Origin of the sequence: Peribacillus asahii (assembly GCF_003570725.1) — a bacterium.
In the GTDB taxonomy this organism is placed as follows: domain Bacteria; phylum Bacillota; class Bacilli; order Bacillales; family DSM-1321; genus Peribacillus; species Peribacillus asahii.
Genome location: NZ_QWVS01000034.1, coordinates 1 through 55,781, shown reverse-complemented (window position 1 = coordinate 55,781; position 55,781 = coordinate 1). Strand labels below are relative to the sequence as shown.

The 55,781-nt window shown below is 39.5% G+C and carries 71 protein-coding genes, 1 pseudogene and 2 other annotated features (1 of these 74 running past the window's edge); of the genes and pseudogenes, 4 read left to right on the top strand and 68 right to left on the bottom strand.

Features of this window, described 5'->3' with window-relative positions; translation table 11 throughout:
- The 4 genes in view from fdhF to D1953_RS21405 are tightly spaced (at most 26 nt apart) and all read left to right on the top strand, a layout consistent with a single transcriptional unit that may run on beyond the window.
- A protein-coding gene (fdhF, locus tag D1953_RS16335; protein WP_119118241.1) for a formate dehydrogenase subunit alpha crosses the window boundary here: on the top strand, positions 1-779 show its 3' portion. Its footprint begins 2,203 nt before the window's first position; only the last 779 of its 2,982 coding nucleotides appear in the window; its start codon lies beyond the left edge, outside the window; the stop codon is at positions 777-779.
- Positions 754-1,251 (top strand): helical membrane plugin domain-containing protein, encoded by a 498-nt coding sequence (locus tag D1953_RS16330; protein WP_119118240.1) that lies wholly within the window; start codon positions 754-756, stop codon positions 1,249-1,251. The genes fdhF and D1953_RS16330 overlap by 26 nt, the downstream gene beginning before the upstream one ends.
- A gap of 16 nt (positions 1,252-1,267) precedes the next feature.
- Positions 1,268-1,477 carry a heavy-metal-associated domain-containing protein gene (locus D1953_RS16325; protein WP_119118239.1) on the top strand — a complete coding sequence of 70 codons (210 nt, stop codon included), beginning with the start codon at positions 1,268-1,270 and terminating at the stop codon, positions 1,475-1,477.
- Between the two features lie 26 nt (positions 1,478-1,503).
- On the top strand, positions 1,504-1,641 hold the full coding sequence (locus tag D1953_RS21405; protein ID WP_182480651.1) for a hypothetical protein: 138 nt from the start codon (positions 1,504-1,506) through the stop codon (positions 1,639-1,641).
- A 312-nt stretch (positions 1,642-1,953) separates the two neighbouring features.
- On the opposite strand, the gene D1953_RS16320 is transcribed toward D1953_RS21405, so the two are convergent.
- The 68 genes and pseudogenes from D1953_RS16320 to D1953_RS15985 all read right to left on the bottom strand — a co-directional run bounded on the left by D1953_RS16320 (position 1,954) and on the right by D1953_RS15985 (position 55,555).
- Positions 1,954-2,253, bottom strand: a complete 300-nt coding sequence (locus D1953_RS16320) for a hypothetical protein (RefSeq protein WP_119118238.1) — start codon at positions 2,251-2,253, stop codon at positions 1,954-1,956.
- Positions 2,254-2,303: 50 nt separating this feature from the next.
- Positions 2,304-2,696 carry a 30S ribosomal protein S9 gene (gene rpsI, locus D1953_RS16315; protein WP_119118237.1) on the bottom strand — a complete coding sequence of 131 codons (393 nt, stop codon included), beginning with the start codon at positions 2,694-2,696 and terminating at the stop codon, positions 2,304-2,306.
- A gap of 20 nt (positions 2,697-2,716) precedes the next feature.
- A complete protein-coding gene (gene rplM, locus D1953_RS16310) occupies positions 2,717-3,154 on the bottom strand; it encodes a 50S ribosomal protein L13 (protein ID WP_119118236.1) in 438 nt (145 codons plus the stop codon).
- Positions 3,155-3,370: 216 nt separating this feature from the next.
- The gene (truA, locus tag D1953_RS16305; protein WP_119118235.1) at positions 3,371-4,117 is read right to left on the bottom strand and encodes a tRNA pseudouridine(38-40) synthase TruA; all 747 of its coding nucleotides are present in this window, start codon (positions 4,115-4,117) and stop codon (positions 3,371-3,373) included.
- Positions 4,118-4,129: 12 nt separating this feature from the next.
- Entirely contained in the window at positions 4,130-4,927 is a 798-nt protein-coding gene (locus D1953_RS16300) for an energy-coupling factor transporter transmembrane component T family protein (protein WP_119118234.1), read from the bottom strand.
- Positions 4,927-5,793 (bottom strand): energy-coupling factor ABC transporter ATP-binding protein, encoded by an 867-nt coding sequence (locus D1953_RS16295; RefSeq protein WP_119118233.1) that lies wholly within the window; start codon positions 5,791-5,793, stop codon positions 4,927-4,929. Before D1953_RS16295 ends, D1953_RS16300 begins: the two co-directional genes overlap by 1 nt.
- Positions 5,769-6,608 carry an energy-coupling factor ABC transporter ATP-binding protein gene (locus D1953_RS16290; RefSeq protein ID WP_119118232.1) on the bottom strand — a complete coding sequence of 280 codons (840 nt, stop codon included), beginning with the start codon at positions 6,606-6,608 and terminating at the stop codon, positions 5,769-5,771. Before D1953_RS16290 ends, D1953_RS16295 begins: the two co-directional genes overlap by 25 nt.
- Before the next feature lie 449 nt (positions 6,609-7,057).
- Complete coding sequence (gene rplQ, locus D1953_RS16285) at positions 7,058-7,420, bottom strand: 50S ribosomal protein L17 (RefSeq protein ID WP_119118231.1); 363 nt, start codon at positions 7,418-7,420, stop codon at positions 7,058-7,060.
- 50 nt (positions 7,421-7,470) lie between these two features.
- A complete protein-coding gene (locus D1953_RS16280; RefSeq protein WP_119118230.1) occupies positions 7,471-8,415 on the bottom strand; it encodes a DNA-directed RNA polymerase subunit alpha in 945 nt (314 codons plus the stop codon).
- A 179-nt stretch (positions 8,416-8,594) separates the two neighbouring features.
- Positions 8,595-8,984, bottom strand: a complete 390-nt coding sequence (gene rpsK, locus D1953_RS16275; protein WP_028390438.1) for a 30S ribosomal protein S11 — start codon at positions 8,982-8,984, stop codon at positions 8,595-8,597.
- 22 nt (positions 8,985-9,006) lie between these two features.
- Positions 9,007-9,372 carry a 30S ribosomal protein S13 gene (rpsM, locus tag D1953_RS16270; RefSeq protein ID WP_119118229.1) on the bottom strand — a complete coding sequence of 122 codons (366 nt, stop codon included), beginning with the start codon at positions 9,370-9,372 and terminating at the stop codon, positions 9,007-9,009.
- Between the two features lie 22 nt (positions 9,373-9,394).
- Entirely contained in the window at positions 9,395-9,508 is a 114-nt protein-coding gene (rpmJ, locus tag D1953_RS16265) for a 50S ribosomal protein L36 (protein WP_003156543.1), read from the bottom strand.
- Positions 9,509-9,549: 41 nt separating this feature from the next.
- Complete coding sequence (gene infA / locus D1953_RS16260; protein WP_028390440.1) at positions 9,550-9,768, bottom strand: translation initiation factor IF-1; 219 nt, start codon at positions 9,766-9,768, stop codon at positions 9,550-9,552.
- A 24-nt stretch (positions 9,769-9,792) separates the two neighbouring features.
- A pseudogene (locus tag D1953_RS21755) lies at positions 9,793-10,114 on the bottom strand (M24 family metallopeptidase); the annotation flags it as partial.
- 162 nt (positions 10,115-10,276) lie between these two features.
- Positions 10,277-10,930 (bottom strand): adenylate kinase, encoded by a 654-nt coding sequence (locus D1953_RS16250; RefSeq protein ID WP_119118228.1) that lies wholly within the window; start codon positions 10,928-10,930, stop codon positions 10,277-10,279.
- A gap of 58 nt (positions 10,931-10,988) precedes the next feature.
- Positions 10,989-12,281: a preprotein translocase subunit SecY gene (gene secY, locus D1953_RS16245; protein WP_119118227.1), complete on the bottom strand. Its 1,293-nt coding sequence runs from the start codon at positions 12,279-12,281 to the stop codon at positions 10,989-10,991.
- The gene (gene rplO, locus D1953_RS16240; protein ID WP_119118226.1) at positions 12,281-12,721 is read right to left on the bottom strand and encodes a 50S ribosomal protein L15; all 441 of its coding nucleotides are present in this window, start codon (positions 12,719-12,721) and stop codon (positions 12,281-12,283) included. The genes secY and rplO overlap by 1 nt, the downstream gene beginning before the upstream one ends.
- 31 nt (positions 12,722-12,752) lie before the next feature.
- Positions 12,753-12,932: a 50S ribosomal protein L30 gene (gene rpmD / locus D1953_RS16235; protein ID WP_119118225.1), complete on the bottom strand. Its 180-nt coding sequence runs from the start codon at positions 12,930-12,932 to the stop codon at positions 12,753-12,755.
- Between the two features lie 14 nt (positions 12,933-12,946).
- The gene (gene rpsE / locus D1953_RS16230; RefSeq protein ID WP_119118224.1) at positions 12,947-13,447 is read right to left on the bottom strand and encodes a 30S ribosomal protein S5; all 501 of its coding nucleotides are present in this window, start codon (positions 13,445-13,447) and stop codon (positions 12,947-12,949) included.
- 22 nt (positions 13,448-13,469) lie between these two features.
- The gene (gene rplR / locus D1953_RS16225) at positions 13,470-13,832 is read right to left on the bottom strand and encodes a 50S ribosomal protein L18 (RefSeq protein ID WP_119118223.1); all 363 of its coding nucleotides are present in this window, start codon (positions 13,830-13,832) and stop codon (positions 13,470-13,472) included.
- 32 nt (positions 13,833-13,864) lie between these two features.
- A complete protein-coding gene (gene rplF, locus D1953_RS16220; protein WP_119118222.1) occupies positions 13,865-14,401 on the bottom strand; it encodes a 50S ribosomal protein L6 in 537 nt (178 codons plus the stop codon).
- A gap of 30 nt (positions 14,402-14,431) precedes the next feature.
- Positions 14,432-14,830: a 30S ribosomal protein S8 gene (gene rpsH / locus D1953_RS16215; protein ID WP_119118221.1), complete on the bottom strand. Its 399-nt coding sequence runs from the start codon at positions 14,828-14,830 to the stop codon at positions 14,432-14,434.
- 30 nt (positions 14,831-14,860) lie between these two features.
- The gene (locus D1953_RS16210; protein ID WP_050613643.1) at positions 14,861-15,046 is read right to left on the bottom strand and encodes a type Z 30S ribosomal protein S14; all 186 of its coding nucleotides are present in this window, start codon (positions 15,044-15,046) and stop codon (positions 14,861-14,863) included.
- A 21-nt stretch (positions 15,047-15,067) separates the two neighbouring features.
- Complete coding sequence (rplE, locus tag D1953_RS16205) at positions 15,068-15,607, bottom strand: 50S ribosomal protein L5 (RefSeq protein WP_119118220.1); 540 nt, start codon at positions 15,605-15,607, stop codon at positions 15,068-15,070.
- 28 nt (positions 15,608-15,635) lie between these two features.
- Positions 15,636-15,947, bottom strand: coding sequence for a 50S ribosomal protein L24 (gene rplX, locus D1953_RS16200; RefSeq protein ID WP_119118253.1), 312 nt, complete (start codon positions 15,945-15,947; stop codon positions 15,636-15,638).
- Between the two features lie 42 nt (positions 15,948-15,989).
- A complete protein-coding gene (gene rplN / locus D1953_RS16195) occupies positions 15,990-16,358 on the bottom strand; it encodes a 50S ribosomal protein L14 (RefSeq protein ID WP_119118219.1) in 369 nt (122 codons plus the stop codon).
- Between the two features lie 42 nt (positions 16,359-16,400).
- Positions 16,401-16,664 carry a 30S ribosomal protein S17 gene (gene rpsQ, locus D1953_RS16190; RefSeq protein ID WP_041101764.1) on the bottom strand — a complete coding sequence of 88 codons (264 nt, stop codon included), beginning with the start codon at positions 16,662-16,664 and terminating at the stop codon, positions 16,401-16,403.
- A gap of 19 nt (positions 16,665-16,683) precedes the next feature.
- Positions 16,684-16,887 (bottom strand): 50S ribosomal protein L29, encoded by a 204-nt coding sequence (rpmC, locus tag D1953_RS16185; RefSeq protein ID WP_028390454.1) that lies wholly within the window; start codon positions 16,885-16,887, stop codon positions 16,684-16,686.
- Positions 16,877-17,311: a 50S ribosomal protein L16 gene (gene rplP / locus D1953_RS16180; protein WP_119118218.1), complete on the bottom strand. Its 435-nt coding sequence runs from the start codon at positions 17,309-17,311 to the stop codon at positions 16,877-16,879. The genes rpmC and rplP overlap by 11 nt, the downstream gene beginning before the upstream one ends.
- Before the next feature lies 1 nt (position 17,312).
- A complete protein-coding gene (gene rpsC / locus D1953_RS16175) occupies positions 17,313-17,969 on the bottom strand; it encodes a 30S ribosomal protein S3 (RefSeq protein ID WP_119118217.1) in 657 nt (218 codons plus the stop codon).
- 3 nt (positions 17,970-17,972) lie between these two features.
- The gene (gene rplV, locus D1953_RS16170; protein ID WP_119118216.1) at positions 17,973-18,314 is read right to left on the bottom strand and encodes a 50S ribosomal protein L22; all 342 of its coding nucleotides are present in this window, start codon (positions 18,312-18,314) and stop codon (positions 17,973-17,975) included.
- Positions 18,315-18,331: 17 nt separating this feature from the next.
- Positions 18,332-18,610 (bottom strand): 30S ribosomal protein S19, encoded by a 279-nt coding sequence (rpsS, locus tag D1953_RS16165; protein ID WP_119118215.1) that lies wholly within the window; start codon positions 18,608-18,610, stop codon positions 18,332-18,334.
- Between the two features lie 60 nt (positions 18,611-18,670).
- Entirely contained in the window at positions 18,671-19,501 is an 831-nt protein-coding gene (gene rplB, locus D1953_RS16160; RefSeq protein ID WP_119118214.1) for a 50S ribosomal protein L2, read from the bottom strand.
- Between the two features lie 31 nt (positions 19,502-19,532).
- Entirely contained in the window at positions 19,533-19,817 is a 285-nt protein-coding gene (gene rplW / locus D1953_RS16155; protein WP_119118213.1) for a 50S ribosomal protein L23, read from the bottom strand.
- Positions 19,817-20,440, bottom strand: coding sequence for a 50S ribosomal protein L4 (gene rplD / locus D1953_RS16150; RefSeq protein WP_119118212.1), 624 nt, complete (start codon positions 20,438-20,440; stop codon positions 19,817-19,819). The genes rplW and rplD overlap by 1 nt, the downstream gene beginning before the upstream one ends.
- Positions 20,441-20,465: 25 nt before the next feature.
- A complete protein-coding gene (gene rplC / locus D1953_RS16145) occupies positions 20,466-21,095 on the bottom strand; it encodes a 50S ribosomal protein L3 (RefSeq protein ID WP_119118211.1) in 630 nt (209 codons plus the stop codon).
- Positions 21,096-21,135: 40 nt separating this feature from the next.
- Complete coding sequence (gene rpsJ, locus D1953_RS16140) at positions 21,136-21,444, bottom strand: 30S ribosomal protein S10 (protein ID WP_019244375.1); 309 nt, start codon at positions 21,442-21,444, stop codon at positions 21,136-21,138.
- 538 nt (positions 21,445-21,982) lie between these two features.
- Positions 21,983-23,170 (bottom strand): elongation factor Tu, encoded by a 1,188-nt coding sequence (tuf, locus tag D1953_RS16135; RefSeq protein WP_119118210.1) that lies wholly within the window; start codon positions 23,168-23,170, stop codon positions 21,983-21,985.
- A gap of 118 nt (positions 23,171-23,288) precedes the next feature.
- Entirely contained in the window at positions 23,289-25,367 is a 2,079-nt protein-coding gene (gene fusA, locus D1953_RS16130) for an elongation factor G (RefSeq protein WP_119118209.1), read from the bottom strand.
- Positions 25,368-25,414: 47 nt separating this feature from the next.
- Positions 25,415-25,885, bottom strand: coding sequence for a 30S ribosomal protein S7 (rpsG, locus tag D1953_RS16125; RefSeq protein WP_119118208.1), 471 nt, complete (start codon positions 25,883-25,885; stop codon positions 25,415-25,417).
- A gap of 44 nt (positions 25,886-25,929) precedes the next feature.
- Positions 25,930-26,352: a 30S ribosomal protein S12 gene (gene rpsL, locus D1953_RS16120; protein WP_119118207.1), complete on the bottom strand. Its 423-nt coding sequence runs from the start codon at positions 26,350-26,352 to the stop codon at positions 25,930-25,932.
- A gap of 103 nt (positions 26,353-26,455) precedes the next feature.
- On the bottom strand, positions 26,456-26,704 hold the full coding sequence (locus tag D1953_RS16115) for a 50S ribosomal protein L7ae-like protein (protein WP_119118206.1): 249 nt from the start codon (positions 26,702-26,704) through the stop codon (positions 26,456-26,458).
- A gap of 291 nt (positions 26,705-26,995) precedes the next feature.
- Positions 26,996-30,589 (bottom strand): DNA-directed RNA polymerase subunit beta', encoded by a 3,594-nt coding sequence (rpoC, locus tag D1953_RS16110; protein WP_119118205.1) that lies wholly within the window; start codon positions 30,587-30,589, stop codon positions 26,996-26,998.
- Between the two features lie 158 nt (positions 30,590-30,747).
- A complete protein-coding gene (rpoB, locus tag D1953_RS16105; RefSeq protein WP_119118204.1) occupies positions 30,748-34,329 on the bottom strand; it encodes a DNA-directed RNA polymerase subunit beta in 3,582 nt (1,193 codons plus the stop codon).
- Between the two features lie 238 nt (positions 34,330-34,567).
- Entirely contained in the window at positions 34,568-35,173 is a 606-nt protein-coding gene (locus D1953_RS16100; RefSeq protein ID WP_119118203.1) for a class I SAM-dependent methyltransferase, read from the bottom strand.
- Between the two features lie 163 nt (positions 35,174-35,336).
- Positions 35,337-35,699 carry a 50S ribosomal protein L7/L12 gene (gene rplL / locus D1953_RS16095; protein ID WP_119118202.1) on the bottom strand — a complete coding sequence of 121 codons (363 nt, stop codon included), beginning with the start codon at positions 35,697-35,699 and terminating at the stop codon, positions 35,337-35,339.
- Between the two features lie 57 nt (positions 35,700-35,756).
- A complete protein-coding gene (gene rplJ, locus D1953_RS16090; RefSeq protein ID WP_119118201.1) occupies positions 35,757-36,257 on the bottom strand; it encodes a 50S ribosomal protein L10 in 501 nt (166 codons plus the stop codon).
- Positions 36,258-36,296: 39 nt separating this feature from the next.
- Positions 36,297-36,447: a sequence feature (ribosomal protein L10 leader region), on the bottom strand.
- A gap of 50 nt (positions 36,448-36,497) precedes the next feature.
- Complete coding sequence (gene rplA, locus D1953_RS16085; RefSeq protein ID WP_119118200.1) at positions 36,498-37,196, bottom strand: 50S ribosomal protein L1; 699 nt, start codon at positions 37,194-37,196, stop codon at positions 36,498-36,500.
- A 105-nt stretch (positions 37,197-37,301) separates the two neighbouring features.
- Entirely contained in the window at positions 37,302-37,727 is a 426-nt protein-coding gene (rplK, locus tag D1953_RS16080) for a 50S ribosomal protein L11 (protein ID WP_029282857.1), read from the bottom strand.
- A 185-nt stretch (positions 37,728-37,912) separates the two neighbouring features.
- The gene (gene nusG, locus D1953_RS16075; RefSeq protein WP_119118199.1) at positions 37,913-38,446 is read right to left on the bottom strand and encodes a transcription termination/antitermination protein NusG; all 534 of its coding nucleotides are present in this window, start codon (positions 38,444-38,446) and stop codon (positions 37,913-37,915) included.
- Positions 38,447-38,675: 229 nt separating this feature from the next.
- Positions 38,676-38,858, bottom strand: coding sequence for a preprotein translocase subunit SecE (gene secE / locus D1953_RS16070; RefSeq protein ID WP_119118198.1), 183 nt, complete (start codon positions 38,856-38,858; stop codon positions 38,676-38,678).
- 50 nt (positions 38,859-38,908) lie between these two features.
- The gene (gene rpmG, locus D1953_RS16065) at positions 38,909-39,058 is read right to left on the bottom strand and encodes a 50S ribosomal protein L33 (RefSeq protein WP_119118197.1); all 150 of its coding nucleotides are present in this window, start codon (positions 39,056-39,058) and stop codon (positions 38,909-38,911) included.
- Positions 39,059-39,290: 232 nt separating this feature from the next.
- Complete coding sequence (sigH, locus tag D1953_RS16060; RefSeq protein WP_119118196.1) at positions 39,291-39,941, bottom strand: RNA polymerase sporulation sigma factor SigH; 651 nt, start codon at positions 39,939-39,941, stop codon at positions 39,291-39,293.
- Between the two features lie 67 nt (positions 39,942-40,008).
- On the bottom strand, positions 40,009-40,518 hold the full coding sequence (locus D1953_RS16055) for an NYN domain-containing protein (RefSeq protein WP_119118195.1): 510 nt from the start codon (positions 40,516-40,518) through the stop codon (positions 40,009-40,011).
- Positions 40,519-40,522: 4 nt separating this feature from the next.
- Complete coding sequence (gene rlmB, locus D1953_RS16050) at positions 40,523-41,266, bottom strand: 23S rRNA (guanosine(2251)-2'-O)-methyltransferase RlmB (protein ID WP_119118194.1); 744 nt, start codon at positions 41,264-41,266, stop codon at positions 40,523-40,525.
- On the bottom strand, positions 41,263-41,682 hold the full coding sequence (locus D1953_RS16045; RefSeq protein WP_119118193.1) for a Mini-ribonuclease 3: 420 nt from the start codon (positions 41,680-41,682) through the stop codon (positions 41,263-41,265). Before D1953_RS16045 ends, rlmB begins: the two co-directional genes overlap by 4 nt.
- Before the next feature lie 3 nt (positions 41,683-41,685).
- Positions 41,686-43,083 (bottom strand): cysteine--tRNA ligase, encoded by a 1,398-nt coding sequence (cysS, locus tag D1953_RS16040; protein WP_119118192.1) that lies wholly within the window; start codon positions 43,081-43,083, stop codon positions 41,686-41,688.
- 1 nt (position 43,084) lies between these two features.
- Positions 43,085-43,738 carry a serine O-acetyltransferase gene (cysE, locus tag D1953_RS16035; RefSeq protein ID WP_119118191.1) on the bottom strand — a complete coding sequence of 218 codons (654 nt, stop codon included), beginning with the start codon at positions 43,736-43,738 and terminating at the stop codon, positions 43,085-43,087.
- 282 nt (positions 43,739-44,020) lie between these two features.
- Positions 44,021-44,265 (bottom strand) — a binding site (T-box leader).
- A 43-nt stretch (positions 44,266-44,308) separates the two neighbouring features.
- Positions 44,309-45,766 carry a glutamate--tRNA ligase gene (gene gltX, locus D1953_RS16030; RefSeq protein ID WP_119118190.1) on the bottom strand — a complete coding sequence of 486 codons (1,458 nt, stop codon included), beginning with the start codon at positions 45,764-45,766 and terminating at the stop codon, positions 44,309-44,311.
- 98 nt (positions 45,767-45,864) lie between these two features.
- Positions 45,865-46,344: a 2-C-methyl-D-erythritol 2,4-cyclodiphosphate synthase gene (gene ispF / locus D1953_RS16025; protein WP_119118189.1), complete on the bottom strand. Its 480-nt coding sequence runs from the start codon at positions 46,342-46,344 to the stop codon at positions 45,865-45,867.
- Between the two features lie 5 nt (positions 46,345-46,349).
- The gene (gene ispD / locus D1953_RS16020) at positions 46,350-47,054 is read right to left on the bottom strand and encodes a 2-C-methyl-D-erythritol 4-phosphate cytidylyltransferase (protein ID WP_119118188.1); all 705 of its coding nucleotides are present in this window, start codon (positions 47,052-47,054) and stop codon (positions 46,350-46,352) included.
- Positions 47,055-47,067: 13 nt separating this feature from the next.
- A complete protein-coding gene (locus tag D1953_RS16015; RefSeq protein ID WP_119118187.1) occupies positions 47,068-48,156 on the bottom strand; it encodes a PIN/TRAM domain-containing protein in 1,089 nt (362 codons plus the stop codon).
- Positions 48,157-48,337: 181 nt separating this feature from the next.
- Positions 48,338-49,411: a DNA integrity scanning diadenylate cyclase DisA gene (gene disA / locus D1953_RS16010; protein ID WP_119118186.1), complete on the bottom strand. Its 1,074-nt coding sequence runs from the start codon at positions 49,409-49,411 to the stop codon at positions 48,338-48,340.
- Between the two features lie 3 nt (positions 49,412-49,414).
- Entirely contained in the window at positions 49,415-50,803 is a 1,389-nt protein-coding gene (gene radA / locus D1953_RS16005; RefSeq protein ID WP_119118185.1) for a DNA repair protein RadA, read from the bottom strand.
- Between the two features lie 192 nt (positions 50,804-50,995).
- The gene (gene clpC, locus D1953_RS16000; RefSeq protein WP_119118184.1) at positions 50,996-53,434 is read right to left on the bottom strand and encodes an ATP-dependent protease ATP-binding subunit ClpC; all 2,439 of its coding nucleotides are present in this window, start codon (positions 53,432-53,434) and stop codon (positions 50,996-50,998) included.
- Positions 53,435-53,447: 13 nt separating this feature from the next.
- Positions 53,448-54,524: a protein-arginine kinase McsB gene (gene mcsB, locus D1953_RS15995; protein WP_119118183.1), complete on the bottom strand. Its 1,077-nt coding sequence runs from the start codon at positions 54,522-54,524 to the stop codon at positions 53,448-53,450.
- Positions 54,521-55,072 (bottom strand): protein-arginine kinase activator protein McsA, encoded by a 552-nt coding sequence (gene mcsA, locus D1953_RS15990; protein ID WP_119118182.1) that lies wholly within the window; start codon positions 55,070-55,072, stop codon positions 54,521-54,523. Before mcsA ends, mcsB begins: the two co-directional genes overlap by 4 nt.
- A gap of 21 nt (positions 55,073-55,093) precedes the next feature.
- The gene (locus D1953_RS15985) at positions 55,094-55,555 is read right to left on the bottom strand and encodes a CtsR family transcriptional regulator (RefSeq protein ID WP_119118181.1); all 462 of its coding nucleotides are present in this window, start codon (positions 55,553-55,555) and stop codon (positions 55,094-55,096) included.
- Positions 55,556-55,781 lie beyond the last annotated feature (226 nt).

The window sequence follows — 55,781 nt, the reverse complement described above, 5'->3', positions numbered from 1 at the left end:
AGGAAGTAGCCAACCGTCTTGGAGCCAACTGGAATTATAAACACCCTAGCGAAATAATGGCTGAGTCAGCAAGCCTTGCCCCATTGTTTGCCGGTGTCAGCTATGAACGCTTAGAGGAATGGAATAGCCAAGTTTGGCCAGTATTAAAAGATGGAACAAGCACTCCACTTTTATATAAAAACCGCTTCGCACTGCCTGATGGCAAAGCAAGATTAGTACCTGTTGAGTGGACACCGCCATTTGTAGCAGGAGAAGAATTTGACCTGCATTTAAACAACGGCCGTTTATTAGAACATTTCCATGAAGGAAACATGACCTATCGATCTGAAGGCTTAACACATAAGGTTCCACATCCTTGGTTAGAGGTTTCATTACAACTTGCAAAAGAACGGAACTTAGAAGATGGGGCTTTAGTTGAACTCACTTCTCCATATGGGCAAGTCCAAGTAAGAGTGATTGTCACAGATCGAGTAAAAGGAAATGAACTTTACTTGACTATGAATACGAGGGAAGACACAGAAGCAGTAAACAGATTGACAAGCAGTTATCACGATACAATCACCCATACTCCTGCCTTTAAAGAAATGGGTGTAAAAATGGAAGTGATTGAATCAAAAGGTGAATCTCCATTGCCAAGACATAATCATCGCTTTGGAAATAGAGTACCGCAGCTAAGCGTCAGAGTAGAAGATAAGTGGAGACGTTCAGATTTCACTCCAATCCCAGAACTCATTCAATTAAGGGGGGACGAATATGGCGAGAGCAATCACGCAAATTAAAAAAGAAGTACCCAATCAAGAGCTCGAGCAGTCACAGGCCGTTTCTGAAATCATTCAGGAACTGGCCGCTAATAAAGAAGCCATTTTACAAACCATTAACATTATAAAAGGTCTGCATGAAACAAAAATTTTAGAGGCTGTAACTTCTATGATTGAGCAGAGAACAGAAATTGGAGCAATCGCTATTCAGCAAATTAACCAGCCTTCTATGCACAATGTTATCAAAAACGGAATGAGCGCTTTTTCCTTTTTAGGGTCATTGCAACCAGAGCAGCTAAATACCCTCCTAGATGGACTTGGTAATGGAGTTAAAAATATTTCTACTCCGGAGCAAGATGCTGAAAAACAAAGTCTTTGGAAATTAAGAAAAAGACTCGGAAGTCCAGAAGTACGTGTAGCTATGACAACGATGTTTGATTTTATGGACGGAATGGGTGAAGTACTTTTACGAAATAAGCAGGAAAAGTCATAGAGAAAGGAAGATTATCGTGGAAACCAGTATTGTGACGGTTCAAAACATGGCTAACCAGCAAGATGCAGATAAAGTTCTTCAAGCTATCGAGGAAGTATGGGGAGTAAGTAAGGCTGAAATCAATTTGTCTAAAAGCCAAGCTACCTTCACATATGACGAGAGGATGGCCTCACAGCAAGATTTTGAACAGGCTATTAAGGATTTAGGGTTTGACATCACTCATTAACGTTTTTTTAATAAGGAGGAGCAGCTATGAAAATGTGTGAAGTATGCGGTTCGAAAGAAGAGATCGAGAATAAGGAAGAGATAGCAATGGAGTCCGTTAGCCTGCATGTCTGTGAAAGCTGTCGGGAAGACCGAAAATGGCATACATTCGACAACTTCTTATAATATCGCTTCTTACATTCCATCTCTCAACTGAGGTTGGAAAACATGAGATAAAACCACCCTTGTAGTAATAGGCTTTAACCCGCGCTAAACAATAAAAAGGAAACGCCATAACAATCGATTCTATATGTTTCGTGGTCAAAATGTGGTCACATAACGATAAAGAAAAAGTGGTTCGTATCGTAAAATCATAAGTTGAATTTTTGTAAGTGTGTATTCCCGTCCAAAGACTAGGTGAACAAGTTTCTAAACCTGTAAAACACCCCGCTTAAATTAAAAAAGGGAGCAAATTATGTGTTTGCTCCCTTTGATATTTTACTCGTAATATACTTCTTCAACAATCCATTCCTGTCTTGGCTTTTTAGTTAAATATATCTCCACATAAATATCCTTGTCTTTACCCTTTACTTCAATGGAATATATAGATTCTCCGTAACCATTACTGATTTGTACGCTTCCTGAAGGGACAAATCCATAACCTTCAATGCCACCTGTTTCATCAACAATTTCTTCATTACTTTCTATAAAGGTTATAGCCGTTTTATAGGCTTCATTGTTCTTTAATGCGAGTAAAATTGTCGTAAATAATAACCCGAATGAAATAAATGATAGCAATAAAAAAGACCCCCAACCAAAATGGTTGAGAGCCTTTGAAACGTTGATAATTAACGTTTTGAGAACTGAGGAGCACGACGTGCACCTTTAAGACCGTATTTTTTACGTTCTTTCATACGTGGGTCACGTGTTAATAATCCAGCAGATTTAAGAGCTGGACGGAATTCTGGATCTACTTGAAGCAATGCACGAGCGATACCGTGACGGATTGCGCCAGCTTGACCAGTGTATCCTCCACCACTAACGTTTACAAGAACGTCGTAGCTTCCAGTAGTTTCAGTAGCAACTAGTGGTTGGTTAACAACTAAACGTAGTGCTGCGAATGGGATGTATTCATTAATGTCACGACCGTTGATTACGATGCGACCTTCGCCTGGTACTAAACGTACACGAGCAACTGAGCTCTTACGGCGACCAGTACCATAATATTGAACTTGTGCCAAGATAGTAACCTCCTTAATAATTATCCGCGTAATTCATATACTTCTGGTTGTTGAGCAGCATGCTTGTGCTCTGGACCAGCGTATACGTGTAATTTTTTGAATTGTTGACGACCAAGAGAATTCTTTGGAAGCATACCTTTGATTGCTAATTCAAGCATTTTCTCTGGGTAGTTTGTACGCATCTCAAGAGCAGTTCTTGTTTTAAGACCGCCTGGGTGCATACTGTGACGGTAATAAATTTTGTCAGTTAATTTTTTACCAGTCAAATGGATTTTTTCTACATTGATTAGAATTACATGATCACCAGTATCAACGTTTGGTGTAAATGTTGGTTTGTGTTTACCACGTAGAATGGAAGCTACTTCTGCAGCTAGACGACCTAAAGTTTGACCTTCAGCATCAATCACATACCATTTACGTTCCACTTCGTTAGCTTTCGCCATAAATGTCGTACGCATGGTTATCCTCCTAAAAACAGTTAAATTTTTAATATTTATCTTCATCACAATAAACTTCCGGGGCTTATCGCGGGATTAAAATACATACCATATTATATTAAACTCTTCCAGTAGCCTTGTCAAGCGAATGTTACACCAGGGCTAGTTGTCTTGGTGAATAACAAATCCCTTTGTGAAGCCATTTCTAGAAGAAATCATCAAAATTAGTAAAAAAAATTAATTTTCGGGATAGTATACTTCCCATAAATATAGCCCATGCCCCGGTGCTGTCTTCCCAGCAGCCTGGCGGTCACACTTGGCTAAAACATGCGGCAAATCAGTCGCCTTCTTCTTGCCGCTCCCAACCTCAAGCAGTGTTCCAACAAGAATTCGAACCATATTATATAAAAATCCCGTGCCGAAAAAGCGAAACACCAGCGAATCGCCTTGCTCCTTCACTTCAATCTCATGGATCGTTCGAACTTTATCAACAACACTCGTATTCGAGGCACAAAAACTCGTAAAATCATGTGTACCCACTAGATATGAAGCAGCTTCTCTCATTGCCTCCAAATCCAATGGATATGGATAATGATACGCATAGTGACGTTGAAATGGGTCACGCAGCGGACTGCGTTCAACCCTATAACGGTATTCCTTGCCGATTGGATTAAATCGTGCATGAAAGTCATCGGCGACCTGCTCAACTGCTAATACGACGATATCGTGCGGTAATAAGGCATTGAGCGCCTTCTGCCAGTTTTCAGCAGGTAAAGCATTCGTAGAGTCAAAGTGAATAACCTGCCCCTTGGCGTGCACCCCAGCATCGGTTCTTCCTGATGCCGTTACTTTTACATGCGTGCCCTTATGCATTTTCCCAAGTGCCGCCTCAAGCTCACTTTGAACCGTTCGTTTTTCCGGCTGCACCTGATAGCCTGCAAACGCTGTACCATCATACGAAATAATACATTTATATCTTGGCATTATGTTTCCCTCTTATGAACGTAATAGAACTAATACACCCGTTAAAATGACAAGCCCGACCATACACAAACTATCTATCATACCCCAGTGAAGCTGTCGATATTTCGTTCGCCCTTCTCCGCCTTGATAGCCACGTGCTTCCATCGCTGTTGCCAATTCCTCAGCCCGCTTAAAAGCACTAACAAACAAGGGTACTAACAGGGGAACAATCGCTTTAATACGATTCTTAATCGGCCCAGAAGAAAAATCGACTCCCCTAGCAATTTGTGCTTTCATAATTTTATCCGTTTCTTCCATCAAAGTTGGAATAAAACGGAGAGCAATGGACATCATTAACGCCAACTCATGAACAGGTACCTTCCACTTTTTCAATGGATTTAATAATTCCTCCATTCCATCTGTAATTGAAATAGGAGTAGTCGTTAACGTTAATAAAGACGTTACCAAAATCAAAAATGTAAAACGCAAAGAAATAAATACCCCTTGTCGCAAGCCACCTTCATAAATTTCCAGCCACCCCAGTTGATACAGTACTTTGCCTTCTTTTGTAAACAAGATATGAACTAGGAACGTAAAGATAATTAATAACAGAACCGGCTTTAACCCACTAATTAAGAAACGAATCTTAATTTTTGAGAGTAAGATAATCCCTAGCGTAACTAAACCAAGCAGGCTATATGTTACTAGATTATTAGCTAAAAAAACGATACATACAAAAAAGAAAACGAGCAAGAGCTTTGCACGAGGGTCCATTCTATGCATCACAGAGTTCGCCGGAACATAACGCCCGAAAATCATTTTATCCAGCATTAGCGGTTCCCTCTTTTCATTGCTTTATCTATTTCAATTGCTAAATCATCAATATTTAAACAAGGCTTATCAAAACGAATACCGAGCTCTTTTTGCAGCTTCAATTGAAAGCGCACCGTATCAGGCACATCGAGGCCTAATTCAAGCAATTGCACAGGATCTGAAAAAATTTCTTGCGGTGAGCCTTTTTTAAAGACAGACCCTTGATGCATAATCACGATTTCATCAGCATACTTCGCCGCATCTTCCATACTATGTGTTACAAGTATCGTCGAAATGCCTCGCTTTTTATGCAAGTCATAAAACATGTCCATAATTTCCTTACGACCACGCGGATCTAGTCCTGCCGTTGGCTCATCTAAAACGAGTACATCCGGTTCCATCGCAAGCACACCTGCAATGGCCACCCGTCTCATTTGTCCTCCTGATAAATCAAACGGTGACTTCTCTAAAATATCTTCTGCTAAGCCTACGTGCTGAATAGCCTTCCGGGCAAGTACTTTGGCATCTGCTTCCGACACACCAAAATTCATCGGTCCAAAACAAATATCCTTTTCCACCGTTTCATCAAACAATTGATGCTCAGGAAATTGAAACACAATCCCTACTTTTTGACGAATCGAACGTAATTGCTTCTCTTTACGCCCTGCTTCAATTGTTCGATCTCCAATGATAATCCGTCCTTTAGTAGGCTTTAATAGCGCATTCAAATGCTGAAGAAGCGTCGATTTTCCGGAACCAGTATGTCCAATAATAGCCGTATATGAGCCGGAATCAATAGAAAGATTCACATCATACAAAGCAAGATGCTCAAACGGAGTATTCGCCTGATAGCGATATTCTACATCTTCGAGTGTAATTCGCATAAATCCTTCACCAACTCTTCCTCTGTCAAATGCCCATAGTCAATCGCTACACCATTCTTTTGTAAAGCTTTGCTTAGTTTAATAGAAAACGGAATATCGAGACCTAGCTCAATAAGCTCTTTTTCCATTTTAAAAATATCACGTGGCGTTCCTTCTCGATATAATTGTCCTTTATTCATGACAATTATCCGATCCGCTTTCGCAGCTTCCTCTAGATCATGCGTAATAGAAATAACAGTAAGTGCCTTCTCCTGCATCAATTCCCTTACTGTCTCCAAGACTTCCTCACGCCCTCTTGGATCAAGCATCGAAGTCGCTTCATCCAAAATAATAATATTGGGCTGCAGTGCTACCACTCCTGCAATCGCGATTCTTTGCTTCTGTCCTCCAGAAAGATGGTGCGGCTCTTGATTGAGAAATTTACTCATTTTCACCTTCGATAACGCGTTTTGTACACGCTCCACCATCACTTCTTGGGGGACACCGACATTTTCTAAACCAAAAGCCACATCATCTTGAACAGTGGTACCTACAAACTGATTATCAGGATTTTGAAACACCATGCCGATTTGCCGACGCACATCCCATACTGTTTCTTCTGTTAATACTTTATCATTCACTGTAATTGTCCCAGTCTGTGCAAATTGAAGGCCATTTAATAATTTTGCTAATGTTGACTTTCCGGAGCCGTTATGACCAACAATCGCCAACCATTCGCCTTCATATATATCAAACGATACATCATTTAAAGCAAAGTTCTTTTGTCCCTCATATTTGAACTTAATATTCTCTAAGGAAACCAGCTTCTTTCTCATTGTGGCCCTCCTTCCCCTCAAACTACGTCTACACTTAGCTCAACCCAATTGCAAATAACAAGTATTAATTTTGAATATAAAAAAACGCTGCACCCCTTCCACCGAAAGATCTTCGGTAAATTAAGAGCAGCTTGGTTTTACAATCTATTTCGACAAATAGATTAATCTTATATACACTTTATTGATTAAAGTGGGAAGGGGTACTTGAGCTAGACGAGAAGGCTCCTGCAAAGCAGGTACACCAGCCATCGTAACACTCAATGCGTATTTCATATATAAAGCAACATTGCATCATTCAACTTGTAAAGAAAATAGACATCCCCATAATCTTTACGGAACGAAACGCAAGTATGAATCAAAAAACTTAAATCTCCATATATAAAAAGAAAAAGGGCAAAGAACAAGTGAGTTTATTCATCATCTGTCCTGCCCTTTTTCATCGAAAGTTATTAAACTAATTCAATAACCACGACTGGTGCACCGTCACCGCGGCGTGGACCCATTTTTAAGATACGAGTGTAGCCACCTTGGCGTTCTTCATAACGTGGAGCGATGTCTGCGAATAATTTTTGAACAGCATCTTGTCCTTTTTCAGCATCAGCTACTTCATTACGAATAAATGCTGCAGCTTGACGACGTGCATGTAAGTCACCACGTTTACCAAGAGTGATCATTTTTTCTACAACAGAACGTAATTCTTTTGCACGTGCTTCTGTAGTTTCAATGCGCTCATGGATGATAAGATCCGTAGCTAAATCACGAAGTAATGCTTTACGTTGTGCGCTAGTGCGCCCTAACTTTCTGTAACCCATTAGAGATTCCCTCCTTTGTTGAAATTCTATATTATGTCATGTAATAGATATTAGTCGTCTTTACGAAGACCTAAACCTAATTCTTCTAGTTTCGCTTTCACTTCTTCAAGTGATTTACGACCCAAGTTACGAACCTTCATCATATCTTCTTCCGTTTTATGAGCAAGCTCTTGAACGGTATTGATTCCAGCACGTTTTAAACAGTTGTAAGAACGAACAGAAAGATCTAATTCTTCGATTGTCATCTCCAGAACTTTTTCTTTTTGATCTTCTTCCTTTTCAACCATGATTTCAGCATTTTGTGCTTCGTCTGTCAAACCAACAAAGATATTTAAATGCTCCGTTAAAATTTTTGCACCAAGGGCAATCGCTTCCTGAGGTCCTGTACTGCCATCTGTCCAAACATCCAACGTTAGTTTATCAAAATTAGATAATTGTCCAACGCGTGTGTTTTCTACTTGATAAGAAACACGGGAAACAGGAGTGTAGATTGAATCAATTGGAATTACACCAATTGGTTGATCTTCTCTCTTATTTTGAACAGCCGGAGTATAACCACGACCACGTTTCGCTGTTAGGCGCATACGCATATGACCGTTTTTACCGATTGTTGCGATATATAAATCCGGGTTAAGAATTTCTACATCACTATCGTGGGTAATATCAGCCGCTGTAATGACACCTTCACCTTGAACATCAATTTCAAGCGTCTTTTCTTCATCGGAGTAAATCTTTAGAGCAAGCTTTTTCACATTTAGAATGATAGAAGTCACATCTTCTACGACGCCTTCAATTGTTGAGAACTCATGCAAAACTCCATCAATTTGTATAGCTGTGACAGCAGCACCTGGGAGTGAGGATAATAGAATACGACGTAAGGAGTTACCCAAAGTTGTACCATACCCGCGCTCTAGTGGCTCTACGACGAATTTACCGTATTTGGTATCGTCGTTGATTTCAACCGTTTCGATTTTTGGTTTTTCTATTTCGATCATTAATAAACCCTCCTTCAAAACGTCAAAACCCCGGCTAGTGGGATTAATCACTATAACCGAAATTCCCCATGTATACGTTCCCGCTGTGCGCAACAACTGAAAATTTAATAATTCTGTAAGAACGCAAACCTAGTATTATATCCCATTATAGACAGGAATACAAAATCTATACAGAAAGATTAAACACGGCGACGTTTTGGTGGACGGCATCCGTTATGTGGAACTGGAGTTACGTCTTTGATAGCTGTTACTTCTAGACCAGCAGCTTGAAGTGCACGGATAGCAGCTTCACGTCCAGCACCAGGTCCTTTAACAGTAACTTCTAGAGTTTTCATCCCATGTTCGATTGATGTTTTAGCAGCTGTTTCAGCAGCCATTTGTGCAGCGAATGGAGTAGATTTACGTGAACCACGGAATCCTAAAGCTCCTGCACTTGACCAAGAAATAGCGTTACCATGAGAATCAGTAATCGTAACGATAGTGTTGTTAAAAGTAGAGCGAATATGTGCAATACCAGTTTCTATATTCTTTTTCACACGACGTTTACGTGTATTAGTTTTACGTGCCATGAAAAGTAACCTCCTTTTCTAATTATTTTTTCTTGTTAGCTACTGTACGACGAGGTCCTTTACGCGTACGAGCATTATTTTTAGTGTTTTGTCCACGAACAGGAAGACCACGACGGTGGCGAAGACCACGGTAAGCGCCGATTTCCATTAGACGTTTGATGTTAAGAGAGACTTCACGACGAAGATCGCCTTCTACTTTTAACTTGTCAATGATATCACGAATTTTGTTTAATTCGTCTTCTGTTAAGTCACGAACGCGAGTATCTTCAGAAACACCTGCTTCTGCAAGAACTTTGATCGCAGTTTGTTTACCAATACCATAAATATATGTTAATGAGATAACAATACGTTTGTCACGGGGAATATCTACTCCAGCAATACGTGCCATGCTTGAGTGCACCTCCTTCTAATTAGCCTTGTTTTTGTTTATGTTTAGGGTTTTCGCAAATAACCATTACTTTACCTTTTCTGCGGATAACTTTACATTTCTCACAGATTGGTTTGACTGATGGTCTAACTTTCATTGCTATCTAACCTCCTTATACAGATCGGAGCGTAACCAGATTTATTTAAATCGGTATGTGATTCTGCCGCGAGTTAGATCATACGGGGAAAGCTCAACCGTAACTTTATCTCCAGGCAAAATACGAATAAAGTGCATACGAATTTTACCGGATACATGAGCTAAAACAGTATGACCATTTTCTAATTCTACCTTAAACATTGCATTTGGCAAAGTCTCTTGTACTGTGCCTTCTACTTCAATTACATCGTCTTTCGCCATTAAAGTGATTCTCCCTTCTCTATGGGTGAACTCTAAAAGAGTACACATCTTTCCGTCAACCGTTACTACAGTCCAATCATCCTCTAAAGTCAGTGCATATCTGCATATAGTATTCACTTATTCAGCGTTTACCAAACCAGGCTTTAACTGAGGACCTTTATTAGGTGGACCGAAATGAGGAACTTAACTATGGGTCCTCATGTAAGTCTTGACCGATTCCGTGAGAGCCATACTCTCTAAACTCAAGAGAAATAGTGCACCACGACATAGGTTTGAATAGCATGGGAGATATTTGAAAGACGCACGCCTGGCAAGCTTCTTTCAACCCTCTATATAATGACTCTTTAAACCCTTTAGAGTCGCTCTAGTTTCTTCAATAATTTTGTAGATTTTGAAAAAATCAAAAGCTAGATATTTTGAAGTACTGTGTTGACGCCCGCGAAATTCATTATACCTTTTATCGAAAAAAATTGCATACTTTTTCGCAAATTCCACAAGATTTGTAGAATTAGATGGCTAATCCTTCAAGAAGTGCATCAACATCTTCAAATACCTTATTAATATCTTGCTGGCCGTTAATGTTTTGCAAGTATCCTTTTTCTCCGTAGAAATCAAGGAGTGGCTGCGTTTGTTTCAAATTCACATCTAAGCGATTTTGAACTGTTTCTGCATTATCGTCAGCACGTTGGTAAAGTTCTCCGCCACAGCGATCGCATGTGTCTTCTTTTGCTGGAGGATTAAAAACAAGGTGATATGTCGAACCACAAGATTTACAAATGCGACGACCTGTTAATCTTTCCATCAAAATATCTTTATCCACGTCAATATTAATAACAAAATTGATTTGACGATCTAAATCTGTAAGAATATTTTCTAATGCTTCAGCTTGAGCCACAGTACGTGGAAAACCATCAAGCAAGAAACCTTTCTTACAATCATCTTTACTTAATCTTTCACGGACAATCCCGATTGTAACTTCATCTGGTACAAGCGCACCTTGATCCATGAATGATTTTGCTTGCATACCAAGCTCTGTTCCATCTTTGATAGCTGTTCGGAACATATCTCCAGTAGAGATATGAGGGATGTTATATTTTTCTACAATCTTTTCAGCTTGAGTGCCTTTACCAGCACCCGGAAGCCCCATTAATACTAGATTCATTTGTATTCCCCCTCAAACTCTATAATGGGCATTGGGAACAATCCGTTCCCAAAACTCATTACTTTATAAAACCTTTATAATGGCGTTTCACTAATTGTGCTTCAAGTTGTTTCATCGTATCAAGGGCTACCCCAATCACGATAAGGAGACTTGTTCCGCCAATCTGTGCAGATTGAGGTAAATCAGCAACTTTAATGAAGAATACCGGTAAAACGGCAATGACTGCTAAAAATATAGAGCCAACAAACGTTAAACGATATAAAACGCTCGTTAAATAATCTTGTGTATTCTGACCAGGACGAATCCCAGGTACATATCCACCTTGCTTTTTCAAATTATCCGCCATTTGTTCCGGATTAACCTGAATAAAGGCATAGAAATAAGCAAAAGCAATAATAAGAGCCACATAAATAATCATACCGACTGGTTCCGTATAATTAAATGACTTTTGAATCCATTCTGTTACACTATTCTGTTTAAAGAATGTAACAATGGTTGTAGGTGTAATAAGAAATGCCATCGCAAAGATTACCGGAATAACCCCTGCAGCATTCACTTTTAATGGAAGGTGAGTAGATTGCCCACCCATTTGTGTACGACCTGCCGCAGCGCGCTTCGCATATTGGATCGGAATTTTCCGTAGTGCTTGTTGAATAAAAATAACAGCCACTATGATTGCTAATACTGCTAAAGCTATAAGAACCATGGTTACGATTCGTAAGAAAAGTTGTTCTCCAGCATCTTCAAACTGCTGAGCATAAATTTGATTAATTGTCGTAGGAAAACTAGCAACAATCCCAGCAAAGATAATGATAGAAATACCGTTACCTACACCTTTAGACGTGATCAGCTCTCCTAACCACAAAAGAAAAGCCGTACCCGCGGTTAAAACAGTCGCAATAAGCAAATACGTTCCAATGCTAGGGTCTTCTACTAAACCACTATACATACTATTGAATCCATAAGACATTCCTAATGCCTGAATGAATCCAAGAATAATGGTAAAGTAACGAGTGAATTGAGCTAGTTTACGACGACCAGCTTCCCCCTGCTTAGACCATTCAGTGAACTTTGGAACAACGTCCATTTGAAGCAACTGAACAATAATAGATGCCGTAATATACGGCATAATACCCATCGCTAAGATGGAGAAATTTTGCAAGGCACCGCCGCCAAAGGTATTTAATAAACCAATGACGCCTAACTCTTCCTGCGCTGTGAAAACATCGGCATTCACATTCGGTACAGGAATAAATGTACCGATGCGATAGACGATTAGCATTAGCAGGGTAAAGAAAATTTTATTTCTTATTTCACCCACACGCATAAAATTGGAGATCGTACGAAACATCAGATCACCTCTGCAGTACCGCCAGCAGCTTCGATAGCTTCTTTAGCAGCTGAAGAGAATTTGTTAGCTTTAACAGTAAGCTTTTTCTCGATGTTTCCTTTTGCAAGAATTTTGATTCCTGCTTTTTCTTTACTTACAATACCTGTCTCGATTAATAGAGCAGGTGTTACTTCTGTACCGTCTTCGAAACGATTTAACGTATCAAGATTCACGATAGCATAGTCTTTACGGTTGATGTTTGTAAATCCACGTTTTGGTAAACGTCTGAATAATGGTGTTTGACCACCTTCAAATCCAAGACGAACGCCACCGCCTGAACGAGCGTTTTGTCCTTTATGACCTTTACCAGCAGTTTTACCGTTACCAGATCCGATACCGCGACCTTTACGTTTACGTTCTTTACGAGCACCTTCTGCAGGTTTTAACTCATGAAGTTTCATTGTTGGCACCTCCTTGTTATGAGTTATGTTTTTATTGTTCCTTTACAGTAACAAGATGAGCAACTTTGGTAATCATACCGCGAATCGCAGGGTTATCATCATGAACAACTGTTTGATGCATTTTACGTAAACCCAGTGTGTTAACTGTAACGCGTTGATCTTCAGGGCGACCAATCAAGCTACGAGTAAGGGTAATTTCTAATTTAGCCATTTGAATTCCCCCCCTTATCCTAACAGTTCTTCTACTGATTTACCACGTAACTTAGCTACGTCCTCAGCACGTTTCAATTGCTTTAATCCTTCGATTGTTGCACGAACCATGTTAATTGGTGTACTTGTACCTAGAGATTTAGAAAGAATATCTTGGATACCACCTAATTCTAAGACTGCACGAACTGGTCCACCAGCGATAACTCCAGTACCGGCAGAAGCAGGTTTTAATAATACGTGACCTGCACCGAAACGTCCGTTAACAAGGTGCGGAATAGTTGTTCCAACCATTGGTAACGTAATTAAGTTTTTCTTAGCATCCTCGATAGCTTTGCGGATCGCATCTGGAACTTCTTGAGCTTTACCAGTACCGAATCCAACGTGACCGTTTTTATCACCAACAACTACAAGTGCAGTGAAACGGAAACGACGTCCGCCTTTTACAACTTTAGCTACACGGTTAACGGTAACTACGCGTTCTTCAAGTTCTAATTTATTAGGATCAATACGACGCATCTGTTTTGTCCCTCCTTATCCATTAAAATTCTAAGCCGTTTTCACGAGCAGCGTCAGCTAATGCTTTTACACGACCATGGAAAAGGTAACCCCCGCGGTCAAATACCACAGTTGTGTAACCTTTTTCTACAGCACGTTTCGCAATAAGTTCGCCAACTTTTTGAGCTGCTTCAGCATTGCTAGTAGCTTCTGTACCGATCTCTTTATCAAGAGTAGAAGCACTTGCTAAAGTTACGCCTTTTACATCGTCAATTAATTGTGCGTAAATGTGTTTGTTTGAACGGAACACATTTAAACGAGGACGAGCTTCTGTACCAGAAAGTTTCGCACGGACACGCGCGTGTCTTTTCTGACGAGTAGCGTTTTTATCAAGCTTCGTAATCATTTACGTCACTCCTTTCGTTTACTTATGCGACATTACTTACCAGTTTTACCTTCTTTACGACGAACATATTCACCTTCGTAACGAATACCTTTACCTTTATAAGGCTCTGGTGGGCGAACATCACGGATATCAGCTGCAAGAGCGCCTACACGTTCTTTACTAATACCTTTAACAATGATTTTTGTATTTGAAGGAACTTCAATTTCAAGTCCTTGCTCAGCTTCAAATTCAACAGGGTGAGAATACCCTACATTAAGAACTAGTTTGTTACCTTGCTTTTGAGCACGGTAACCAACCCCGATAAGTTCTAATGATTTTTCGAATCCTTTAGAAACACCTTCAACCATGTTTGAAAGTACAGCACGAGTTGTACCATGGATAGTACGGTGCTCCTTTGAATCAGAAGGACGTGTTACTGTAACTACGTTTTCTTCTTGAGTGATTGTAAGATCCGTATTAAACGATCTAGATAATTCACCTTTAGGTCCTTTTACAGTTACATCACTACCGTTGATTGTAACTGTAACGCCAGCAGGAATTTCAATAGGTTTTTTACCTACACGTGACATTTAGTGCACCTCCATTCTTGTAACAATGTATTACCAAACGTATGCTAATACTTCTCCGCCTACTTGTTTAGCGCGAGCTTCTTTATCAGTTAAAACTCCTTGAGAAGTTGAAACAATTGCGATACCTAATCCATTAAGAACGCGTGGTACTTCACCAGTTTTTGCGTATACACGTAAACCAGGTTTACTAATACGTTTTAATCCAGTAATTACACGCTCGTTGTTTCCACCGTATTTTAAGAAGATACGGATGATACCTTGTTTATTGTCTTCGATAAACTCAACGTCACGCACGAAGCCCTCTTTTTTCAAGATCTCAGCGATATCTCTTTTGATCTTAGAAGCAGGAACTTCTAATTTTTCGTGACGTACCATGTTCGCATTACGGATGCGAGTAAGCATATCTGCAATAGGATCTGTCATGACCATTTTATTTTACCTCCTTCCCAAACTCGGGTTTTACCAGCTAGCTTTTTTCACGCCAGGAATTTGTCCTTTATATGCAAGTTCGCGGAAACAAATACGGCAAAGTTTAAATTTACGGTATACAGAATGTGGACGTCCGCAACGTTCGCAGCGTGTATATTCTTGTACTTTAAACTTAGGTCCGCGCTTTTGTTTTACGACCATAGACTTTTTAGCCACGTTATAGCCTCCCTTTTTTGATTACTTTTGGAACGGCATTCCGATTTGAGTAAGTAGTTCACGAGCTTCTTCATCTGTATTGGCAGTCGTTACGATAACGATGTCCATACCACGAACTTTGCTCACTTTATCGTAGTCAATCTCAGGGAAGATTAGCTGTTCTTTTACACCTAATGTGTAGTTTCCACGACCATCAAATGATTTTTTTGAAACGCCGCGGAAGTCACGTACACGTGGTAAAGAAACAGAAACTAGCTTATCAAGGAATTGATACATACGCTCTCCACGTAGTGTAACCTTCGCACCGATAGGCATACCTTCACGTAAACGGAATCCTGCGATTGATTTTTTCGCTTTTGTTACTACAGGTTTTTGACCAGCGATTTGTTGTAATTCTTCAACAGCAACATCTAGTGCTTTTGAGTTAGCAACAGCATCACCCACACCCATATTAATAACGATCTTTTCGATCTTTGGTACTTGCATTACTGATTGATAATTGAATTTACCCATTAAAGATGGAGTAATTTCGTTTTGGTATTTTTCTCTAAGGCGGCTCATTATTTAGTTACCTCCCTTCATTTATGACTTATTTATCTAAAGTTTCACCTGATATTTTAGCTACGCGTACTTTTTTGCCGTTTTCAATCTTGTATCCAACACGAGTTGGTTTACCTGATTTTGGATCAAGCGGCATAACATTAGAAACGTGAATAGCAGCTTCTTGACTAATAATTCCACCTTGTGGATTAGCTTGTGATGGCTTAGAATGCTTTTTCACGATGTTTACTCCCTCAACAAGCACACGATTTTTCTTTGGGTATGCTGCAAGGATTGTACCTTGTTTGCCTTTGTCCTTACCAGAGATAACTACGACTTTGTCACCTTTTTTAACATGCATTAGCTTCGCACCTCCTTGAAAGGCTTTTACGATATTTATCAATTATAGAACTTCTGGAGCTAGAGAAACGATCTTCATGAAATTGTTGTCACGTAATTCACGAGCAACTGGTCCAAAGATACGTGTTCCACGCGGGCTCTTATCGTCACGGATAATTACACAAGCATTCTCATCGAATTTAATGTAAGATCCATCAGGACGACGTACACCGCTTTTTGTACGTACGACAACGGCTCTAACTACATCACCTTTTTTAACAACGCCACCTGGTGTTGCTTGTTTAACTGTAACAACGATGATATCACCGATATTTGCAGTTTTACGACCAGAACCACCAAGAACTTTAATTGTTAAAACCTCACGAGCACCAGAGTTGTCTGCTACTTTTAAACGAGATTCTTGTTGAATCATGTACGGTACCTCCCTTCGGAATTAGCTTACTCCGAACATAGATTAGATAATAACTGCTTTTTCTACTACTTCTACTAAACGGAAGCGTTTTGTCGCTGAAAGTGGACGAGTTTCCATAATACGTACTACATCGCCGATTTTCGCTTCATTCAGCTCGTCATGAGCTTTGAATTTCTTCGAGTACTTTACGCGCTTACCGTATAAAGAATGCTTTTTATACGTTTCTACAAGGACTGTTACTGTTTTATCCATTTTATCGGATACAACGCGGCCAGTGTAGACTTTACGTTGGTTGCGTTCGCTCATTCTGCAAACCTCCATTCAATTATCGATTATTGACACCGATCTCTCTTTCACGAACAACTGTTTTCATACGAGCGATCGATTTGCGCACTTCACGGATGCGAGCTGTATTTTCAAGTTGCCCAGTAGCTAACTGGAAACGAAGATTAAATAATTCTTCTTTAAGAGATTTTACTTTTTGTTCAATTTCGGCAGTGGTTAATTCTTTGATTTCATTAGCTTTCACTTGATTCACCACCAATTTCTTCTCGTTTTACAAACTTACATTTAACTGGAAGTTTGTGCATTGCAAGACGTAATGCTTCACGTGCAACTTCTTCAGATACACCAGAGATTTCGAACATTACTTTACCTGGTTTAACAACTGCAACCCATCCTTCAGGAGCCCCTTTACCAGAACCCATTCGGACTTCAAGTGGTTTAGCAGTGTAAGGTTTGCTTGGGAAAATTTTAATCCAAACTTTACCGCCACGTTTCATGTAACGTGTCATTGCAATACGTGCAGCTTCGATTTGACGGTTTGTGATCCAAGAAGCTTCAAGTGCTTGAAGGCCATATTCTCCGAAATGTACTTCAGTACCACCTTTAGCATTCCCTCTCATTTTACCGCGGTGTTCACGACGATATTTTACGCGTTTTGGCAATAACATATTATTTTCCTCCTTCCTCAGATTTCTTCTTAGTAGGAAGAACTTCTCCACGGTAGATCCAAACTTTTACGCCTAATTTACCGTAAGTAGTGTCTGCTTCTGCATGAGCATAATCAATGTCAGCACGAAGTGTGTGAAGAGGAACAGTTCCTTCACTGTAATGTTCAGCACGAGCGATATCAGCACCGCCAAGACGACCAGAAACTTGCGTTTTGATTCCTTGAGCACCAGCGCGCATAGTACGTTGGATAGCTTGCTTTTGAGCACGACGGAATGAAACACGATTTTCTAATTGACGAGCGATGTTTTCTGCAACTAATTTTGCATCAAGATCTGCTCTTTTGATTTCAATGATGTTGATATGAACTCTTTTACCTGTTAATTGGTTTAATGCTTTACGAAGCGCTTCAACTTCAGTACCACCTTTACCAATAACCATACCCGGCTTAGCTGTGTGTACAGAAATGTTAATGCGGTTAGCAGCACGTTCAATTTCAACTTTTGATACAGAAGCATCGCTTAAACGTTTCGTGATATATTCACGAACTTTAAGGTCTTCATGTAAAAGTTCTGCATAGTCTTTATCAGCGTACCACTTGGACTCCCAATCTCGGATGATCCCAATACGCATACCGATTGGATTTACCTTTTGACCCACAGATTATCCCTCCTTCTTTTCTGATACAACGATTGTAATATGACTAGTACGTTTGTTAATCGCACTCGCACGACCTTGAGCGCGAGGACGGAAACGTTTTAAAGTTGGTCCTTCATTAACGTATGCCTCTGAAACAACTAGGTTGTTGATATCCATTTCGTAGTTATGTTCTGCGTTTGCGATAGCAGACTTAAGAACTTTTTCTACAACTGGAGATGCAGCTTTTGGAGTTAAACGAAGAATCGCAACTGCCTCACCTACTTGTTTGCCTCGAATTAAATCAGCTACTAAACGGACTTTACGAGGTGCAATACGAACTGTTTTAGCGACAGCTTTTGCTTGCATGAGATGCCCTCCTCTCATTAACGTCTTGTTTTCTTATCGTCACTTGCGTGACCTTTATAAGTTCGTGTTGGCGCGAATTCGCCTAGTTTGTGACCTACCATATCTTCAGTTACATAAACCGGCACATGTTTACGACCATCATAAACTGCGATTGTGTGTCCGATGAATTGTGGGAAGATTGTTGAACGACGAGACCAAGTTTTTACAACCTGCTTCTTATCTGCTTCATTTAACTTTTCAATTTTAACCATTAAATGATCATCAACAAAAGGCCCCTTTTTTAAGCTACGACCCATGCGAGTACCTCCCTTCGTGATCGTTCTACGGTTCTTTGAATGAACCGTAGTTCAATCCCGTTATTTTTTACGACGACGTACGATAAATTTATCGGATTTGTTCTTTTTCTTACGTGTTTTGTATCCAAGAGTTGGTTTACCCCATGGAGACATTGGTGATTTACGTCCGATTGGTGAACGACCTTCACCACCACCGTGTGGGTGATCATTCGGGTTCATTACAGATCCACGAACTGTTGGGCGTTTACCTAACCAACGTGAACGACCTGCTTTACCGATGTGGATAAGTTCATGTTGTTCGTTACCTACTTGACCGATTGAAGCACGGCATGTAGCAAGAATCATACGAACTTCACCAGAGTTTAAACGTACAAGTACATAACGACCTTCTTTACCAAGTACTTGAGCAGATGTACCTGCTGAACGGACTAGTTGTCCACCTTTTCCTGGTTTAAGTTCGATGTTATGGATTACTGTACCAACTGGAATGTTAGCTAATGGAAGAGCGTTACCTACTTTAATATCAGCTTCAGGACCTGACATAATCTCCATACCTACTTCTAGGTTTTTAGGAGCTAGGATATAACGTTTTTCTCCATCTACATAGTTAATTAATGCAATGTTTGCAGAACGATTTGGATCGTACTCAATTGTAGCAACGCGTCCTGGTATACCATCTTTATTTCGTTTGAAATCGATGATACGGTATTGACGCTTGTGACCGCCACCTTGATGACGAACTGTTAACTTACCTTGGTTGTTACGGCCGCCTTTACTATGAAGGGGAGCAAGTAATGATTTTTCTGGTTTGTCTGTAGTAATCTCAGCAAAGTCAGAAGTTGTCATGTTGCGTCGACCGTTAGAGGTAGGTTTATACTTTTTAATCGCCATTGTATTTCCCTCCTTCTCTTATGAATATGAATTAAGCTTCAAATAGCTCGATTTCTTTGCTATCAGCAGTTAGTTTAACAATAGCTTTACGGCGTTTGTTAGTGTAGCCTGCATGTTTACCCATGCGTTTGAATTTCCCTTTGTAGTTCATGATGTTTACTTTCTCAACTTTTACGCCAAAGATTTCTTGAACAGCATCTTTAACTTGAGTTTTGTTAGCTTTCACATCAACTTCAAAAGTGTACTTCTTCTCAGCCATTGCGTCTGAAGAAGCTTCAGTAATTACGGGGCGCTTAATGATATCGCGTGCGTCCATTATGCAAGCACCTCCTCTACTTTTTCGACAGCTGATTTAGTCAAGATCAATTTGTTGTGTGATACAACATCAAGAACATTAAGACCCTCAGCTTCCACTACAGTAACACCTGGGATGTTACGAGCAGAAAGAGCAACTTTCTCATCTACTCCATTAGTAACGACTAATGCTTTAGTATCAACAGAAAGATTATTTAGAACTGCTGCAAATTCTTTCGTTTTTGGAGCTTCGAAAGATAAGCTTTCAAGAACTAGGATGTTCTCTTCTAATGCTTTAGCAGATAATGCAGATTTAATCGCTAAACGACGTACCTTTTTCGGTAATTTGTAAGCGTAAGATCTTGGAGTTGGTCCGAATACAGTACCACCACCACGCCATTGTGGTGAACGGATAGAACCTTGACGTGCGCGTCCAGTTCCTTTTTGTTTCCAAGGTTTACGTCCGCCGCCTGCAACTTCAGAACGGTTTTTTACTTTGTGAGTTCCTTGACGTAAGGAAGCTCGTTGCATAATGATTGCTTCAAATAATACGTGATTATTAGGCTCAATACCAAATACAGAATCATTAAGTTCGATATCTCCAACTTGTGATCCAGCTTGGTTGAACAATGTAACTTTTGGCATTCTAATGCTCCTCCTTTCTTAAATATTACTTCGCTTTAACAGCGCTAGTTACTTTGATTAAAGCTTTTCTCGCACCTGGTACGTTACCTTTAACCAATAGTAAGTTACGTTCAACATCAACTTTAACGATCGCTAAGTTTTGAACAGTAATTTTTTCTCCGCCCATGCGTCCTGGTAACAATTTACCTTTGAATACACGGTTTGGAGCAACAGGACCCATTGAACCTGGGCGACGGTGGTAACGAGAACCATGTGCCATTGGTCCGCGAGATTGTCCGTGACGCTTGATAGCACCTTGGAAACCTTTACCTTTTGAAATTCCTGTTACATCAACTAGTTCGCCTTCAGCGAAAATATCAACTTTGACTTCCTGACCGATCTCGTATTCACCAAGATTAGCTCCGCGGAATTCACGGATGAAGCGCTTAGGAGCAGTGTTTGCTTTTTCAACGTGACCTTTTTCAGGTTTGTTTGAAAGCTTTTCACGCTTTGTTTCGAAACCGATTTGAATTGCTTCATAACCGTCTGTTTCAACCGTTTTCTTTTGTAGAACAACGTTTTCCGCAGCTTCGATAACTGTTACTGGAATAAGCTCACCGTTTTCAGCAAAAACTTGAGTCATACCGATTTTTCTTCCTAAGATTCCTTTGGTCATTAGTCACACCTCCTAGAGTAATTGTTCATTTTTATATGAATTATAATTTAATTTCAATATCAACGCCTGATGGTAAATCTAAACGCATCAACGAATCAACTGTTTGCGGAGTTGGATTAACGATGTCGATTAGACGTTTATGCGTACGCATTTCGAATTGTTCACGAGAATCTTTGTATTTATGAACCGCACGAAGGATTGTATAAACAGATCTTTCAGTTGGCAATGGGATTGGACCAGATACAGCCGCACCAGAGCGTTTTGCAGTTTCAACAATTTTCTCAGCAGATTGATCAAGAATTCTGTGATCATATGCTTTTAAACGGATACGAATTTTTTGTTTTGCCATTATTTTCCCTCCTTTTCGCCTATTTTAAAATAGACCTTCTCAATGGAAATTTCCCACTCACTCGCCATGGCAAAGCGGCCGGGTGTGTCAGCAACCTTCCATATCATCGCAGTCAAAGACCAACATTGTCTATTATACACAAGACACAAAGAATAAGCAAGAAAAACTTAAAATAAACTTTGTGTAACACACTTTTACTATTATACATAGATATAGCCCTCTTATCAAGAGTTAGTTCACAACAGATTTAAAACCAGTTTCTTCTATTAATAAATAAAACTTTTTATGTAAAGTTATTTATATAGATATACAGCGAAAAGAAGACATATATAAGAAAAGAGGAACTAGGAAAGGAAGTTATCTATTGAACAGGGTATAAACGGCCAAGCTAGACTACAGACCATATAGCTACACTTTGGTTAAATCATAGCTTCTAAGTACTTATACTAGTTTTCTATACAATAAAAAAAGCCAGACAGCGTCCTGTCTGGCCCTTTCAGAAGGCGTCCCTTCCTATTTATAAATCGTTAGTTATAAATTACTCGCTGATTGTAGCAACTACGCCAGCGCCTACAGTACGTCCACCCTCACGGATAGAGAATTTAGTACCTTCTTCGATAGCGATTGGAGCGATCAATTCAACAGTCATTTCGATGTTGTCACCAGGCATAACCATTTCTACGCCTTCAGGTAAGTTACAGATACCAGTTACGTCAGTTGTACGGAAGTAGAACTGAGGACGGTAGTTAGAGAAGAATGGAGTGTGACGTCCACCTTCTTCTTTTGAAAGAACATAAACTTCAGCTTTAAATTTAGTGTGTGGAGTGATTGAACCTGGTTTAGCAAGTACTTGTCCACGTTGGATATCTTCACGAGCTACACCACGAAGAAGTGCACCGATGTTGTCACCAGCTTCAGCATAGTCAAGAAGTTTACGGAACATTTCAACACCTGTTACAGTAGTTGATTTTGGCTCTTCAGAAAGACCGATGATTTCAACAACGTCACCGACTTTGATTTGTCCACGCTCAACACGACCTGTAGCAACTGTTCCACGTCCAGTGATTGAGAATACATCCTCAACTGGCATCATGAAGTCTTTATCAGTATCACGAGTTGGTGTTGGGATATACTCATCAACAGCAGTCATTAATTCGTGAATTTTTTCTTCCCAAGCAGCATCTCCTTCAAGAGCTTTAAGAGCAGAACCTTTGATAACTGGGATATCATCACCAGGGAATTCGTATTCAGAAAGAAGATCACGGATTTCCATTTCTACTAATTCAAGAAGTTCTTCATCGTCTACCATGTCACATTTGTTCATGAATACAACAAGGTAAGGTACACCTACTTGACGAGAAAGAAGGATGTGCTCACGAGTTTGTGGCATTGGGCCGTCAGCAGCAGATACTACTAAGATACCGCCGTCCATTTGAGCAGCACCAGTGATCATATTTTTAACATAGTCAGCGTGTCCTGGGCAGTCAACGTGTGCGTAGTGACGGTTAGCAGTTTCGTACTCAACGTGTGCAGTAGAGATTGTGATACCACGTTCTCTTTCTTCTGGAGCACCATCGATTTGGTCATAAGCACGTGCTTCTGCACCACCTGATTTTGCAAGTACAGTTGTGATAGCAGCTGTTAAAGTAGTTTTACCATGGTCAACGTGACCAATTGTTCCAACGTTAACGTGTGGTTTTGAACGATCAAATTTTTCTTTAGCCATTAGGGAATTCCTCCTTAAATTTACGAATAATATTAAGTATATAGTTCTGTGACAGAAGAAAAATTCTTCCATCACAGCTTACATAAGTAGTTATACTTTAATAAAGTATGAAAATCAATTATTCACCTTTATTTTTTTTGATAATTTCTTCAGAAATGCTCTTTGGTACTTCTTCATAGTGATCGAAGTGCATAGAGAATGTTCCGCGTCCTTGTGTATTAGAACGTAGAGATGTTGCGTATCCGAACATTTCAGATAGTGGAACCATCGCTTTAACAACTTGAGTGTTACCGCGAGCTTCCATACCTTCTACACGACCACGACGTGATGTAACATCACCCATGATATCGCCTAGGTATTCTTCTGGAATAACAACTTCTACTTTCATAATTGGCTCAAGGATTACTGGTTGACATTTAGAAACTGCATTTTTAAGGGCCATAGATGCAGCGATTTTAAACGCCATTTCGTTGGAGTCGACATCATGGTATGATCCATCGAAAAGTTTTGCTTTGATATCGATAAGTGGGTATCCAGCAAGTACACCACGATCAAGAGAATCTTCTAGACCAGCTTGAACTGCAGGGATGTATTCACGTGGTACAACACCACCGACGATAGCATTTTCAAATTCGAAGCCTTTTCCTTCTTCGTTTGGAGAGAACTCGATCCACACGTGACCAAATTGTCCACGACCACCAGATTGACGTACGAATTTACCTTCAACTTGTGCTGATGCACGGAATGTTTCACGGTAAGCTACTTGAGGAGCCCCCACGTTCGCTTCTACCTTGAATTCACGACGCATACGGTCAACAAGGATATCTAAGTGAAGCTCACCCATACCAGCGATAATTGTTTGACCTGTTTCTTGGTCAGTATGCGCACGGAATGTTGGATCTTCATCTTGTAACTTTTGTAAAGCTTGAGACATTTTGTCTTGGTCAGCTTTAGATTTTGGTTCAACAGAAAGCGAGATAACTGGCTCTGGGAATACCATAGACTCAAGAATAACTTGGTTTTTGTCATCACATAGAGTGTCACCTGTTGTAGTATCTTTCAAACCTACTGCAGCTGCGATATCCCCTGCGTATACTTCAGAGATTTCTTCACGGCTGTTTGCATGCATTTGAAGGATACGCCCAACACGCTCACGTTTACCTTTTGTAGAGTTTACTACATAAGAACCTGATTGTAATGTACCAGAGTATACACGGAAGAATGTAAGTTTCCCTACATATGGATCCGTCATTACTTTAAATGCAAGTGCTGAGAATGGCTCTTCGTCGCTTGAATGACGTTCAACTTCCTCTTCACTATCAGGAAGAGTACCTTTAATAGCTGGTACATCAGTCGGAGCTGGAAGATAGTCAATAACTGCATCTAGCATTGGTTGTACACCTTTGTGTTTGAAAGCAGTACCACAGATTACTGGATAGAATTCAACAGCGATTGTCGCTTTACGAATTGCTGCTTTAAGCTCTTCAACTGTGATTTCTTCTCCACCTAGGTATTTTTCCATTAGTTCTTCGTCAACTTCAGCTACACCTTCGATTAATTTCTCGCGGTATTCTTGAGCTAACTCAAGGTGTTCTGCAGGAATTTCACCTTCTGTGATATCAGTACCTTGGTCATTGCCGTAGAAAGTAGCTTTCATTTCTACTAGGTCAATGATTGCTGAGAAATTATCTTCAGCACCAATCGGTAATTGGATTGGGTGAGCGTTCGCTTGAAGGCGATCGTGTAGAGTTCCTACAGAATATAAGAAGTCCGCACCCATTTTGTCCATTTTATTTACGAATACGATACGTGGTACTCCGTAAGTTGTTGCTTGACGCCAAACTGTTTCAGTTTGAGGCTCAACACCTGATTGCGCATCAAGAACAGCTACAGCTCCATCAAGAACACGCAGGGAACGCTCAACTTCAACAGTGAAGTCAACGTGACCTGGAGTATCAATGATGTTGATACGGTTACCTTTCCATTGTGCAGTTGTTGCAGCAGATGTAATTGTAATTCCGCGTTCTTGTTCTTGCTCCATCCAGTCCATTTGTGAAGCACCTTCGTGCGTTTCACCGATTTTATGGATTTTACCAGTGTAATAAAGAATACGTTCTGTAGTTGTCGTTTTACCAGCATCGATGTGAGCCATGATCCCGATATTACGAGTATTAGCTAAGGAGAACTCTCTTGCCATTTGTCTTTCTCCTTCCTTCTATGAATTTAATTTTATAGTATTTAATCTTACCAACGGTAGTGAGCAAACGCTTTGTTCGCTTCCGCCATTTTGTGTGTATCTTCACGTTTCTTAACTGATGCACCAGTGTTGTTAGCTGCATCCATGATTTCAGAAGCTAAACGCTCTTCCATCGTTTTTTCTCCACGAAGACGAGAGTAGTTTACTAACCAACGAAGACCTAAAGTTGTACGGCGGTCTGGACGCACCTCAACTGGTACTTGGTAGTTAGCACCACCTACACGGCGTGCTCTAACTTCTAATACAGGCATGATGTTTTTAAGTGCTTGTTCAAACACTTCCATTGGTTCATTGCCAGTACGTTCTTTAATAAGATCGAATGCAGAGTAAAGAATTTTTTGTGATTTACCTCTTTGTCCATCAACCATCATTTTGTTGATTAAACGAGTCACAAGTTTTGAATTATAAATTGGATCTGGTAATACGTCTCTTTTTGAAACAGGTCCTTTACGAGGCATTAATTTTTCCTCCTTTCAAACAAAATCATATTGTAAGTTTTAGATTATTTTTTTGCAGCTTTTGGACGCTTCGCGCCATATTTAGAACGACCTTGCATACGGTTGTTAACACCAGCAGTGTCAAGTGCACCACGAACGATGTGATAACGTACCCCTGGTAAATCTTTTACATGACCACCGCGGATAAGTACCACGCTGTGTTCTTGTAAGTTGTGACCGATACCTGGGATATAAGCTGTTACCTCGATACCGTTTGTTAAACGTACACGCGCATATTTACGTAACGCAGAGTTTGGTTTTTTCGGTGTCATTGTACCAACACGTGTACAAACACCACGTTTTTGCGGAGATGATACGTTAGTTTGTGCTTTTTTGAAGCTGTTGTAGCCTTTGTTTAGCGCTGGTGATTTTGAATTAACTTCTTTAGATTCACGACCTTTGCGCACTAATTGGTTAATAGTAGGCATTCTATTTTTCCTCCCTTCACTTTTTCATTCCTAGTACCACACATCCAGGTGGTTCATAAATGGGTAAAAACAAAGTCTTTGCAATTGTGATGCAAAAACGAGTTTACTTTTTTAGGGCAACAGTTGCTGCTCCGACATCTATACCGCATGCTTTTCCAAGCATCTTCATCGAATCAACATATGTGACCGGAACATTCAACTCAGTAGCAGTTTCAACAACGCGCGCTGTCAAGTAAATATCCGCATCTCGAGCAATGATAATTTCTTGAATCAAATTGTGTTTCAGAGCTCTCACTGTTTGTTTCGTTCCTATAATCACAGACTTTGCCTGCATTACTTTTTCATAAGACATGGTCTATATCCTCCAGAGTTACAAGGTAACGTAGGAGCACCTTTGCTATATTATCACCTTTTAATAACCGGTGTCAACTTCTTTCAAAAAGTTTTTTAGTAAATGTTTTCCTTGTTTAAAAGACTATAGCTATATGACTCTTTATTTTCAATCTATTTCAACTGTTATTCCGTGAAATAACCATGTTGACATAACTTTAAAAAGCTGACTCAATAAAGTCTGCTAAGCCATTCTACTTTATTTTAAAGTGAATGATCTCGCCCTTCTTTATTGAGCCAACCTCAAGGGTTATTAGTCTACTGTAACTGTTTCTTCATCCTCAACAACTACAGGCTGTGCTTTGCGGTAACGAAGCATACCCGTACCTGCAGGAATTAACTTACCTATAATAACATTTTCCTTCAAGCCTAGTAACTCATCACGTTTCCCTTTAATTGCAGCGTCTGTTAAGACTCTTGTTGTTTCTTGGAACGATGCTGCAGACAAGAAAGAATCTGTTTCAAGAGATGCTTTTGTAATACCTAATAGAACTGGACGTCCCGTTGCTGGTAATTTACCGTTCATTAACGCTTCTGTATTGGCAAGCGTAAACTGATGTACATCTAGTAATGTTCCTGGTAGAACATCCGTTTCACCCGCATCTAAGACACGAACTTTGCGAAGCATCTGTCTAACCATTACTTCGATATGTTTATCACCAATTTCTACCCCTTGCATACGATATACCTTTTGTACTTCATGCAATAGATATTCTTGAACAGTTAACACATCTGTTACTTTCAACAATTCTTTTGGATCGATGGAACCTTCTGTTAACTCTTCGCCTCGGCGTACATGTGAATCGACTCTCACCTTTAGACGTGCTGTATATGGTGCCGTATACGTACGAGACTCAACAGCTCCTTGAATCACAATTTCCTGTTGTTTATCGCGAATCTCGTTAATTGAAACAACCGTACCTTCAATTTCAGAGATAATCGCTTGACCTTTTGGATTTCTTGCTTCAAAAATCTCTTGGATACGAGGTAAACCTTGAGTAATATCGTCTCCGGCAACCCCACCTGTATGGAATGTACGCATCGTTAACTGAGTACCTGGCTCACCAATTGATTGTGCGGCAATTGTACCAACTGCTTCTCCCACTTCAACGGCTTGACCAGTTGCTAAGTTACGGCCATAACATTTTTTACATACACCATGGCTTGTGTTACATGTAAAGGCAGAGCGAATCCATACAGTTTCAATACCTAGAGATTCAATATAATTAGCTAGATCTTCTGTAATTAAGCCATTCTCTGGAACAATTACTTCATCCGTTTCTGGATGTTTGATCGTTTTTCTTGCATAACGTCCTACTAAACGTTCTTCAAGTGCTTCAATAATTTCTGTTCCTTCTCTTAGGGCAGAAATCTTCAAGCCGCGGTCTGTACCACAATCATCTTCACGAATGATAACGTCTTGAGCTACGTCTACTAGACGACGAGTTAAGTAACCAGAATCGGCAGTTTTTAGTGCTGTATCGGCAAGACCTTTACGCGCACCGTGAGTAGAGATGAAGTACTCTAATACCGTTAAACCTTCACGGAAACTTGACTTAATCGGTAACTCAATAATTCGACCAGCCGGGTTGGCCATCAATCCACGCATACCCGCAAGCTGCGTAAAGTTAGAGGCGTTACCACGGGCACCAGAATCACTCATCATAAAGATTGGGTTACGACGATCTAAGGAATCCATCAGTTTAGACTGAATTGTATCTTTTGCTGCACTCCAAATCGCAATAACGCGATCATAACGTTCATCTTCCGTGATTAAACCACGTCTGAATTGTTTTAATACATTATCTACTTTCTGTTGTGCTTCATCGATAATTCCTTGCTTTTCACCTAATACCACGATATCTGCTACACCAACCGTAATTCCGGCTTTTGTAGAGTATTTGAATCCAAGATCTTTCATGCGATCAAGCATTTTAGATGTTTCTGTAATTTTGAAACGTTTAAATACTTCTGCAATGATATTTCCGAGATATTTTTTCTTAAATGGATCAATTACTGGCTGTGCTTTAATCAACTCTAGAATATTAGCGCCTTTGTCTACAAAATATTTTTCCGGTGTTTTCGTTTCTAAGTTATAACGAGTTGGCTCGTTAATGTATGGGAACGAATTCGGTAAAATTTCATTGAACACTAATTTCCCAACTGTTGTTAATAACAGCTGATTATTTTGCTCTTCTGTAAACGTTTGGTTGTTTAAAGAAGAAGCTTGCACTGCACAACGAGAATGCAGGTGCACGTAGCCATTTTGGTAAGCAAGTAATGCCTCATTTGTATCTTTAAAGACCATTCCCTCGCCCATTGCACCTTCTCGTTCTAACGTTAGGTAATAGTTCCCTAATACCATATCCTGAGATGGCGTTACGACTGGTTTTCCGTCTTTTGGATTCAAGATGTTTTGAGCAGCTAACATCAGCATGCGTGCTTCTGCTTGCGCCTCTGAAGACAATGGTACGTGAACGGCCATTTGGTCACCATCAAAATCGGCATTGTATGCTGTACATACAAGTGGATGCAGGCGAATCGCGCGACCTTCTACTAGCGTTGGTTCAAACGCTTGAATACCAAGTCTGTGCAGCGTTGGGGCACGGTTCAGCAATACAGGATGTTCTCTGATTACTTCTTCTAATACGTCCCAAATTTCAGGAGAGAAACGTTCAATCTTACGTTTAGCTGATTTAATATTGTGCGCTAAGCCTTTTTGAACAAGCTCCTTCATAACAAATGGCTTGAATAATTCAATCGCCATTTCTTTCGGTAAACCACATTGATACATCTTCAAGTTAGGTCCTACAACGATAACTGAACGACCAGAGTAGTCTACACGTTTACCAAGAAGGTTTTGACGGAATCGTCCTTGTTTACCTTTTAACATATGAGATAATGATTTCAATGGACGGTTACCTGGTCCTGTTACTGGACGACCACGGCGGCCATTATCAATCAATGCATCAACAGCTTCTTGAAGCATACGTTTTTCGTTTTGAACGATAATGCTTGGTGCTCCAAGATCTAATAATCGTTTCAAACGATTATTTCGGTTAATTACACGACGATATAAATCATTTAAATCAGATGTCGCGAAACGACCACCGTCTAGTTGAACCATTGGGCGAAGCTCTGGCGGAATAACCGGCAGAACGTCTAAAATCATCCATGAAGGCTCATTGCCAGAATTACGGAACGCTTCTAGCACTTCTAATCGTTTAATCGCACGAGTTCTACGTTGTCCTTGAGCTGTTTTCAACTCTTCTTTCAACGCTTCTACTTCTTTTTCCGTATCAATATCTTGAAGAAGCTTCTTGATAGCTTCAGCACCCATAGCTGCTTGGAATTTCTTTCCGTATTTCTCACGGTATGCACGATACTCTTTTTCAGAAAGTAGTTGTTTCTTTTCCAAAGTTGTATCGCCTGTTTCTGTTACAACATAAGAAGCAAAGTAAATAACTTCTTCTAGTGCACGAGGAGACATATCTAATACAAGTCCCATACGGCTTGGAATACCTTTGAAATACCAAATATGTGATACAGGAGCAGCTAGTTCAATATGACCCATACGTTCACGGCGAACTTTTGATCGAGTCACTTCTACGCCACAGCGATCACAGACTACACCTTTATAACGAACACGTTTATATTTACCACAGTGACATTCCCAGTCTTTCTGTGGGCCGAAAATTCTTTCGCAGAATAAACCATCTTTTTCTGGCTTTAATGTACGATAGTTAATTGTTTCAGGTTTTTTCACTTCTCCATGTGACCAAGAACGAATCTTGTCTGGTGAAGAAAGACCAATCTTCATATACTCAAAATTATTAACGTCTAGCAAGGGGCCTACCTCCCTTTTAATCTCCAGGTTTTACCCTTATTGCTTATCTACATAAACAATCATAACGCAAGATTTCTCTCACGATCATCAACCATTATATAAATGAGGCTCTAACAGGCAGCACGATATGGCTACCTGTTAAAGTCATTATCTGTTCATTAATCTGTAGTAACTGAGCTAGATTGTGCTCCTACTTCAGAAGCAACCATCTCTTTTGTATCAGATTCCATGTTTAATACGTCTGATTGATTAGCGTCATCCTCATCCTCTAAATCTCTCATCTCGATTTCTCGATCTTCAGAGTTCATGATTTTAACATCTAACCCTAAGCTTTGAAGTTCCTTAATTAATACTTTGAACGATTCAGGTACACCTGGTTCTGGAACATTCTCGCCTTTAACAATTGCTTCGTATGTTTTCACACGACCGACAACATCATCCGATTTAACAGTAAGAATTTCTTGAAGGGTATACGCTGCACCATATGCTTCAAGTGCCCAAACCTCCATCTCACCGAAACGCTGTCCACCGAATTGTGCTTTACCACCAAGCGGTTGCTGCGTAACAAGAGAGTATGGTCCAGTTGAACGAGCATGAAGCTTATCGTCAACCATGTGTGCAAGTTTAATCATGTACATGACACCTACAGATACACGGTTGTCAAAAGGTTCTCCTGAGCGTCCGTCATATAATACGGTCTTCGCATCACGAGCCATACCAGCTTCTTCAATTGTTTCCCAAACATCATCTTCAGTTGCTCCATCGAATACAGGAGAAGCAACGTGAATATTAAGAGCACGAGCGGCCATACCTAAGTGTAACTCAAGTACTTGACCAATGTTCATACGTGAAGGTACGCCCAGTGGATTTAACATGATGTCAACTGGTGTGCCATCCGGTAAATACGGCATATCTTCTTCAGGAAGGATTCGGGAGATAACCCCTTTATTACCATGGCGACCGGCCATTTTATCTCCTTCATGAATTTTACGTTTTTGTACGATATATACACGCGCTAGTTGGTTTACACCTGGTGGAAGTTCGTCACCATCTTCTCTGTTAAATACTTTAACATCCAAGACGATTCCTCCGCCGCCGTGAGGCACACGAAGAGATGTATCTCGAACTTCACGAGCTTTTTCACCAAAAATCGCATGAAGTAAACGTTCTTCTGCTGTTAGTTCTGTAACCCCTTTAGGTGTTACTTTTCCTACTAGTAGATCTCCGTCTTTTACTTCTGCACCAACACGGATAATTCCACGCTCATCAAGGTTGCGAAGGGCATCTTCCCCAACGTTCGGAATATCACGTGTAATTTCTTCCGGTCCTAATTTTGTATCACGAGACTCTGATTCATACTCTTCAATATGAATCGATGTATACACATCATCTTTTACTAAACGTTCACTCATGATGATGGCATCCTCATAGTTATATCCATCCCATGTCATGAAGGCAACAAGTACGTTGCGTCCAAGCGCTAACTCACCTTTTTCCATTGAAGGACCATCGGCAAGGATTTCACCTTTGACAACTTTGTCTCCTACGCTAACAATTGGGCGTTGGTTATAACACGTTCCTTGGTTAGAACGAATAAATTTCAATAAACGGTATTTATCAAGGTTCCCCTTCACTTCTTGACCGTCTACTTCTGATACACGTCGAACCCAAATTTCGCGAGCTTCTACGTGCTCAACGATACCAGGGTGTTTACAAATAACAGCTGCACCAGAGTCCTTAGCTGATACGTACTCCATACCTGTACCTACTCGCGGTGCTTCAGGCTGCATTAATGGAACAGCTTGACGTTGCATGTTCGCTCCCATTAGAGCACGGTTACAGTCATCGTTCTCTAAGAACGGGATACATGCTGTCGCAGCTGATACAACTTGCTTAGGAGATACGTCCATGTAATCGACACGATCGCGCGGAACTACAGTGTTTTCACCACGGAAACGAGCAACAACGCCTTCATCAAGGAATGATCCATCCTCAGATAGACGTACATTCGCTTGAGCGACTACATAGTTATCTTCTTCATCTGCTGTTAAGTAATCGATTTGATTTGTAATCTTTCCTGTTTCTGGGTCAACTCGACGATATGGCGTTTCAATGAAACCATATGGATTCACTTTCGCATAACTAGACAATGAGTTAATTAACCCAATGTTTGGACCCTCTGGCGTTTCAATTGGACACATACGACCATAGTGAGAATAGTGAACGTCACGTACTTCGAAACCAGCACGTTCACGTGTTAAACCACCAGGTCCAAGTGCAGAAAGACGACGTTTGTGTGTCAATTCAGCAAGCGGATTCGTTTGGTCCATGAATTGAGAAAGCTGAGAACTACCAAAGAATTCTTTAATTGACGCAATAACTGGACGAATATTGATTAGTTGCTGTGGTGTAATCGTATTTGTATCTTGAATAGACATTCTTTCACGAACAACACGTTCCATACGAGATAATCCAATTCTAAATTGGTTCTGTAAAAGTTCACCAACAGAGCGTAAACGACGATTTCCTAAATGGTCAATATCGTCTGTAATCCCTACACCATGTAATAAGTTAAAGAAATAACTAATAGAAGAAAGAATATCAGCAGGTGTAATATGCTTCACTTCTTCTGTTACATAAGCATTACCAATTACATTAATAACTTTTTCACCATCAGGATCATTTGGTGCGTATATTTTAATTGGTTGAAGCAATGTTTCTTCTTCTACTACACCACCAGTTGGGTGATATGTTTTAAAACCAATGCCATTTTCAAGATGAGGCAAGATTTTATCTAAAATACGTCGATCTAACACCGTGCCTTTTTCAACGATAATTTCTCCTGTTTCCGGATCAATTAACGTTTCGGCAATACGTTGTCCGAATAGACGATTTTTAATGTGTAGCTTTTTGTTTATTTTATAACGACCTACGTTCGCTAAATCATATCGTTTTGGGTCAAAGAAGCGAGAAATCAACAGACTTTTAGCATTTTCGACTGTAGGCGGTTCACCTGGGCGAAGACGCTCATAAATCTCAAGCAAAGCTTTTTCTACACTTTCTGTATTGTCTTTTTCAAGCGTGTTGCGTAAATATTCATTGTCACCGATTAAATCAATAATTTCTTGATCAGTACCAAAGCCTAGCGCACGCATTAATACCGTAACTGGTAATTTTCGCGTACGATCGATTCTTACATACACAACATCTTTTGCATCTGTTTCATATTCAAGCCATGCACCACGGTTTGGAATAACCGTCGCTGTAAAGCCACGCTTCCCGTTTTTATCCATTTTCCCACTGTAATACACACTTGGAGAGCGTACTAACTGAGAAACGATAACACGTTCAGCACCATTAATAATGAATGTTCCTGTTTCTGTCATCAATGGGAAGTCACCCATGAAAACATCTTGGTCTTTTACTTCACCTGTATCTTTATTAACAAGGCGTACCTTTACACGAAGAGGTGCTGAATACGTAACATCACGCTCTTTTGACTCTTCTACTGGATACTTAGGTTCAGCCAAGCTGTAATCAATAAATTCAAGTGATAAGTTACCTGTAAAGTCCTCGATTGGAGAAATATCTTGGAACATTTCTCGAAGTCCTTCATCTAGAAACCATTGGTAAGAAGCTGTTTGAATCTCAATAAGATTTGGAAGCTCTAAAACTTCACTGATTCTTGCATAACTTCTACGTTGGCGGTGTCGTCCATACTGAACTAGTTGACCTGTCAACTGATTCACCCCTTAAATCAAGCGTTATAAGGTTCAATTTGTCACAGAAAGTTACTATTTTCCATAGACAAAAAGAAAATGGTTTTTGCTTTAAAAACCACTATTTCTCATAAAACGAACTATTATTTATATATTTTTCCCATTTCATACAATTATTATACATGATTGGTATAAAAATTGCATAGTAACGGAATTATATATATGCATTGTATAATACTAACATAGTGAAATTTGAGAGTCAATTTTTTTTAGAAACTAAGATGTAATAACCTTTCTTCTTTTCAACTACTTCTACATTTCCAAATAATTGTTCCAGCTTATCCATAGCAGATGGCGCCCCTTGTTTCTTTTGAATAACCACCCACAAACATCCGCCTTTATTAAGTCGATCGAAGCTTTGCTCAAAAATTTCATGTACAACTGTTTTGCCAGCTCGAATGGGCGGATTCGTCAACACAGCAGCAAATTGAGTGGAAGTAACTTGTTGAAAGCGATCACTTTCATGAATTTCTACATTATGAATTCCATTCGATGAAGCATTTTCTTTCGCTAATTCTACAGCGCGACTATTTATATCAATCATTTCAATCGTTCTCTCCGGATAGGATGCTGCAATTGAAAGACCAATCGGACCATAGCCACATCCAACATCAAGGATTTTACCTTCAACATCTTCCTCTAGATGAAAACTTTCAATTAATAGCCGCGACCCGAAGTCGATATCATTTTTCGAAAAAACACCGTTATCACTTTTAAAGCGAAAAGAACGTCCTCTTAATGTATAATCCCAGAACTTCGGATTACTTTCAACACCCGGTTTATTTGAATAATAATGTTCTGTCAGAGTCGTCTCCTCCTATCAGAAAAGGAATGTTTGAAGATTATAAAAGAGAAGATTAGTTGAAGATGATAGACTCGCATACTCTTTACCCTAAAGATAACCCTTCATTTGTGGTAAAAGAGAAAAAAAGCCCGCCAAATTAGCGAGCTTTTTTGTTTATGCAAGATTACTTAACTTCAACGTTAGCTCCAACTTCTTCAAGTTTAGCTTTGATTTCTTCAGCTTCTTCTTTAGATACGCCTTCTTTAAGTGCTTTTGGAGCGTTATCAACAACTTCTTTCGCTTCTTTAAGGCCAAGACCTGTAAGTTCACGAACAACTTTGATAACTTTGATTTTTTGGTCTCCAGCAGAAGCAAGAACCACATCAAACTCAGTTTTTTCTTCAGCAGCAGCACCAGCAGCGCCACCAACTACAGCTACAGGAGCAGCAGCAGTTACACCAAATTCTTCTTCGATAGCTTTTACAAGGTCATTTAATTCTAAAACAGTCATGTTTTTAACTGCTTCAATGATTTGATCTTTAGTCATTGTATATTTCCTCCTAAGATATGTTTTATTGTTTACTAGTTAAGGCCGAAGATTAACTTACGCGCCTTGTTCTTCTTTTTGATCGGCAACTGCTTTTGCAGCAAGAGCAAGATTGCGGATAGGTGCTTGTAGCACAGAAAGAAGCATTGAAAGCAAGCCTTCGCGTGATGGTAGTTCTGCAAGTGCTTTAATTTCTTCAGCAGTTGCAATGTTCCCTTCAATAACACCCGCTTTAATTTCTAGTGCTTCATGTTTTTTAGCAAAATCGTTAAGGATTTTAGCTGGTGCAACAACATCTTCAGTAGAGAATGCAATTGCATTTGGACCTGTTAGAGATTCGTTTAAACCAGCGATTTCAGCAGCTTCAGCAGCACGACGAGTTAAAGAGTTTTTGTATACTTTGAACTCAATCCCAGCATCACGAAGTTGTTTACGTAGTTCTGTTACTTCAGAAACTGTTAATCCACGGTAATCAACAACAACAGCTGTTTGGCTCGCTTTGAATTTATCAGCAATCTCAACAACGATTTGTTTCTTTTGTTCAATAATTGCGCTCATCCTTACACCTCCTATGAGATTTGCTTGAAAACATTTATACCGTTCATAGAAAAAGCCTTCATTTCTTTGCAGACATGAAGGCAGTAATTTCAAAAATCATAGTCAGTGACTAGTTTTATCTAATTACCTCGGTAGGGCATTAAGCTTGAGATCAAGCACCTACTGTCTACGGTACAAAAGTTATTCATTTATTCACAACAAGATATATTATAACATTAACTATCTTGTAATGTCAATTAATTATTTCGCATTAAATGTAGAAGCATCAACTTTTACACCAGGGCCCATTGTAGTTGTTACAGAAATGTTTTTCATGTAAGTTCCTTTAGCAGCCGCAGGTTTTACTTTTTGTAAAGTTTCGTAAATAGTTGTGAAGTTTTCTACTAGTTTAGCATCTTCGAAAGAAACTTTACCGATTGGAGCATGGATGTTTCCAGCTTTATCAACACGGTACTCTACTTTACCAGCTTTGATTTCGTTAACAGCTTTTGTTACGTCAAATGTAACTGTACCTGTTTTTGGGTTTGGCATTAAACCTTTTGGTCCTAATACACGACCAAGTTTACCAACTTCACCCATCATATCTGGAGTTGCAACGATTACGTCGAAATCAAACCATCCTTGTTGGATTTTGTTGATGTAGTCAGCATCACCTACGAAATCTGCACCAGCAGCTTCAGCTTCTTTTGCTTTTTCGCCTTTAGCGAATACCAATACACGTTGAGTTTTACCAGTTCCGTTCGGAAGCACAACTGCTCCACGGATTTGTTGGTCAGCTTTCTTAGGATCTACACCTAAACGGAAAGCAACTTCAACTGTAGCATCGAATTTAGAAAAATTTGCTTTTTTCGCTAATTCAACAGCTTCAACTACTGAATAAGCTTTTGTGCGGTCGATTAATTTTGCCGCTTCAAGATACTTTTTACCTTTTTTAGCCATGATATATAATCCTCCTATATTGTGGTTTTAACGGAATGACCTCCCACTAATAAAGGTTGCGAGTAAAATCGCAACCCCGTAGAAAACCGATAACCTTTACATGGATTAGTCTTCGATAACAATACCCATGCTGCGTGCTGTACCTTCAACCATACGCATTGCAGACTCAACGTTTGCAGCGTTTAGATCAGGCATTTTTGTTTCAGCAATCTCGCGTACTTTATCACGCTTGACTGTAGCAACTTTATTACGGTTAGGCTCTCCAGAACCAGACTCAATACCAGCTGCTTTCTTAAGCAATACTGCAGCAGGCGGAGTTTTCGTAATGAATGTAAATGAACGGTCTTCAAATACCGTAATTTCAACAGGAATAATTAGACCAGCTTGATCTGCTGTACGAGCATTAAACTCCTTACAGAATCCCATGATGTTAACACCAGCTTGACCTAGTGCAGGACCAACTGGCGGTGCCGGATTCGCTTTACCAGCAGGAATTTGCAATTTAACCATTTTAATTACTTTTTTAGCCACGAGACACACCTCCTTATAAGTCCGTGATGTGGTAATAGGGAATCTATAGAAACCCTCCCACTCATCTGAAATTCTTTATTAGCATAATAATAAAGAATGTTTGTAACATATAGGTCTCGAAATTGAAACATACTGACCTTTGAAATTTTACCACTTTCAAAATACTATTTCAAGTTTTTTTCCGTTTATAATTTTTCCACTTGATTAAAATCTAGTTCAACCGGAGTATCTCGGCCAAACATATTAACAAGCACGCGAACTTTGCTCTTATCTGTATCCAGTTCTTCGATAGTTCCTCCAAAGTTTGCAAACGGTCCTTCCTTCACTGTTACAGAATCACCTACTTCAAAGTCCACTTCTACTCTGCCTTCTTCAACACCCATGCGTTTTAACACAACTTCAATCTCTTCCGGAAGAAGAGGCGTTGGCTTTGATCCTGCTCCTGAAGAACCAACGAAACCTGTGACACCCGGCGTATTTCTAACTACATACCAAGAATCATCTGTCATGATGATTTCTACTAGTACATATCCAGGGAATACCTTCTTCTTCAATACTTTCTTTTTACCATCTTTAATTTCTGTTTCCTCTTCTTCAGGCACAATCACTCGGAAAATCTTATCTTGCATCCCCATGGATTCTACACGCTTCTCAAGGTTCGCTTTTACTTTATTTTCATATCCCGAATAGGTGTGAACTACATACCAATTCTTTTCCATTCAGTAGGACTATAACGTCCTTCCCTCCCTGCACTCACTATATTTTGAGCCTATGAAATAATATCATTAATAAAATAAGCAAAAAATCAACAATTTCATCTCATGTAAACTTACAAGCGTAAGCCAAGGCCATTCTTTCTCTAAATAAAGACAAATTAAAAAACCCGTAACCGGGCTTTTCTCTCATACTTACTTATTCTATCACTATTATACCTTATTTTCGAACCTCTTATTCAATAACTAAACGAATTAATTCAGAAATTCCTAAGTCCACAACAGCAAAGAATACTGACATAATAATAACAGTCGTTAAAACAACAATTGTATACTTCGTTAATTCTTTCCGCTTTGGCCAGCTCACTTTTCGCATTTCGCGAGCTACACCGCGGAAAAATTCAGTCAGGCGTTTCATGAATGTAACCTCCAAGCATAGGTAACTACTGTCTATCTATTTTAAAAAACTTACTTTGTTTCTTTATGTGCCGTATGAGCATTACATGTCTTACAGAATTTCTTAATTTCAAGACGTTCAACATTCAATGCTTTGTTACTTTCTGAGCTATAATTTCTAGAACCGCAATCTGTACAAGCTAAGATAATTTTTTTACGCATATTATACACCTGTCCTATTTACTACATCCATAAAAACTTATCATGACTGTTTTTTATTGTCAACGCCATTTCATTTAACTGCATTCAGCAATTCATTCAATACATGCAAGGTAAGGAATTTTAAACCCATTTGTGGTGAATAATCGTACCACTTTCTTAGGAAGAGAGGATTCATTTTGACATTTTAAGTCAATCGATACAATGTGGAGATTCAGTAGAAAAAACGGAGAAACTATAAGTTAATCTCTCTAACTTCTAAATAGCGCTCTAGTTTTCTTTTCACACGTTGTAATGCATTGTCGATAGACTTAACATGTCTATTTAGCTCTTCTGAAATTTCTTGGTACGTTTGTCCATCCAAATACAAAGAAAGTACTTTCCGTTCTAAATCGCTTAGCAGTTCTGCCATCTTCACTTCAATATCATCGAATTCTTCTTTATTAATCATAAGCTCTTCCGGGTCTAACACTTTTGCTCCCGAAATCACGTCCATAAGCGTGCGATCAGATTCATCATCATAAATAGGCTTGTCCAGAGAAACATAGGAATTAAGCGGTATATGTTTTTGACGAGTTGCTGTCTTAATGGCCGTAATAATCTGCCTTGTAATGCATAGCTCAGCAAACGCCTTAAAAGAAGATAACTTATCACCTTTAAAATCACGAATCGCTTTATACAAACCAATCATACCTTCTTGAACGATATCTTCCTTGTCCGCACCAATTAGAAAATACGTTCTAGCTTTTGCTCTTACAAAGTTACGGTACTTTTGAATTAAATAATCTAGCGCTTCACTATCACCTTTGTGTACTAAACCCACTAGCTCATCGTCATCAAGCTGTATATACTCTTCATTCAGCTTCATTCCGGATTTAACGCCCATCCCTCATCCTCCTGACCGTACTCAGATAGAAATATTATACAGCAGGTAAATTTTAGTCGTCAATCTTTCATAGCTTTCCTCTTCGCCATTTTTCAAAAGTTTCAGCCACTTTATCACTTAAAGGAATTTTGGAAGCCGGTTTTTTCTTCGTTGTCTTCGATACATCCTTCTTAATTGCACCACGGACTTGCTCCATTTCAATCAATAGCTCGCGCGCTGATTTCCGGAGGGCTCCCTGTCCAAAAATGACCCATTGCTCCGTATAATCTGATGTTGCTACTTGAATTTGCGTTTTAATATTATTTAATTCAATGGCCATTTTCTCAATCCGCTCATCAGCTGTTTCATTCTCTCTCGTAAAAATGACTTCCACTTTATGATTTTTAAATGTACGAGAAACTCCTTGAACATAGTAAGCATCAAAAACAATAATGACACGATAGCCCATAAATGCTTGGTATTCCGCCATCAATTCAATTAAACGGTCTCTAGCTGCAGAAAGATCTCGTTGCTTTAATTCTCTTAGTTCCGGCCATGCCCCAATGATATTGTAACCGTCGACCAACAGAATGTTCATCTCATTATTCTCCTAAAGGGTTGCGTTTACGATAAACTTCATACATCAATAAACTAGCAGCAACTGAAGCATTCAACGAAGTAACTTTCCCTACCATTGGCAGACGAATAAGAAAGTCGCACTTCTCTTTTGTCAATCGTCCCATTCCTTTTCCTTCACTGCCAATTACAAGACCAATCGGCATCTTCCCATCTAGATTACGGTAGTCATCGCTTCCTTTAGCATCTGTACCTACAATCCAAACTCCACGTTCTTTCAGTTCTTCAATTGTACGAGCTAAGTTCGTAACACGTGCTACTGGAATATATTCAATTGCACCTGTTGAAGCTTTTGCCACCGTTGCCGTTAAGCCGACCGCACGACGCTTCGGAATAATAATCCCATGAGCACCTGTTGCATCAGCTGTTCTCATAATCGAACCAAGATTATGCGGATCTTCAATTTCATCTAAAATCATAAAAAACGGAGCCTCGCCGCGCTCTTCTGCTCTAGCAAATAAATCATCTATCTCTGCATATTCATAAGCAGCCACTTTAGCGACAACGCCTTGATGAACCCCTTCGACCATTTGATCAATTTTCTTCTTCGGAACGATTTGTACAAACACTTTTTTCTCTTTGGCAATTCCTATCACTTGTTGCATAGAGCCCTTTTGCGAGCCTTCAGCAATCCAAATTTTACTAACTTCCCGTTCAGAACGCAGTGCTTCTAGTACGGGGTTTCTTCCAATAATAAATTCGTCGCTCATTGGATAGCCGTCCCTTCTTCAATAAATTGAATCGACCGTTGTATAATTTCTTCCATTCTCTCTTGCCGTTTCAATAAATACAGGTAACCGATTAACGCTTCAAACGCTGTACTATACCGATACGTTTGCACATCTGTATTTTTCGGAACCGTGCCCGATTTTGCATTTCGTCCCCGACGGACAACCGCTACCTCTTCTTCTGTTAAGTAATTCTCTTCTAAGAAAAAATGAATAATCATATTCTGTGCTTTTGCTGATACAAAAGCGGTTGCTTTTTTATGAAGAAGATGGGGTTTTACCGAGCCTTTTTGAATGAGGTGATACCGAACATACGTTTCGTATACGGCATCACCCATATAAGCAAGAGCTAAACTATTTAACATTTTCGCATCAATTTCCTGTTCATAATAGAGCATACATTACCCTCTTTTCCAACGTGTACCTTGAGGAGTGTCTTCTAGAATAATATTCATGCTTTTTAATTGATCACGAATTTCGTCAGATCGTTGGAAATTACGGTCTTTTCGCGCTTGAATTCTTTCTTCAATTAAACGCTCAATGTCTTCATCCAGCAATCCTTCTTCTTCTAAGCTTAAACCAAGAACAGAGAATAATACTTCATATTCGTGCATAAATGCTCCAATGACTTCTTTGTCTGTATTCTTCTCCATTAAGTAATAATTCGCTTGCTTCGATAATTCAAATAAAACCGAAATGGCATTAGCTGTATTAAAATCATCATCCATTTCTTGAACAAATTGCTCATGAAGCTCCTTTACTTTTTGAAGCCAACTATCTTTGTTATCTGTTAAACCATTACTTACTTGCAAACGATGCTTTAAGTTTTGATACGACGTTTTTAACCGTTCAAAGGCCGCTGTCGTATTCTCAATCACTTCTTGACTATAGTTAATCGGATGACGATAGTGTACAGACAGCATAAAGAAACGCAGCACTTGCGGATCATGTTGTTGGATAATATCGTGTACTAGAACGAAATTACCTAGCGACTTTGACATTTTTTCATTATCAATATTGATATATCCATTATGCATCCAATATCTAGCGAATGTTTTTCCCGTTAATGCTTCTGATTGAGCAATTTCATTTTCGTGGTGAGGGAACGTTAAATCTTGACCTCCCGCATGGATATCAATGGTGTCTCCAAGATATTTACGAACCATCGCTGAGCACTCAATATGCCAACCTGGGCGACCTTTCCCCCAAGGGCTATCCCAAGAAATCTCGCCTTCTTTTGCCGCTTTCCAAAGGGCAAAATCAAGAGCATCTTGTTTCTTGTCGCCAACTTCAATTCTGGCACCGACTCGAAGCTCGTCAATCGATTGCTGAGAAAGTTTACCGTATTCTTTAAATTTACGAGTACGATAGTACACATCTCCTTCTGATTCATACGCATAGCCTTTCTCGACTAACGCTTCGACAAACTCAATAATAGCATCCATGTTTTCCATAACGGTTGGATGGACATCGGCTTTTTTACAACCTAAAGCTGAAACATCTTCGAAATAAGCTTGAATAAAGCGCTCAGAAATCGTTGGTACATCTTCTCCTAATTCCTTAGCGGCACGAATTAGCTTATCATCAACATCGGTAAAGTTTGAAACAAACGTTACATCGTATCCACGGTATTGCAAATAATTGCGAACTGTATCAAAAACAATTGCAGGTCTTGCATTCCCAATATGAATGTAATTGTAAACGGTCGGCCCGCATACATACATTTTAACCTTTCCCTCTTCCATTGGAACAAACGTTTCCTTCTGGCGCGTTACACTGTTATAAATCTTAATAGCCATTTTATAAACTCCTTTCTTCCTGCTTTCGAGCCAATTCCAATTCCATTTTCAATTTTTTAATTTCTGTCTCTAGCTCTTTAAAGCGGTCTGTAATAGGATCAGGAAGATCTGAATGATTAAGGTCTTTACCTATCTTAACACCATCTTGGATGACGACTTTCCCCGGAATCCCCACAACCGTTGAATTAGGGGGCACTTCTTTCAACACAACAGAACCTGCCCCAATCTTTGAATTTTCTCCTACTGTAATTGAACCTAACACTTTTGCACCTGTTGCAATTAACACATTATCTTGAATCGTCGGATGACGCTTACCTTTTTCTTTTCCTGTTCCACCAAGTGTAACCCCTTGGAAAACGGATACATTATCCCCAATTTCACATGTTTCTCCAATCACGATCCCCATCCCATGATCAATAAAGAAACGACGGCCAATTTTTGCACCTGGATGAATTTCAATTCCTGTGAAAAAGCGACTAATCTGTGAAATGACTCTGGCAATAAAATAGAGCTTTCTTTTATAAAATGCATGAGCAATTCGATGGTTCCAAATAGCATGAAGACCTGAATAAGTTAAGATAACTTCTAAATAACTACGCGCTGCTGGATCTTGATCAAAAACAACTTCAACATCCTCTTTAAACATTTTAAACAATGTAATCCCCCCATAGTTCGATACTCACTTATCTCTACAACCCAAACACTTCTTTACTTCCTCAACTGGATATACCCCTACAATCACAGTTAACCATAATAAAGATACGCCCCTTGTTCATATAAAGATAGACTTTTTATAGCTCAATTCATATATGTAATAGAGCCTTAAAAAGAACAAACATACAAGCGGCTTATTCAGTCCTGGCCAGCGTTAAAAAGCCGGAAGATACAGCCGTTTATATTTCCCCTGTAAAAAACAAAAAGCGTCCCTGTCTAAATAGACAGAGACGCTAATAGAAAGCGCGGTTCCACTCTGTTTGGAATGATAAACATAGGTTAAACATTCGTTTTACCATTCCCAACTTTTATCCGGATAACGGAGGACAGCCGCCTTTGCCTACTATTCATTCAGCAAAGTACTCAAGGGTGCATTTCAAAAAACGAGGGGCCTGAACCACTTTCAGCAAGTTATGGTTCTCTCTATTAAAGCATCGTTTTCCTACTTCTCCCTATCAACGCGTTTAACTTGTAAGATTATTTAATACTATATTATATTTTTGGCAAATTGTTAATATAAAATACTTTGCAAGCGTTGTTTAATTTTTTCTTTTCCTAACAGAGCAATCGCTTTTGGTAAATCCGGACCATGTGTTTGACCTGTTGCCGCTGCACGAATCGGCATAAATAGCTTCTTGCCTTTATGCCCTGTGCTTTTTTGAACAGCTTTAATGGATTTCTTAATTTCTTCCGCTGTAAAGGCTTCTAATGCTTCAATTTCTTGAAGAAAAGCTTGCATGACTTCCGGCACTTGCTCTTCCGCTAACACCTCTTTCGCTTCCTCTTCATATTCCAATTCTTCTTTAAAGAACAATTGAGATAAATCAACGATCTCTGCTCCATAGCTCATTTGCTCTTGGTATAGGCCAATTAAATCACGAACCCATTCATCCTGCTCGGCTGTACGCACCTCTGCTACTTTTCCTGCTTTAATCAAATGTGGTAAAGAAATTTCAACCGCACGATCCAGGTCAAGCTGCTTTACGTATTGATTGTTTAACCAAGTTAATTTTTGCTGATCGAAAAGCGCTGGTGACTTCGATAACCGCCCTGCATCAAACAGTTTAATAAACTCTTCTTTTGAGAAAATTTCTTCCTCGCCGCCTGGATGCCAGCCTAAAAGCGCGATAAAATTAAACAATGCTTGCGGTACATATCCTAATGCCTCATACTGCTCAATAAATTGAATAATGGACTCATCACGTTTACTTAATTTCTTTCGGCTCTCATTCACGATTAACGTCATATGACCGAAAATTGGCGCTTCCCAACCAAATGCTTCATAAATCATCAATTGCTTTGGTGTATTAGAAATATGATCATCCCCACGTAAAACATGAGAAATCTTCATCAAGTGATCATCCACAGCTACAGCAAAGTTATAAGTAGGAATTCCGTCCTTCTTCACGATAACCCAATCACCGATGCCCTCTGATTCAAAAGATACTTCATCTTTCACCATATCTTGGAATGTATATACTTTACCTTCAGGAACGACAAAACGAATGCTCGGCTTTCTACCTTCCGCCTCTAACTTCGCTTGCTCCTCAGCCGTTAAATGACGGCACTTTCCAGAATACCTTGGCGTCTCGTTCTTTGCCTGCTGCGCTTCACGTTCCGCTTCCAGCTCTTCTTCTGTACAGTAGCATTTATACGCTAATCCTTTATCTAATAGTTCTTCATACAATTTTTTATAAATATCATTTCTCTCTGACTGACGATATGGTCCATACTCGCCGCCAACATCAATACTTTCATCCCAATCCATACCTAGCCATTTTAAATATTTTAGTTGGCTTTCTTCGCCACCCTCAATATTACGCTTCGTATCTGTATCTTCAATACGAATAATAAACTTACCGCCTTTGTTTCGTGCATATAAATAATTAAATAAAGCCGTACGGGCATTTCCTATATGTAAATGTCCAGTTGGACTCGGTGCATATCGAACTCGGATTTCGCTGCTCATGTCTAACTCCTCCTAAATACTTACGAATTTACCGTTATATATTTTATCACTTAAACAGGCTCGAATAAAGGAAACTTCGATTCATAGATGAACGACTTTTAATTCGATTTCATCAATAGTACAACAGCTTGAGCAGCAATCCCTTCCTTGCGCCCTGTGAAGCCTAACTTCTCTGTTGTTGTTGCTTTGACGTTTACTTGCTCCACCGTCGCCTCTAATAGCTGAGCAATCCGCTCACGCATTGCTTCAATATAAGGCGCCATTTTGGGGCTTTGGGCAATAATCGTACAATCAATATTTCCCAGCTTGTAGCCTTCTTGTTTCACTAGATTCCAAACATGCTCAAGAAGCTTGGCAGAGTCTGCATCTTTAAACTCAGGGTCTGTATCAGGAAAATGTTTTCCGATATCTCCAGCGCCAATCGCTCCAAGTACGGCATCAGCTACAGTATGAAGCAATACATCCGCATCCGAGTGGCCAAGCAGCCCTTTCTCATAAGGGATTGTAATGCCGCCAATAATTAACGGTCTTCCTTCTACCAACTGATGAACATCGAACCCTTGTCCAATTCGAAACATTCCATTCACTCCTTCTCTTTCTCCATCTTCCTCTTCGCCTGCTTATGTAAAATAGCTTCGGCAAAATAAAGATCTTCTTGTGTCGTAATTTTTATATTATCATAATCGCCTTCAATAATAACCACTTGTTCACCCATCCGCTCTAAAAGGCTGGCATCATCTGTACCAAGAAATTCATCTACTTCTGCCTGTTTATGTGCTTTATATAAAATAGGCACACGAAAAGCTTGTGGCGTTTGTACCGCCCACAAGCTTGATCGTTCAACGGTCTCCACTACAGATCGTTCTTTCACCCTTTTAATCGTATCCTTAACTGGTACAGCAACGATTGCTCCAGCATGAAGGGAAGCGGCTTCCGTTAATGAATGAATCAAAGACTGATCAATAAACGGGCGTGCTCCATCATGTACAAGCACAAATTCCTCATTCGCATGCTTTAAACCGTTAAAAACACTTTGTTGCCGTTCCGCCCCGCCAGCTACTAATTTCTTTACTTTCCTCATTCCATAAGCATCCATTAATTCGGTAAAATAAGCCTCTTCCGCTGGATTAATGACTAAAATGATACCTTGACAATGAGGATCCGCCTCAAATACTCGCAGCGTATAAATAATAATGGGAATCCCTGAAAGTTCAATAAATAGCTTGTTCTTCCCAGCTTTCATTCTTTTCCCTTGTCCCGCCGCGGGAATCACCACTTCATACAACATAACCGTTTCTCCTCTATAACGCTTTCTCTAATTGCTTCGGTTTCGCAAAAATCATTCGTCCGGCAGACGTTTGCAGTACACTCGTAACAAGCACATCCAGTCGTTTTCCAATATAATCTCTTCCACCTTCGACTACAATCATCGTCCCATCATCTAAATAGGCTACACCTTGATTCTGCTCTTTCCCATCCTTAATTACTTGCACACTCATTTCTTCACCCGGAAGAACGACCGGCTTTACCGCATTGGCCAAATCATTAATATTTAATACAGCTACTTTTTGAAATTCACACACTTTATTCAAATTAAAATCATTGGTCACTACAATGCCGCCTGTTACCTTAGCAAGCTTTACTAGCTTACTATCTACTTCCTGAATATCTTCAAAATCTCCTTCATACATTTCCACCTTAATCGGCACATCTTTTTGAATACGATTCAAAATATCCAAACCTCGGCGACCGCGGTTTCTTTTTAACGCATCAGAAGAGTCTGCAATATGTTGAAGTTCATTCAATACAAACTGTGGAATGACAATTGTCCCTTCTAAAAAGCCTGTTTGACAAATGTCTGCAATTCGGCCATCAATAATAACACTAGTATCTAAGATTTTTAATTTATGATTTGACTCTTCTTCAATTTCCTCACTAGCTACATGTTTCTTTTTATTTGCTTTCAAAAATAGATTCAATAATTCATCGCGCTTTTTCACACCTACTTGAAAACCGAAATAACCAAATAACAACGTTAAAATAATTGGCACAATGGTATCTAGTATTGGTACGCGAATCGCATTAAATGCTGAACTGATAAGGTAAGCCACGACTAAACCGACCAACAGCCCCAAACTACCAAAAATAATATCTGTAATGGGGACTTTAACAAGCTGCTCTTCTAACCACTTCATAAAGTTTAAAACATAATCCAATAACCAAAACGTAAGAAGATAAAAAATAATAGCTCCCAGGAGTACACTTGCATAAGGATTATTTAAAATAGCTACATCATCGGCACGTAACACCACTAATAATTCCGGAATAAGAAACATACCGAGTGTTCCACCAATTATTAAAAAGCAGGCCTGTATAATCCGCTTTAACATCATTTCACCTCCCTCTCTCCATTATGAACAATTTTATACAAATACAATCATATATACTTCAGTTAAACGAGATAAAAGCTAAAAAGGATTTCTTTTTAAGCCTAGCACCGTACCAATTACGTGTCAAAAAGGAAGTCCCTCTCATTTTTCAGGGGAATTTGAGAAGAATAGGCCCATTTATCTACATCCTTCTATCTGTCACAAGTTGGTTTTTTAGAATACGAAGCCCCTCTTTAATCTTATTGGCACGTACTTCGCCAATTCCCTCAACATCATCCAATTCCGCAACAGAAGCTTTATGAATATCAGCAAAGCTGCCAAACCGTTGTACTAGATTTTCAATAATTAACCCCGGAAGACGAGAAATTTTGTGCAGCATGCGATAGCCTCTAGCATGTACTAATTCATCAAGATGAACATATCCATTATATCCCAATATTTTCAATAGAGCACCCTCATCTAAATTCTCCTGCATGGCTAATTCTTGGAGTTTAGCCACAACAAAATCAGGGTTTTCATCGTTTTTACATGCATAGTCTTTAATAAGCCATTTCCCTTCCGTTTCGATATCAGCAAGAATTTCATTCATTTGTAAACGAATAAGGCGCCCTTCTGTACCTAATTCATGTAAATACGCGACAAGCTCTGCTTTAATACGCAATACCATCACATATCGATGAAACACTTGAAGCAGGTCCGCAAACGTGACGATTTCCTCATATTCTAAAACACCTAAAACGGCAATACTTTGCTGCAACACAACTTTATATTTCTCTAACGTTTGAATCGCTAAATTAGCCTTTGCCAAAATAACACCAATATCTTTTAACGCGTAACGAAAATTCCCTTGGTATAAGGTAATGACATTACGTCGCTGAGAAATAGCAATAACAAGCGACTTTGTCTCCCGTGCAACCCGCTCCGCTGTTCGGTGACGCATGCCTGTTTCTGTAGAAGAAACACTAATATCAGGGACAAGCTGGGCATTCGCAAGCAAAATCGTATCTGCTTTTTCATTTACAATAATCCCGCCATCCATTTTAGCTAGTTCATATAATGTACTGGACGTACAAGGACAATTAATTTTAAATCCCCCATCGACAATCGAACGAACTTTTTCATTGTACCCAACGACTATTAAACCACCTGTATTGGCTCGGAGTACATTCTCAATCCCTTCACGTAATGGAGTCCCTGGCGCAACAAGTTGCAAAATGTCTAACTTTATTTTTTCATAAAGTTTTTTATCGTTCATATTTTACCCCCCTAATGCGTATTGAAGCGCTTCTGCTACGGATGAAACGCCTATAACCTCAACCTCTTTTGGTACCGTCCAACCAACCATATTATTGGATGGAAGAAGCACCCGCTCAAATCCAAGTTTTGCAGCTTCTTGAACACGTTGCTCGATTCTAGATACCCGTCTAACTTCCCCTGTTAAGCCTACTTCACCGATAAAGCAATCTGTGGGTCTTGTTGGTTTATCTCGAAAGCTGGAAGCAATACTAATTGCAACCGCTAAATCAATTGCCGGCTCATCCAGTTTCACACCGCCAGCTACCTTTAAATAAGCATCTTGATTTTGCAGCAGTAAACCGACACGCTTCTCTAATACGGCCATTAACAATGACACTCGATTATGATCAAGGCCTGTAGCCATACGACGCGGGTTCCCAAAGCTTGTTGGTGAAATTAAAGCTTGAATTTCAACGAGGACTGGTCTCGTTCCTTCCATCGAGGCAACAACAGTCGAACCCGAGGCTCCCTGGGACCGTTCCTCTAGAAAAATCTCAGATGGATTGGCTACCTCTTCTAAGCCATCTTCTTTCATTTCAAAAATCCCCATCTCGTTTGTCGAACCGAAACGATTTTTCACTGCTCGAATAATTCGATATGTATGATGTCGCTCTCCTTCAAAATATAACACCGTATCGACCATATGTTCGAGTAGGCGTGGACCTGCAATCGCTCCTTCTTTCGTAACATGCCCGACAATAAAAATGGCAATGCCCTTTGTCTTTCCAATTCGCATTAATGTAGCTGTACATTCACGCACTTGGGAGACACTTCCTGGTGCAGATGTAACTTCGGATTGATAGACTGTTTGAATCGAATCGATAATTACTAAATCAGGATTCACTTCATTAATAGCATGTTGAATATAATCCATATCTGTTTCAGAATAAACAAATAGATTCTCAGATGCCACACCAAGGCGGTCTGCCCTTAACTTCGTTTGCTTCACCGATTCTTCTCCGGAAATGTAGAGCACTTTCTTTCCTTTGTGAGCAAGCTGCGAGGATACTTGGAGAAGCAAAGTTGATTTCCCAATTCCCGGATCACCGCCAATTAAAACAAGCGAACCTTGCACAATACCGCCGCCAAGAGCACGATTTAATTCTGCTAAATCGGTGGCAATACGCGGCTCTTGCTCCGTTTGAATTGTCGTAATTGGAGCAGCTTTAATTCTTTCTCCTGTCCCAATCTGTGTATCAGAGTGAGCAAACGCTCCCCTTCTTCCCGGCTTTACAATTTCGACTTCCTCAACCATCTTGTTCCACTCGCCGCACCCAGGACATTTCCCCATCCACTTCGGTGATTCATATCCACATGACTGACACATAAATTTTGTTTTCTTTTTAGCCACTCTACTTGCTCCTTCTACCCTAAACTGGGTATTAATAAAAGATATTACACATAGACTCTATTTAATCCTTTTTGGAAACGTCTTCATACGTATATTTTATAAAAATTAACCTGAAGCTAGTTTTTTATTGTATATAAAAACAGAGGTACATGCATTTATTGCAGTGTACCTCGGTGTTTTTTTGTTCTTTAATTATTCATGCGGAACAGCTTCAGGCTGTTTAATAGTTAATGCCCCATCTACTAGGTCTAGTACAACCTTTTGTCCTTTTTGAACATTTCCTTTTAATAGTTCTTCAGAAAGGAAGTCTTCCACATGTTTTTGTAAAGCTCGACGGATTGGACGTGCACCGTATTCTGGATCAAATCCTTCTTTAGCAATTTTCTCCTTTGCTGCCTCTGTTAGCTCTAGGAAAATATCTTGCTCTTTTAAACGGTTAATTAATTGATCAGCCATTAATGAAACAATCTCTGTTAAATGCTTTTTCTCTAATGAGTGGAACACAATTGTTTCGTCGATACGGTTTAGGAATTCAGGACGGAAAGCACGTTTTAATTCTTCCATCACTTTTCCTTTCATATCTTTGTAATCTTGGCCTTCATCTTGAATATTAAATCCGACATATTTATTCGCTTTTAACGCCGCTGCACCAACATTCGATGTCAAAATTAAAATCGTGTTACGGAAATCAACGGTACGACCTTTTGAATCTGTTAATCTTCCGTCTTCCAATACTTGGAGTAAAATATTAAACACATCTGGATGCGCTTTTTCAATTTCATCCAGCAACACGACAGAGTATGGTTTACGGCGAACTTTTTCCGTTAATTGACCGCCTTCTTCATATCCAACATAACCTGGAGGTGAACCGACTAGACGAGATGTTGAATGCTTCTCCATGTATTCTGACATATCAATGCGAATCATGGCATCTTCATCACCAAAGATTGATTCAGCTAGGGCACGGGCAAGTTCCGTTTTCCCAACCCCTGTAGGACCTAAGAAAATGAATGAACCGATTGGACGCTTCGGATCTTTTAATCCTGCTCTTGCACGGCGAACTGCTTTTGAAACAGCGATGACTGCTTCTTCTTGACCAATTACACGATCATGAAGAATCGATTCCATATTTAGCAGTTTATCAGATTCTGTTTGAGCTAATCTTGTTACCGGTACACCTGTCCAGCTCGATACAACATGAGCAATATCTTCAACGGTTACTTCACTATTTTCTTGGCCTTGTTTCTCTTTCCACGTTTTCTTCGTTTCTTCCAGTTGCTCACGTAAACGTTGTTCTGTATCACGAAGAGAAGCGGCTTTTTCGAACTCTTGACTTTGAACAGAAGCATCCTTTTCTTTACGAACCTCTTCTAATTTCACTTCCAACTCTTTTAAATTTGGTGGCGTTGTATAAGAACGTAAACGTACTTTTGAACCTGCTTCATCAATTAAGTCAATTGCCTTATCTGGTAAGAATCGGTCAGAGATATAACGGTCCGATAATTTAACCGCCGCATCAATTGCTTCATCTGTAATTGATACACGGTGATGTGCTTCATAACGGTCACGTAACCCTTTTAAAATTTGAATGGACTCTTCAATCGTTGGCTCATCCACTTGAATTGGCTGGAAACGGCGTTCAAGTGCTGCATCTTTTTCAATATATTTACGATACTCATCAAGCGTTGTTGCCCCGATGCATTGAAGCTCCCCACGTGCTAATGAAGGTTTTAAAATATTAGAAGCATCAATAGCACCTTCTGCGCCGCCTGCACCGATTAACGTATGCAATTCATCGATAAATAAAATAATGTTTCCAGCTTGGCGAATTTCATCCATAACTTTTTTCAAACGGTCTTCAAATTCACCACGATACTTTGTACCAGCCACGACCGTACCCATATCAAGCGTCATAACTCGTTTATCTCGCAAAATTTCTGGGACTTCATTGTTAATAATTTGCTGCGCTAAGCCTTCTGCAATCGCTGTTTTACCAACACCAGGTTCTCCAATAAGAACAGGATTGTTTTTTGTACGGCGACTTAACACCTCAATGACACGTTGAATTTCTTTACTGCGCCCAATAACAGGATCTAAACTGCCTTCACGAGCAATTGCAGTTAAATCACGTGCTAAACTGTCTAATGTTGGTGTGCTAGCATTCGCTGCTGCCGCGCCTTGATGCCCGCCAGATTCATTACTTCCTAGCAATTGAAGAACTTGCTGACGTGCCTTGTTCAAGCTAACACCTAGATTGTTTAACACACGAGCCGCTACTCCCTCACCTTCACGAATAAGCCCTAATAGAACATGCTCCGTGCCTACATATGAGTGTCCTAGCTTTCTTGCTTCATCCATAGAAAGTTCAATGACTTTTTTAGCTCTTGGTGTATAGTGAATCGTTTGAGACGTATCCTGACCACGTCCAATCAGATTTTCCACTTCTTTTTGAATTTTATCTGCACCTAAGCCAAGGGCATATAGCGCTTTCGCTGCAATCCCTTCGCCTTCACGTACTAAGCCTAGAAGGATATGTTCTGTACCAATATTATTATGACCTAAACGAATTGCTTCTTCTTGAGCCAGTGCTAATACCTTTTGAGCTCTCTCAGTAAAACGACCAAACATCATAGTGAATTCCTCCTTAAGAATGTTCTTTTGTATCTAAGTTTAAACGCTCTCGGATGAGGGCCGCGCGACGCATATCCCTTTCATAAGGTCTTAATGGTCCACCGGCATATTTTTGTAGAAAGCCTGGTTGCGTTAAAATCATTAATTCATTGAGGATGCTCTCTGAAATATTTTGAATGTATCCTAAATCTATTCCTAACCTCACATCAGAAATGCAAGTAGACGCTTCCTTCGTTTCGATAATCCTTGCGTTTGACAAAATTCCGTAAGAACGGAAAACTCTATCTTCTAATTGTATGTTTGAGGTTTTCACTAATGCTTCTCTTGCTGCTCTTTCTTGGGCAATAATTTGTTGAACAACACTTGTTAAATCCTCAACGATGTCTTTTTCAGACTTACCAAGCGTAATCTGATTAGATATTTGAAAGATATTCCCTAACGCTTGACTGCCTTCACCATACATCCCGCGAACAACAAGACCAAGCTGATTGATGGCTGGGATGATTTTATTAATTTGCTGGGTCAAGACTAACCCTGGTAAATGCATCATAACTGAAGCACGTAAGCCTGTGCCAACATTCGTCGGGCAGCTCGTTAAGTATCCTCTCTCTTCATCATATGCATAGTCAATTGCTTCTTCTAACCAATCATCCAATATATTTGCTAATTGTAAGGCTTTTTCTAGCTGCAGTCCTGACATTAAACACTGGATTCTTACATGGTCTTCTTCATTAATCATCACACTAATGACTTCATCGTCTGATAATAAACAAGCTCCGTGTGTAGATTCATCAACGAGTTTAGGACTGATTAAATGTTTTTCAACAAGCACACGTTTTTCTAATGCCTGAAGTTGCTCCATTTCTATCATTTCTAATTGACCAATCTCTGAATTCACTTCTGATTCCAAACGCTTTTTGATCAATTCAAGAATGGATTTTGCCTCTTCGTGTGAAAATAATGTTGGAAAGGTATAGTCTTTAAAATTTCTAGCAAGTCGAACGCGGGAGCTTAAGACGATATCGGATTCAGGTCCTTCATGATTCATCCAAGAACTGAGGGCATTTTGTAAAAATTTCTCTAAACTCATGACTCATCCCCCTCACCCTGTGCATGAACCCGTTTTTCCAAAGCCCTAATTTTATCTCGAATCTCCGCAGCTTTTTCGAATTCTTCTTGGTCGATATAAGTTTTTAACGTATCTTTCATCTCGGCCAGTTGTTTTTTTAGATGAAGCGCACCACCAATTCTTTTAGGAATTTTACCTATATGAGCAGTATTACCGCTATGCACTCTCTTTAAAATAGGAATAAGCTGTTTATTGAAAGTTTCACAGCAGGTCGCACATCCAAATTTACCGATACGAACAAATTCCCTAAAAGAAAGCTGACAGTGCGGACAACGTACTTCCTCTGTCTTTGGGAAAGAATTCGCCTTAGGGTGTTGAAAATTAGACTCTATATTCAATAGCCCTGCTAATAAGTTATTAATTGAAAAACCAGATCCTCCATTATCCATAAACAGATCGCTTTTTCCTTGAGCACATTTTTCGCAAATATGCACCTCGGTTGTTTCGCCATTTACAATTTTCGTAAAATGAAGGGCAGCTGGCCTCTGATTACATTCTTGGCATATCATGCACTCTCACCCCTGCAAGACTCATTTATATTTTAACGTAGTAAGCATCGCAGTTAAAATTCTTGCCCTTAATTCATCTCGATCAGGTAAATCGATATAAATAACTGATCGATCAATAACACTCATCATAATCTTTGCTTCTCGATGATTGATAATATCTTCATTAATGAGCCGATCAATAATTCCTTCTGCAGTTGATTGTGAGACTCTAGAGCCGATAATAGAGATTAACTGATCAATAAGATGGGCGTGTTCTTGTGATTTGATTTTCATAATCCGAATATAACCGCCGCCACCACGTTTACTTTCTACCAGAAATCCTCTTTCAATTGTAAATCTTGTGTTAATAACATAATTAATTTGAGAAGGAACACATTGAAATTTATCTGCAATTTCACTTCTTTTAATTTCTAAAATGTCTCTTTGACTCATTTCTAATATTTGCTTTAAATAACTTTCGATAATATCGGATATGTTTCTCACTCAACCTCCTCCATCCTGACTTTGACTATATTTGACTAATATTATACAACGAAAATTATAATTTGCAAATTAAATACCTTTATATTTTGTATTTTTTGTATGATATAGGATAAGTTTCCCCTAATATATCCGTGATTACACATGCATAGAAAAAAATTCATAAAAAAAATCAGCTTTTCAGCTGATTTCATGTATGCTTGGCGACGTCCTACTCTCACAGGGGGAA

What these genes read in the sequence shown, in the direction of transcription:
- D1953_RS16330 (WP_119118240.1), top strand. Translation starts at nt 754, where the DNA reads ATGGCGAGAGCAATCACGCAAATTAAAAAAGAAGTACCCAATCAAGAG.
- D1953_RS21405 (WP_182480651.1), top strand. Translation starts at nt 1,504, where the DNA reads ATGAAAATGTGTGAAGTATGCGGTTCGAAAGAAGAGATCGAGAATAAG.
- rplM (WP_119118236.1), bottom strand. Translation starts at nt 3,154, where the DNA reads ATGCGTACGACATTTATGGCGAAAGCTAACGAAGTGGAACGTAAATGG.
- truA (WP_119118235.1), bottom strand. Translation starts at nt 4,117, where the DNA reads ATGCCAAGATATAAATGTATTATTTCGTATGATGGTACAGCGTTTGCA.
- D1953_RS16300 (WP_119118234.1), bottom strand. Translation starts at nt 4,927, where the DNA reads ATGCTGGATAAAATGATTTTCGGGCGTTATGTTCCGGCGAACTCTGTG.
- D1953_RS16295 (WP_119118233.1), bottom strand. Translation starts at nt 5,793, where the DNA reads ATGCGAATTACACTCGAAGATGTAGAATATCGCTATCAGGCGAATACT.
- D1953_RS16290 (WP_119118232.1), bottom strand. Translation starts at nt 6,608, where the DNA reads ATGAGAAAGAAGCTGGTTTCCTTAGAGAATATTAAGTTCAAATATGAG.
- rplQ (WP_119118231.1), bottom strand. Translation starts at nt 7,420, where the DNA reads ATGGGTTACAGAAAGTTAGGGCGCACTAGCGCACAACGTAAAGCATTA.
- D1953_RS16280 (WP_119118230.1), bottom strand. Translation starts at nt 8,415, where the DNA reads ATGATCGAAATAGAAAAACCAAAAATCGAAACGGTTGAAATCAACGAC.
- rpsK (WP_028390438.1), bottom strand. Translation starts at nt 8,984, where the DNA reads ATGGCACGTAAAACTAATACACGTAAACGTCGTGTGAAAAAGAATATA.
- rpsM (WP_119118229.1), bottom strand. Translation starts at nt 9,372, where the DNA reads ATGGCACGTATTGCTGGAGTAGATATTCCCCGTGACAAACGTATTGTT.
- rpmJ (WP_003156543.1), bottom strand. Translation starts at nt 9,508, where the DNA reads ATGAAAGTTAGACCATCAGTCAAACCAATCTGTGAGAAATGTAAAGTT.
- infA (WP_028390440.1), bottom strand. Translation starts at nt 9,768, where the DNA reads ATGGCGAAAGACGATGTAATTGAAGTAGAAGGCACAGTACAAGAGACT.
- D1953_RS16250 (WP_119118228.1), bottom strand. Translation starts at nt 10,930, where the DNA reads ATGAATCTAGTATTAATGGGGCTTCCGGGTGCTGGTAAAGGCACTCAA.
- secY (WP_119118227.1), bottom strand. Translation starts at nt 12,281, where the DNA reads ATGTTTCGTACGATCTCCAATTTTATGCGTGTGGGTGAAATAAGAAAT.
- rplO (WP_119118226.1), bottom strand. Translation starts at nt 12,721, where the DNA reads ATGAAACTTCATGAGTTAAAACCTGCAGAAGGTGCTCGTAAAGAACGT.
- rpmD (WP_119118225.1), bottom strand. Translation starts at nt 12,932, where the DNA reads ATGGCTAAATTAGAAATTACCCTTACTCGTAGCTTGATTGGTCGCCCT.
- rpsE (WP_119118224.1), bottom strand. Translation starts at nt 13,447, where the DNA reads ATGCGTCGTATTGATCCTAATAAATTAGAACTTGAAGAACGCGTAGTT.
- rplR (WP_119118223.1), bottom strand. Translation starts at nt 13,832, where the DNA reads ATGATTACGAAGCTTGATAAAAACGCTACTCGTCAGAAAAGACACGCG.
- rplF (WP_119118222.1), bottom strand. Translation starts at nt 14,401, where the DNA reads ATGTCACGTGTAGGTAAAAAACCTATTGAAATTCCTGCTGGCGTTACA.
- rpsH (WP_119118221.1), bottom strand. Translation starts at nt 14,830, where the DNA reads ATGGTCATGACAGATCCTATTGCAGATATGCTTACTCGCATCCGTAAT.
- rplE (WP_119118220.1), bottom strand. Translation starts at nt 15,607, where the DNA reads ATGAGCCGCCTTAGAGAAAAATACCAAAACGAAATTACTCCATCTTTA.
- rplX (WP_119118253.1), bottom strand. Translation starts at nt 15,947, where the DNA reads ATGCATGTTAAAAAAGGTGACAAAGTCGTAGTTATCTCTGGTAAGGAC.
- rplN (WP_119118219.1), bottom strand. Translation starts at nt 16,358, where the DNA reads ATGATTCAACAAGAATCTCGTTTAAAAGTAGCAGACAACTCTGGTGCT.
- rpsQ (WP_041101764.1), bottom strand. Translation starts at nt 16,664, where the DNA reads ATGAGCGAACGCAACCAACGTAAAGTCTACACTGGCCGCGTTGTATCC.
- rplP (WP_119118218.1), bottom strand. Translation starts at nt 17,311, where the DNA reads ATGTTATTGCCAAAACGCGTAAAATATCGTCGTGAACACCGCGGTAAA.
- rplV (WP_119118216.1), bottom strand. Translation starts at nt 18,314, where the DNA reads ATGCAAGCAAAAGCTGTCGCTAAAACAGTTCGTATTGCACCTCGTAAA.
- rpsS (WP_119118215.1), bottom strand. Translation starts at nt 18,610, where the DNA reads ATGGGTCGTAGCTTAAAAAAGGGGCCTTTTGTTGATGATCATTTAATG.
- rplB (WP_119118214.1), bottom strand. Translation starts at nt 19,501, where the DNA reads ATGGCGATTAAAAAGTATAAACCTACCTCTAACGGTCGACGCAACATG.
- rplW (WP_119118213.1), bottom strand. Translation starts at nt 19,817, where the DNA reads ATGGACGCACGCGATATCATTAAGCGCCCCGTAATTACTGAAGCTTCT.
- rplD (WP_119118212.1), bottom strand. Translation starts at nt 20,440, where the DNA reads ATGCCAAAAGTTACATTGTTCAACCAAGCTGGATCACAAGTTGGAGAT.
- rplC (WP_119118211.1), bottom strand. Translation starts at nt 21,095, where the DNA reads ATGACCAAAGGAATCTTAGGAAGAAAAATCGGTATGACTCAAGTTTTT.
- rpsJ (WP_019244375.1), bottom strand. Translation starts at nt 21,444, where the DNA reads ATGGCAAAACAAAAAATTCGTATCCGTTTAAAAGCATATGATCACAGA.
- tuf (WP_119118210.1), bottom strand. Translation starts at nt 23,170, where the DNA reads ATGGCTAAAGAAAAATTTGATCGTTCAAAACCACACGTTAACGTTGGA.
- fusA (WP_119118209.1), bottom strand. Translation starts at nt 25,367, where the DNA reads ATGGCAAGAGAGTTCTCCTTAGCTAATACTCGTAATATCGGGATCATG.
- rpsG (WP_119118208.1), bottom strand. Translation starts at nt 25,885, where the DNA reads ATGCCTCGTAAAGGACCTGTTTCAAAAAGAGACGTATTACCAGATCCA.
- rpsL (WP_119118207.1), bottom strand. Translation starts at nt 26,352, where the DNA reads ATGCCTACTATTAACCAATTAGTGCGCAAAGGTCGTGAATCTAAAGAA.
- D1953_RS16115 (WP_119118206.1), bottom strand. Translation starts at nt 26,704, where the DNA reads ATGTCTTATGAAAAAGTAATGCAGGCAAAGTCTGTGATTATAGGAACG.
- rplL (WP_119118202.1), bottom strand. Translation starts at nt 35,699, where the DNA reads ATGACTAAAGATCAAATCATTGAAGCAGTTAAAAACATGACTGTTTTA.
- rplJ (WP_119118201.1), bottom strand. Translation starts at nt 36,257, where the DNA reads ATGAGCGCAATTATTGAACAAAAGAAACAAATCGTTGTTGAGATTGCT.
- rplA (WP_119118200.1), bottom strand. Translation starts at nt 37,196, where the DNA reads ATGGCTAAAAAAGGTAAAAAGTATCTTGAAGCGGCAAAATTAATCGAC.
- nusG (WP_119118199.1), bottom strand. Translation starts at nt 38,446, where the DNA reads ATGGAAAAGAATTGGTATGTAGTTCACACCTATTCGGGATATGAAAAT.
- secE (WP_119118198.1), bottom strand. Translation starts at nt 38,858, where the DNA reads ATGAAACGCCTGACTGAATTTTTCCGCGGTGTAGCTCGCGAAATGCGA.
- rpmG (WP_119118197.1), bottom strand. Translation starts at nt 39,058, where the DNA reads ATGCGTAAAAAAATTATCTTAGCTTGTACAGATTGCGGTTCTAGAAAT.
- sigH (WP_119118196.1), bottom strand. Translation starts at nt 39,941, where the DNA reads ATGGGCGTTAAATCCGGAATGAAGCTGAATGAAGAGTATATACAGCTT.
- D1953_RS16055 (WP_119118195.1), bottom strand. Translation starts at nt 40,518, where the DNA reads ATGAACATTCTGTTGGTCGACGGTTACAATATCATTGGGGCATGGCCG.
- rlmB (WP_119118194.1), bottom strand. Translation starts at nt 41,266, where the DNA reads ATGAGCGACGAATTTATTATTGGAAGAAACCCCGTACTAGAAGCACTG.
- D1953_RS16045 (WP_119118193.1), bottom strand. Translation starts at nt 41,682, where the DNA reads ATGCTCTATTATGAACAGGAAATTGATGCGAAAATGTTAAATAGTTTA.
- cysS (WP_119118192.1), bottom strand. Translation starts at nt 43,083, where the DNA reads ATGGCTATTAAGATTTATAACAGTGTAACGCGCCAGAAGGAAACGTTT.
- gltX (WP_119118190.1), bottom strand. Translation starts at nt 45,766, where the DNA reads ATGAGCAGCGAAATCCGAGTTCGATATGCACCGAGTCCAACTGGACAT.
- ispF (WP_119118189.1), bottom strand. Translation starts at nt 46,344, where the DNA reads ATGTTTCGAATTGGACAAGGGTTCGATGTTCATCAGTTGGTAGAAGGA.
- ispD (WP_119118188.1), bottom strand. Translation starts at nt 47,054, where the DNA reads ATGTTGTATGAAGTGGTGATTCCCGCGGCGGGACAAGGGAAAAGAATG.
- D1953_RS16015 (WP_119118187.1), bottom strand. Translation starts at nt 48,156, where the DNA reads ATGTTAAAGCGGATTATACAGGCCTGCTTTTTAATAATTGGTGGAACA.
- disA (WP_119118186.1), bottom strand. Translation starts at nt 49,411, where the DNA reads ATGAACGATAAAAAACTTTATGAAAAAATAAAGTTAGACATTTTGCAA.
- clpC (WP_119118184.1), bottom strand. Translation starts at nt 53,434, where the DNA reads ATGATGTTTGGTCGTTTTACTGAGAGAGCTCAAAAGGTATTAGCACTG.
- mcsB (WP_119118183.1), bottom strand. Translation starts at nt 54,524, where the DNA reads ATGAGTTTAGAGAAATTTTTACAAAATGCCCTCAGTTCTTGGATGAAT.
- mcsA (WP_119118182.1), bottom strand. Translation starts at nt 55,072, where the DNA reads ATGATATGCCAAGAATGTAATCAGAGGCCAGCTGCCCTTCATTTTACG.